Annotated in this window: 50 protein-coding genes and 1 pseudogene (1 of these 51 running past the window's edge); 26 read left to right on the plus strand and 25 right to left on the minus strand. The window is 66.5% G+C overall.

Annotated features, from left to right (window positions below; translation table 11 throughout):
* On the plus strand, positions 1-1,401 hold a 1,401-nt coding region (locus tag QMG72_RS12775; RefSeq protein ID WP_349359465.1), incomplete at its 5' end, for a cytochrome b/b6 domain-containing protein.
* Between the two features lie 14 nt (positions 1,402-1,415).
* Here QMG72_RS12775 and QMG72_RS12780 read toward each other — a convergent pair.
* The 4 genes and pseudogenes from QMG72_RS12780 to QMG72_RS12795 all read right to left on the minus strand — a co-directional run.
* Positions 1,416-2,753: pseudogene (locus QMG72_RS12780) on the minus strand (HNH endonuclease signature motif containing protein); the annotation flags it as partial.
* A 158-nt stretch (positions 2,754-2,911) separates the two neighbouring features.
* A complete protein-coding gene (locus QMG72_RS12785) occupies positions 2,912-3,571 on the minus strand; it encodes a dihydrofolate reductase family protein (RefSeq protein WP_226775378.1) in 660 nt (219 codons plus the stop codon).
* A 124-nt stretch (positions 3,572-3,695) separates the two neighbouring features.
* Entirely contained in the window at positions 3,696-5,699 is a 2,004-nt protein-coding gene (locus QMG72_RS12790; protein WP_226775377.1) for a vWA domain-containing protein, read from the minus strand.
* A 30-nt stretch (positions 5,700-5,729) separates the two neighbouring features.
* On the minus strand, positions 5,730-7,118 hold the full coding sequence (locus tag QMG72_RS12795) for a sigma 54-interacting transcriptional regulator (protein WP_226775376.1): 1,389 nt from the start codon (positions 7,116-7,118) through the stop codon (positions 5,730-5,732).
* A 109-nt stretch (positions 7,119-7,227) separates the two neighbouring features.
* Between QMG72_RS12795 and QMG72_RS12800 the strand changes: the two genes are divergently transcribed.
* The 4 genes from QMG72_RS12800 (at position 7,228) to QMG72_RS12815 (ending at position 9,937) form a co-directional block, all read left to right on the plus strand.
* Complete coding sequence (locus QMG72_RS12800; protein WP_226775375.1) at positions 7,228-7,893, plus strand: histidine phosphatase family protein; 666 nt, start codon at positions 7,228-7,230, stop codon at positions 7,891-7,893.
* Complete coding sequence (locus QMG72_RS12805) at positions 7,890-8,609, plus strand: SCO1664 family protein (RefSeq protein WP_226775374.1); 720 nt, start codon at positions 7,890-7,892, stop codon at positions 8,607-8,609. Before QMG72_RS12800 ends, QMG72_RS12805 begins: the two co-directional genes overlap by 4 nt.
* A gap of 358 nt (positions 8,610-8,967) precedes the next feature.
* On the plus strand, positions 8,968-9,552 hold the full coding sequence (locus QMG72_RS12810) for a hypothetical protein (RefSeq protein ID WP_226775373.1): 585 nt from the start codon (positions 8,968-8,970) through the stop codon (positions 9,550-9,552).
* A 10-nt stretch (positions 9,553-9,562) separates the two neighbouring features.
* On the plus strand, positions 9,563-9,937 hold the full coding sequence (locus QMG72_RS12815; protein WP_283480704.1) for a hypothetical protein: 375 nt from the start codon (positions 9,563-9,565) through the stop codon (positions 9,935-9,937).
* Between the two features lie 30 nt (positions 9,938-9,967).
* Here the strand turns inward: QMG72_RS12815 and QMG72_RS12820 are convergent, their stop codons facing one another.
* From QMG72_RS12820 to QMG72_RS12830, 3 genes are all read right to left on the minus strand, one after another.
* Positions 9,968-12,007 carry an ABC transporter ATP-binding protein gene (locus QMG72_RS12820; RefSeq protein ID WP_283480705.1) on the minus strand — a complete coding sequence of 680 codons (2,040 nt, stop codon included), beginning with the start codon at positions 12,005-12,007 and terminating at the stop codon, positions 9,968-9,970.
* Positions 12,004-13,743, minus strand: coding sequence for an ABC transporter ATP-binding protein (locus tag QMG72_RS12825; RefSeq protein ID WP_283480706.1), 1,740 nt, complete (start codon positions 13,741-13,743; stop codon positions 12,004-12,006). The genes QMG72_RS12820 and QMG72_RS12825 overlap by 4 nt, the downstream gene beginning before the upstream one ends.
* 103 nt (positions 13,744-13,846) lie before the next feature.
* A complete protein-coding gene (locus tag QMG72_RS12830; RefSeq protein ID WP_253031923.1) occupies positions 13,847-14,833 on the minus strand; it encodes a DUF808 domain-containing protein in 987 nt (328 codons plus the stop codon).
* Between the two features lie 144 nt (positions 14,834-14,977).
* On the opposite strand from QMG72_RS12830, the gene QMG72_RS12835 reads away from it, so the two are divergent.
* Together QMG72_RS12835 and QMG72_RS12840 are read left to right on the plus strand one after the other, a co-directional pair.
* Positions 14,978-15,412: a VOC family protein gene (locus tag QMG72_RS12835; RefSeq protein ID WP_283480707.1), complete on the plus strand. Its 435-nt coding sequence runs from the start codon at positions 14,978-14,980 to the stop codon at positions 15,410-15,412.
* Positions 15,413-15,473: 61 nt separating this feature from the next.
* On the plus strand, positions 15,474-15,626 hold the full coding sequence (locus QMG72_RS12840) for a hypothetical protein (RefSeq protein WP_283480708.1): 153 nt from the start codon (positions 15,474-15,476) through the stop codon (positions 15,624-15,626).
* Between the two features lie 172 nt (positions 15,627-15,798).
* Here QMG72_RS12840 and QMG72_RS12845 read toward each other — a convergent pair whose 3' ends face one another.
* Positions 15,799-16,719, minus strand: coding sequence for a 2-hydroxyacid dehydrogenase (locus QMG72_RS12845; protein ID WP_283480710.1), 921 nt, complete (start codon positions 16,717-16,719; stop codon positions 15,799-15,801).
* A 192-nt stretch (positions 16,720-16,911) separates the two neighbouring features.
* Here QMG72_RS12845 and QMG72_RS12850 point away from each other — a divergent pair, with 192 nt between their 5' ends.
* A complete protein-coding gene (locus QMG72_RS12850) occupies positions 16,912-17,814 on the plus strand; it encodes a serine hydrolase (RefSeq protein ID WP_283480712.1) in 903 nt (300 codons plus the stop codon).
* Between the two features lie 72 nt (positions 17,815-17,886).
* Here QMG72_RS12850 and QMG72_RS12855 read toward each other — a convergent pair whose 3' ends face one another.
* The gene (locus QMG72_RS12855) at positions 17,887-18,054 is read right to left on the minus strand and encodes a DUF8730 family Cys-rich protein (protein ID WP_226775362.1); all 168 of its coding nucleotides are present in this window, start codon (positions 18,052-18,054) and stop codon (positions 17,887-17,889) included.
* A 176-nt stretch (positions 18,055-18,230) separates the two neighbouring features.
* Between QMG72_RS12855 and QMG72_RS12860 the strand changes: the two genes are divergently transcribed.
* The 6 genes from QMG72_RS12860 (at position 18,231) to QMG72_RS12885 (ending at position 24,623) form a co-directional block, all read left to right on the plus strand.
* Positions 18,231-19,067 carry an alpha/beta fold hydrolase gene (locus QMG72_RS12860; protein WP_226775361.1) on the plus strand — a complete coding sequence of 279 codons (837 nt, stop codon included), beginning with the start codon at positions 18,231-18,233 and terminating at the stop codon, positions 19,065-19,067.
* Positions 19,068-19,491: 424 nt separating this feature from the next.
* A complete protein-coding gene (locus QMG72_RS12865; protein WP_226775360.1) occupies positions 19,492-20,832 on the plus strand; it encodes an MFS transporter in 1,341 nt (446 codons plus the stop codon).
* 68 nt (positions 20,833-20,900) lie between these two features.
* The gene (locus QMG72_RS12870) at positions 20,901-21,584 is read left to right on the plus strand and encodes a GntR family transcriptional regulator (RefSeq protein ID WP_226775359.1); all 684 of its coding nucleotides are present in this window, start codon (positions 20,901-20,903) and stop codon (positions 21,582-21,584) included.
* On the plus strand, positions 21,581-22,405 hold the full coding sequence (locus QMG72_RS12875; RefSeq protein WP_283480713.1) for an aspartate/glutamate racemase family protein: 825 nt from the start codon (positions 21,581-21,583) through the stop codon (positions 22,403-22,405). Before QMG72_RS12870 ends, QMG72_RS12875 begins: the two co-directional genes overlap by 4 nt.
* Before the next feature lie 36 nt (positions 22,406-22,441).
* Complete coding sequence (locus QMG72_RS12880) at positions 22,442-23,881, plus strand: amidohydrolase family protein (RefSeq protein WP_283480714.1); 1,440 nt, start codon at positions 22,442-22,444, stop codon at positions 23,879-23,881.
* Positions 23,882-23,891: 10 nt separating this feature from the next.
* The gene (locus tag QMG72_RS12885; RefSeq protein ID WP_253031915.1) at positions 23,892-24,623 is read left to right on the plus strand and encodes a maleate cis-trans isomerase family protein; all 732 of its coding nucleotides are present in this window, start codon (positions 23,892-23,894) and stop codon (positions 24,621-24,623) included.
* A 10-nt stretch (positions 24,624-24,633) separates the two neighbouring features.
* On the opposite strand, the gene QMG72_RS12890 is transcribed toward QMG72_RS12885, so the two are convergent.
* A complete protein-coding gene (locus tag QMG72_RS12890) occupies positions 24,634-25,281 on the minus strand; it encodes a uracil-DNA glycosylase (protein WP_283480715.1) in 648 nt (215 codons plus the stop codon).
* Between the two features lie 94 nt (positions 25,282-25,375).
* On the opposite strand from QMG72_RS12890, the gene QMG72_RS12895 reads away from it, so the two are divergent.
* Positions 25,376-25,900: a DUF488 domain-containing protein gene (locus QMG72_RS12895; protein ID WP_283480716.1), complete on the plus strand. Its 525-nt coding sequence runs from the start codon at positions 25,376-25,378 to the stop codon at positions 25,898-25,900.
* 4 nt (positions 25,901-25,904) lie between these two features.
* Here the strand turns inward: QMG72_RS12895 and QMG72_RS12900 are convergent, their stop codons facing one another.
* From QMG72_RS12900 to QMG72_RS12920, 5 genes are all read right to left on the minus strand, one after another.
* Positions 25,905-26,888 carry an aldo/keto reductase gene (locus QMG72_RS12900; RefSeq protein ID WP_283480718.1) on the minus strand — a complete coding sequence of 328 codons (984 nt, stop codon included), beginning with the start codon at positions 26,886-26,888 and terminating at the stop codon, positions 25,905-25,907.
* Positions 26,889-26,890: 2 nt separating this feature from the next.
* Positions 26,891-28,354 (minus strand): amidase, encoded by a 1,464-nt coding sequence (locus tag QMG72_RS12905; RefSeq protein WP_282358840.1) that lies wholly within the window; start codon positions 28,352-28,354, stop codon positions 26,891-26,893.
* The gene (locus tag QMG72_RS12910) at positions 28,351-29,616 is read right to left on the minus strand and encodes a M20 family metallo-hydrolase (protein ID WP_226775351.1); all 1,266 of its coding nucleotides are present in this window, start codon (positions 29,614-29,616) and stop codon (positions 28,351-28,353) included. Before QMG72_RS12910 ends, QMG72_RS12905 begins: the two co-directional genes overlap by 4 nt.
* A 48-nt stretch (positions 29,617-29,664) precedes the next feature.
* Positions 29,665-31,014, minus strand: a complete 1,350-nt coding sequence (locus QMG72_RS12915; protein WP_226775350.1) for an MFS transporter — start codon at positions 31,012-31,014, stop codon at positions 29,665-29,667.
* A gap of 376 nt (positions 31,015-31,390) precedes the next feature.
* Positions 31,391-32,308: a LysR family transcriptional regulator gene (locus tag QMG72_RS12920; protein ID WP_226775349.1), complete on the minus strand. Its 918-nt coding sequence runs from the start codon at positions 32,306-32,308 to the stop codon at positions 31,391-31,393.
* A gap of 182 nt (positions 32,309-32,490) precedes the next feature.
* On the opposite strand from QMG72_RS12920, the gene QMG72_RS12925 reads away from it, so the two are divergent.
* Both QMG72_RS12925 and QMG72_RS12930 read left to right on the plus strand, forming a co-directional pair.
* Positions 32,491-33,978, plus strand: a complete 1,488-nt coding sequence (locus tag QMG72_RS12925) for a CoA-acylating methylmalonate-semialdehyde dehydrogenase (protein WP_226775348.1) — start codon at positions 32,491-32,493, stop codon at positions 33,976-33,978.
* A gap of 28 nt (positions 33,979-34,006) precedes the next feature.
* Positions 34,007-35,380, plus strand: coding sequence for an aspartate aminotransferase family protein (locus QMG72_RS12930; RefSeq protein ID WP_282358844.1), 1,374 nt, complete (start codon positions 34,007-34,009; stop codon positions 35,378-35,380).
* A gap of 148 nt (positions 35,381-35,528) precedes the next feature.
* On the opposite strand, the gene QMG72_RS12935 is transcribed toward QMG72_RS12930, so the two are convergent.
* Entirely contained in the window at positions 35,529-36,377 is an 849-nt protein-coding gene (locus tag QMG72_RS12935; protein ID WP_283480720.1) for an aldo/keto reductase, read from the minus strand.
* 150 nt (positions 36,378-36,527) lie between these two features.
* On the opposite strand from QMG72_RS12935, the gene QMG72_RS12940 reads away from it, so the two are divergent.
* From QMG72_RS12940 to purM, 7 genes are all read left to right on the plus strand, one after another.
* Positions 36,528-37,433, plus strand: a complete 906-nt coding sequence (locus tag QMG72_RS12940; RefSeq protein WP_226775345.1) for a helix-turn-helix transcriptional regulator — start codon at positions 36,528-36,530, stop codon at positions 37,431-37,433.
* A 31-nt stretch (positions 37,434-37,464) separates the two neighbouring features.
* Positions 37,465-37,626, plus strand: a complete 162-nt coding sequence (locus QMG72_RS12945; RefSeq protein WP_226775344.1) for a glycine zipper domain-containing protein — start codon at positions 37,465-37,467, stop codon at positions 37,624-37,626.
* 177 nt (positions 37,627-37,803) lie between these two features.
* The gene (gene bcp / locus QMG72_RS12950) at positions 37,804-38,283 is read left to right on the plus strand and encodes a thioredoxin-dependent thiol peroxidase (protein ID WP_226775343.1); all 480 of its coding nucleotides are present in this window, start codon (positions 37,804-37,806) and stop codon (positions 38,281-38,283) included.
* A gap of 80 nt (positions 38,284-38,363) precedes the next feature.
* Positions 38,364-38,798, plus strand: a complete 435-nt coding sequence (locus QMG72_RS12955; protein WP_226775342.1) for a DUF6855 family protein — start codon at positions 38,364-38,366, stop codon at positions 38,796-38,798.
* A gap of 75 nt (positions 38,799-38,873) precedes the next feature.
* Positions 38,874-39,206 carry a hypothetical protein gene (locus QMG72_RS12960; RefSeq protein ID WP_226775341.1) on the plus strand — a complete coding sequence of 111 codons (333 nt, stop codon included), beginning with the start codon at positions 38,874-38,876 and terminating at the stop codon, positions 39,204-39,206.
* A gap of 65 nt (positions 39,207-39,271) precedes the next feature.
* Positions 39,272-40,966, plus strand: coding sequence for an amidophosphoribosyltransferase (gene purF / locus QMG72_RS12965; RefSeq protein ID WP_226775340.1), 1,695 nt, complete (start codon positions 39,272-39,274; stop codon positions 40,964-40,966).
* Positions 40,963-42,135, plus strand: coding sequence for a phosphoribosylformylglycinamidine cyclo-ligase (gene purM, locus QMG72_RS12970; RefSeq protein WP_253031903.1), 1,173 nt, complete (start codon positions 40,963-40,965; stop codon positions 42,133-42,135). Before purF ends, purM begins: the two co-directional genes overlap by 4 nt.
* A gap of 59 nt (positions 42,136-42,194) precedes the next feature.
* On the opposite strand, the gene QMG72_RS12975 is transcribed toward purM, so the two are convergent.
* The gene (locus tag QMG72_RS12975) at positions 42,195-42,977 is read right to left on the minus strand and encodes a VOC family protein (RefSeq protein ID WP_283480721.1); all 783 of its coding nucleotides are present in this window, start codon (positions 42,975-42,977) and stop codon (positions 42,195-42,197) included.
* Positions 42,978-43,103: 126 nt separating this feature from the next.
* Positions 43,104-43,337 (minus strand): DUF3073 domain-containing protein, encoded by a 234-nt coding sequence (locus QMG72_RS12980; protein ID WP_226775337.1) that lies wholly within the window; start codon positions 43,335-43,337, stop codon positions 43,104-43,106.
* Positions 43,338-43,628: 291 nt separating this feature from the next.
* Between QMG72_RS12980 and QMG72_RS12985 the strand changes: the two genes are divergently transcribed.
* A complete protein-coding gene (locus QMG72_RS12985; RefSeq protein ID WP_283480724.1) occupies positions 43,629-44,555 on the plus strand; it encodes a septum formation family protein in 927 nt (308 codons plus the stop codon).
* Positions 44,556-44,662: 107 nt separating this feature from the next.
* On the opposite strand, the gene clpB is transcribed toward QMG72_RS12985, so the two are convergent.
* From clpB to betT, 4 genes are all read right to left on the minus strand, one after another.
* The gene (gene clpB, locus QMG72_RS12990) at positions 44,663-47,332 is read right to left on the minus strand and encodes an ATP-dependent chaperone ClpB (RefSeq protein ID WP_283480726.1); all 2,670 of its coding nucleotides are present in this window, start codon (positions 47,330-47,332) and stop codon (positions 44,663-44,665) included.
* A 554-nt stretch (positions 47,333-47,886) separates the two neighbouring features.
* Positions 47,887-49,464, minus strand: coding sequence for a GMC family oxidoreductase (locus QMG72_RS12995; protein WP_283480728.1), 1,578 nt, complete (start codon positions 49,462-49,464; stop codon positions 47,887-47,889).
* Between the two features lie 3 nt (positions 49,465-49,467).
* Positions 49,468-50,955, minus strand: coding sequence for an aldehyde dehydrogenase family protein (locus tag QMG72_RS13000; RefSeq protein ID WP_282358863.1), 1,488 nt, complete (start codon positions 50,953-50,955; stop codon positions 49,468-49,470).
* Positions 50,952-53,111 (minus strand): choline BCCT transporter BetT, encoded by a 2,160-nt coding sequence (gene betT, locus QMG72_RS13005; protein WP_226775332.1) that lies wholly within the window; start codon positions 53,109-53,111, stop codon positions 50,952-50,954. The genes QMG72_RS13000 and betT overlap by 4 nt, the downstream gene beginning before the upstream one ends.
* Positions 53,112-53,616: 505 nt before the next feature.
* Here betT and QMG72_RS13010 point away from each other — a divergent pair.
* Entirely contained in the window at positions 53,617-54,108 is a 492-nt protein-coding gene (locus QMG72_RS13010) for a carboxymuconolactone decarboxylase family protein (RefSeq protein ID WP_283480729.1), read from the plus strand.
* Positions 54,109-54,147: 39 nt separating this feature from the next.
* Here the strand turns inward: QMG72_RS13010 and QMG72_RS13015 are convergent, their stop codons facing one another.
* The 3 genes from QMG72_RS13015 to modA all read right to left on the minus strand — a co-directional run.
* Positions 54,148-55,236 carry a sulfate/molybdate ABC transporter ATP-binding protein gene (locus tag QMG72_RS13015; protein ID WP_283480730.1) on the minus strand — a complete coding sequence of 363 codons (1,089 nt, stop codon included), beginning with the start codon at positions 55,234-55,236 and terminating at the stop codon, positions 54,148-54,150.
* Positions 55,233-56,021: an ABC transporter permease gene (locus tag QMG72_RS13020; protein WP_283480732.1), complete on the minus strand. Its 789-nt coding sequence runs from the start codon at positions 56,019-56,021 to the stop codon at positions 55,233-55,235. The genes QMG72_RS13015 and QMG72_RS13020 overlap by 4 nt, the downstream gene beginning before the upstream one ends.
* 95 nt (positions 56,022-56,116) lie before the next feature.
* Positions 56,117-56,681, minus strand: partial view of a molybdate ABC transporter substrate-binding protein gene (modA, locus tag QMG72_RS13025; RefSeq protein WP_283480733.1) — the 3' portion only. The gene runs 257 nt beyond the window's last position; only the last 565 of its 822 coding nucleotides appear in the window; its start codon lies beyond the right edge, outside the window; it ends in the stop codon at positions 56,117-56,119.

Genomic DNA, 56,681 nt, shown 5'->3' on the forward strand with positions numbered 1-56,681 from the left:
CTGGTGGCACCGGCGACGGCGGCCGCGACCCCTGCGCAAGCAATCCCGGCGGCGACGCGACCCGCAGCTCCCTTGGCGACCGCACCGGCCACGACGACGACGGCGGCAGCGACCCCGCTGCGTCGTGGGCTTCCCCGTGTCCCCGGCGGGGAGCCGTGGCCGCTGGCTGGACTTGCTCCCTCGGCCGCCGTTGCACCTACAGTTCAGGCAGCTCCCGGGCACATTGTCCAGGCTCCTGCGCGGGCTACCAGCGTGGAGCACGCCGTAGCCGAGGCCGAACCGCCGGTGGCGGCGGCGAGCGCACAAGAGGCCCCCGTGGTCCCGGCGACCACCGTCGCGAGCGTACCCGCCGTCCCGGCATCAGCACCGGCGTCGGCGTCGTCGTCGGGACCCGTACCGACAGCGACAGCGACAGCGACAGCGACAGCGGCACCGGCAGCGGCAGCGGCGGCACCGTCCGTTGCCGCGCAAAAGCCCGTCCGGCCAAAAGCCGAGGCGCGGCTCTACGGTTCCCGGACCCTGGGTCAGTGGATAAAGCTGGTGTTAATCTTCGCAGCCGGCGCTGTGGCCGCTGCCGGCATTTTGGTGCTCGCCGCGCGCGGTGTGACCACGCTGCCCGGTGTGCCGGCGTTCCTCGACCGATACCCGGGCGAATACAGCCTGCCCGAGACGGCGGAGCCTGGCTTTCCGTGGTGGGCGCAGTGGTCACACTTCCTGAATATCTTCCTGATCGCGCTCATCATCCGCTCCGGTTACCAGGTGCGCACCCAGCAGAAACCGCCGGCGTTCTGGACGCCGAAACGCGGTGGCAAGAAAATTAGCATCAACCTGTGGCTGCACCAGTCGCTCGACATTTTGTGGCTAGTCAACGGACTCGTCTTTGTGGTGCTGCTGTTTGCCTCCGGCCACTGGATGCGGATCCTCCCGACCAGCTGGGAGGTGTTCCCGAACGCGCTCTCCGCGCTCCTGCAGTACATAACACTCGACTGGCCCGTCGAGAATGGCTGGGTGAACTACAACAGCCTGCAGCAGCTGATGTACTTCATTGTCGTCTTCGTCGCGGCCCCGCTCGCGGCGATCACTGGCGTACGCATGAGCGAATTCTGGCCGAAGAACACAAAGACGTTGAACAGGGCCTACCCGATCGAGCTTGCGCGCGCGGTCCATTTCCCGACGATGCTGTTTTTCGTGGCGTTTATACTCGTCCATGTGTTCCTGGTGTTCGCTACCGGTGCCCTGCGCAACCTCAACCACATGTTCGGCGGCACCGACGCGGTGAACTGGGCAGGCTTCTGGCTCTTCGCCGCCGCCATCGCCGTCACCGCCGCCGGGTGGTACGCCGCCCGCCCGATCGTGCTCGCGCCGTTGGCGAGGCTGTTCGGCAAGGTGAGCAGCCGCTAGTATCGACCCGCGGCTGGCCAGGGAGCCGGTTCCCAGTCCTGTTGTTCGCTGGGGTAGGAGCGTCCCGAGGGCGAGATCCAGCGCGGCGGCTGGTCCCTGGTCGCACCATCAGGCCGCCAGGGCGTGAGGTGTTTGAGGCGGTGGTGCTTTCGGCAGGGCTGGCCAAGGTTTGCGACGCCGGTGCCGCCTCCCTCCGACCACGCCAAGAGATGGTCCGCCTCGTTGTCCAGGGAAGGGTTGCTGCAGCCGGGAAAAGGGCACCGGCCATCCCGGAGCCGGAGCCATTGGCGCATCGCCTTCGGAACCCGGTAGCTGGTGCGTCCGATTTCCAGCGGCGCTCCGCTGGCAGGATCGGTCAGCACCCGCAGGAACGATCCGGCACCATCGCCGACCAGCCGGCGGGCCATACTCCCCGGAATGGGACCGTACCCATCCAAGAGGGCCGGTTCCTCCCCTGCGCCAATCAGCGTCAACACCGGAACGGTGACCAGGACCTGAGCCGCGGGTGATGGGGTTCCATCCGCCACTCCAGCCAGCAGCCACGTGGCGGCGACGTCGACCCGCAACTGGGTTAAGGTCCGGGATTCGGACGGACCCTGCAGGGCACGGGCCGCCTCCGTGGCACGTGCCCAGACCCCCGCCGCAGCGTCCGCCGGCAGGTAGGCTGAGAGCCACGCCATGCCGTCCCGGTCCGGGGCATATTCCAGCCGCCGGTCCTGCATGCTTCTGCGGTGGCGCACCTGCATGTTCACTGGATGGTGCCGTTCACGCCAACTACGCGCCTTGGCCCGAAACCTGCCTGGCACCAGCTCTCCCGCCGGGCAGCCGCGCGCTGCAAAGGGAGCCTCCGGGTCCAGGAAATGAGCCTCCAGGGCGGCGGCCGCGGCGGGCTCCAGCCCGGACGTCTCATCACACATCACCCGTGCGTGCTGCCACGAAATGTTCCCCGACAGCAGCGCCGACAGCGTCAGCGGCAACCCGGTTGTAAGCGTGGCGGACTCCGCCAGGAGTGCCGCGGCCGACCTCTCACTCACTGTCAGCACGCAGGCAACTTCAGCCGTCACCGCCATCTGCCGGGCGATGCGTTGCTGCGGGGACACGGCCGGCGCCGTCATGGCCACCCCCGCGGCGGCGTAGCCGGCGGCGAAATGTACCTTCAGCGCGGCCAACCGGGCTTCCATACGGCCCACTTCAGCAAGACCATCCAGACACGCATCCGCCTGATCCCGAATCGGGTCAGCACCCGGCGCACCCACAATCGTGCCTGCGGTCGCGCTTTCGGTTACGGTCCCGCGGCCGGCGCAAACACCCCCACAGACGTGAACTGAAAGAGCGGCAACGGCTGCCGCCATGGCCGCCACCGTCTCCAGCACTGCTTCGCCTTCCATACCCACAGCATCTCAGGAGGCACTGACAATTTAGCCGCCGGCCCGATCGTGCTCGCCCCGATCGCGAAGCTGTCCTGACAGGTGAGCGGCCGGGAGCCCGCGGGGCCCGTTCCGACGTCGGCCTACCGGGCCGTACGTCGAGTGAAGACCAGATGGAGGACACCGAGGGGGGACGGAGTCGCTTCGATGTCAAAACGTTCTTCGAGTCCTTCGAGTCCGTCCCAGAGCCGTTGGCCCCGACCAAGGACGATCGGCACCAGGACAATGTGCATGTGGTCAATCAGATCGGCCTCGAGGAACTGCCGAACCGTACTGACACCGCCACCGATCCGAACATCGAGGTCGCCGGCCAGGGCCCGAGCCTGCTGGAGCGCGGAGACGGGGTCGGCGTCCACGAAATGGAAGGTTGTTCCGCCTTCCATCTCGAGTACCGGCCGAGGATGGTGTGTCAGCACAACAACAGGAGTGTGGAAGACCGGGCTTTCGCCCCACCAGCCCTTCCATTCCGCGTCCTCCCAGGGACCGCGCTGCGGGCCGAACTTGTTCCGTCCCATGATCTCCACGCCAACCCCGGGCCCCCACTGGCTGGCGAATGCCTCGTCGACCCTGCGGGATCCCGGCGACTCCCCGTGGATACCCATTTCGCGGAAGGTGCGCGTTTCGAACGCCCACTCCACTAGCCGTGTGCCTGCGTGACCGAACGGGGCGTCGAGTTGCTGGCCCTCGCCGGTGCCGAAGCCGTCGAGGGAGATCGAGAAGTTATGCACGCGGACGAGGGACATGTCATCTCCTGGAGTGGTTGTGGTTCGCAGTCACTGTATGGTCATCGATCCCACCGACTCCAGACCAACGCTGAAAGAACCGTACCGCCGTCGAGCAAAAACTGAACTCGCGCGGGCCGGCCGCCTAACTTGCCCAATCGGAGTCGCCGTAGGGGCGGCCACGGAAGTGTGCGCGGAGGTATTCACCCACTACTGCCGCTCCCAGATCGTCGGTTTCCGGCGCCACCACACGCGCATCGATGCGGCGGGCCATCTGCTGGACGAAGCGTTCCAGGCCCGGGTCATCGCCAAGCCGGAAGAACGTGGACTGCGCACCGGCTCGGCCCACCTTGTCCAGTTCCTCGACCGTGCGGCGGATGGTCTGCGGGTGCGGCGGCCAGGAGAAGACCGATTCGCCGTCGGGCAGCAGGTGGGCGGTGGGTTCGCCGTCGGTCACCACCAGCAGGACCGGCTGCATGGACGGGTGCCGGCGGAAGAAACGGCCGGCCAACAGCAGGCCGTGGTGCAGGTTGGTGCCTTGCTCGCGCACGGCCGGCAGGGAGGTGAGCTCGCCAATGTCCATCGACTGCGCGTAGCGGCCGAACGTGATCAGCTGCAGCCGGTCGCCGCGGAACTTGGTGGAGACCAGGTGGTGCAGGGCCAGCGCGGTGCGTTTCATCGGCACCCAGCGTCCCTCGGCGGCCATGGAATAGGAAACGTCGACCAGCAGGACGACGGCGGCCTGCGTGCGCGCTTCGGTCTCCGTCACCTCAATGTCGTCCACCGCCAGCCGGAGGCCGTGGCTGGTATCGCCGCCGTCGGCGACGGTCCGGCGGATCGCGTTGGTGATGGTCCGGGTGACGTCCCAGGGTGCGGCGTCGCCGAACTCCCACGGCCGGCTGGAGCCGGTGGGCTCCCCCGCTGCCCCGGACTCCCGGGTTTCCCGGCTGCCCTGCCGGCCGGAGAGTTGCTTGGCGGCGTCGCGCAGCAGCGACCTGCCCAGCCGGCGCATGGCCTGGGGTGAGAGCTGCAGTTTCCCGTCCTCGTCACGCTTGAGGTAGCCGCCGTCGTGCATGGCCTTTTCAATCGCGGCGAGCGTGCGGGCGGTGACCGCTGCGTCGTCGCCGAGCTGTCGAGCCAGGGCGCCCAGGTCCAGGTCATCCATATGCGCACTGTCATAATCCTGGGAAAGCTGCTCGGCGAGGTCGTCCAGTTCGGCAAGGTCCTGGAGCGCGCCGGTGCCATCGCCCAGGCCCATCCCTTCCTGGCCCTCGAATTGTTCGGAGCCATTCCAGTCCTCGCCGGGGCGCAGGGCCTGGAGGGTCTGGTCCAGTTGGCCCAGCTGTGCCATCAGCTCCGGTGAGCCGAATGCTTGGGCGGAGAGCCGCATCAGCTCTTCGCGCTGTTCCGGGGACATGGACTGCATCATCCGCTGGGCGGCGGCTGCCCGCTTGGCCAGCGCGTCCACCAGCTCCTGAACCGACTGCGGGTTCTCCGGGAAGTGCTGGCCGTGGCGGGCCATGAAGTCCTGGAAGTCCTGCTCGGTGTCCACGCCGCGGCGGTGCTTGTCCAGGAGCTCGTTGAGGTCGCGCAGCATCTCGCTGATGGCGGCCCTGTCCTCCTCGGTGGCGCTTTCCAACGCCTGCTTCATGCCGGCGAACCGCTGGTCCAGGACTTCGCGGCCCAGCAGGTCCTTGATCCGTTCGTACGTTTCCTTGGCGGTGCTGGACTGCCAGTCGTAGGAGGACAGCTCCTGGACGGCGGCTGCCGTGGACTTGGGCAGGTTCTGCAGCTGCATTTCGCGGAACGCGCGGTCGGCGTTGTCCATCATCGCGTCGCGGGCCAGCTGTTTGCGCTCCTCCAGGACGGCGGCGTCCAGCAACTTTTTGACCTCGTTGAGGGTGCCATCCAGGTTGTGCTTGCCCAGCAGGTCCTTGCGGCGCTGCTGGATGCGGCCGGCAAGATCGTCCAGGCCCTGCTGGTTCCGGCCGCCGCGCCGGAGGAACTCCTGCAGCGCGCGCCGGGGCGAGTAGCCGGCCATCACGTCGTCGGCGACGGCATCCAGCGCCTCCGCCAGGTCCACCGGGGGCGCCAGCGGGTCGGGTCCGCCGGCGTAGCGGCCGTACCTGGACCGGTTGTGAAGGCTCATGGCGCTTCCTGTCCTCTGCCTTGGAACTACCTAGCCGTAAATGGTGGCCTCGTCGTCGGACTCCTTGGAAATCCGGCGGCTGAGGTAGAGCCCTTCGAGTGCCAGTTCGACGGCGGCGGCGCGCTGGCCGTCGTTGTCCGCGCCCAAGCGTTCGCCGATCTCCTCGTAGAGGCCGGAGCCGTTGAGGGAGGGGAGGTTGGCCAGGAATTCCTTCGCGGTGACCAGCTCGCCGGTGGTCACCGTGGCGTGCCCGTCCAACGCGGTGACCAGCGGTCCCAGATCCAGGCCGTGGAAGTGCTCCCGCACGGCCTCCATGGTGGCGGTGCGCAGGAGGTGGTCGAGGATGTCCTGTTCGCGGCCCTCCTCGCCGGATTCGAACTCGATTTTTCCGGTCAGGACTTCCACGGCGGCGTCCAGGTCGATGATTCGGGCGACGGCTTCGTCCTCGCCGCGGACGCTGGCCCGGCGCAGGGCTGCGGCGGCTACCGTTTCGGCGCCGGCAATGGCGAACCGTGCGGACACACCGGAGGTCTGGTTAATGGCCGGGGACTGGCGCAGGGCCCGGGTGTAGCGGGCCAGGATTTCCAGGATGACGGCCGGTACGTTGGCCACCAGGTGGCCCTCCTGAACGATGACGGACACTTCGTCGTCGAGCTCGATCGGGTAGTGCGTGCGGATTTCGGCGCCGAAGCGGTCCTTTAAGGGCGTGATGATCCGGCCGCGGTTGGTGTAGTCCTCCGGGTTGGCGGAGGCCACCACCAGGACGTCCAGGGGCAGCCGCAGCACGTAGCCGCGGATCTGTATGTCGCGTTCCTCCATCACGTTGAGCATGGAGACCTGGATGCGCTCGGCGAGGTCCGGGAGTTCATTGATGGCCACGATCCCGCGGTTGGAGCGCGGGATCAGGCCGTAGTGGATGGTTTCCGGGTCGCCCAGCCGGCGGCCCTCTGCCACGCGCATGGGGTCGACGTCGCCGATCAGGTCCGCGACGGAGGTGTCCGGCGTCGCGAGTTTTTCCACATAGCGTTCCGAGCGGTGGCGCCAGGCCACGCGCAGTCTGTCCCCCTCCGTGAGCGCCAAGGCACGCGAATGCGCGGTGATGGGCTCGAAGGGGTGTTCGTTCAGTTCCGAGTCCTCGATCACCGGCGACCACTCGTCCAGCAGCCCGGCCAGGGTGCGCAGCAGGCGGGTCTTGCCCTGCCCGCGCTCGCCCAGGAGGACAATGTCATGGCCGGCGAGCAGGGCCCGCTCCAACTGCGGCAGCACGGTCCGGCCGAAGCCGAAGATGCCGGGCCACGGATCACGTCCCGCCGACAGCGCGGCGAGGAGGTTGTCGCGGATTTCCCGGCGCAGGTCCTTCTGGACGTGGCCGGAGACTCGCAGTTCACCAACTGTGAAGATTTCAGGGCGTTCAGTCACCCCTCCACCGTAGACCTCGCCTCGGGACCATGGCACCCCCCACCGCTCCGCAGTTTCCCCTTCCCTCGCAAGCTCGGGCGGGGACCCCTCCCGCTACGCTTAGAACTTGATGACTTCAGCAACCTCCGAACCTTCAGCGGAGCCCCGGCGGCAGGGCACGCTCCTGCTCCTAGTGCGCCACGGGGAGACGCCGACGACGGGCACCGTGCTGCCGGGCAGGGCGCCGGGACTGCATCTGTCCGACCGGGGCCGGGCCCAGGCCGAGCGGGTGGCTGAACGGCTCACCGGCTTGTCCGTCAGCGCCCTGTATTCCTCGCCGTTGGAGCGCGCCCGCGAGACGGCGGAGCCGACGGCGGCCCGCACCGGGCTGGAGGTGCAGCACGAGCCCGGGCTGCTAGAGTGCGACTTCGGCGACTGGACCGGCGCGGCAATCGCTGACCTGGCGGTCCTGCCGGAGTGGCGGACCGTGCAGAACAACCCGTCCACCTTCCGCTTCCCCCACGGTGAGAGCTTTACCGAGATGCAGGACCGGATTGTTGGGTCGCTGGCAGCGCTCTGTGTGGCGCACCCGGGCGGCGTCGTCGTCTGTTTCTCCCACGCCGACACCATCAAGGCGGCGGTGGCCCATGCACTGGGCACACCCCTGGATCTGTTCCAGCGCATTATGATCAGCCCGGGCTCGGTGTCCGCGGTGCAGTTTGTGGATGGCCAGCCGTCCTCGGTGCCGATGGTGAATTCCCATTCGGAGCCGCTAAGCAAGCTGAGGCCGCGGTGACGCACGAATCTGCGGGGGCCGGGCGGGAGCTGACGCTGCTCACCGAGGGCGGTGTGGAGCTGGTGGGCCAAATTCTGCGCAGCAGCAACGAAACGTTCCTGGTCCAGCTCAGCCACGGGGAGGACAGCGCACAGGCGGTGTACAAGCCGGTGGCCGGGGAACGTCCGCTGTCCGACTTTGAGCCAGGGCTGCACCGGCGCGAACGTGCGGCGTATCTGCTCAGCGAGGCGCTGGGTTGGGGCATGGTGCCGCCTACGGTGATCCGCGAGGACGCGCCGCTGGGGGTGGGCTCGCTGCAGTGGTTCATCGACTGCGACTTCCGCGAGCACTATTTCACGCTGGCATCCGAGGACCCTTCCACGCACCCCGACATGGCCCGGATGGCGCTGTTCGATTACGTCGCCAACAACACCGACCGCAAGAGTGGGCATGTGCTGCGCGGCGACGACGGGCGGATCTGGGGCATCGACCACGGGCTGTGTTTTTCGGCAGCGTTCAAACTGCGCACCGTGATCTGGGACTTCGCGGGCGACCCGATTCCCGATGCCCTGCTGGCGGACCTCGCTCCGCTCGCCGAGGCCGCGCCTCCCGAGCTGGCCGAGCTGCTCGACGACGACGAGGTCACAGCCCTGAAACGGCGCGTTCAGCGCATGCTGGTCGCGGGGGTGCTGCCCGTGGATCGCACCGGGTCGCGGTACCCGTGGCCGCTGGTGTAAGACCTGTCAATGACAGTGCGAGCTCTTTCCAGATTTGGGCTCTGGACGGCGAGCCAAGGAAGCGCCGCGACATCGGCAGCTTTGCGGGGTTTGAAATCGACGCATGGAACCGCATGTCAGCCCAAGAGGTGGCCCGAATAGATCCTGACCCGCATGTGGCAGGATCTCCGGTGCGACCACAGCCGCACTCTCCCCGTGACAATCTGTTTAATCGATCGCACTGCATCAAGCTCGGCATGTAGGCTTTCTTGACAAGAATTGTCACAATATTATCCTTAGTCTATTCACTGGCATATTTGCTTGAGTCTTACTTGTGACATCAAAAATTGGGGGAAACATGAGAAGGAAGTTCCGTCTAATGATCGCTATGCTCTGCTGCGCTTTGGTAGGGCTCTCGACGCCAACAGCGGCATCAGCGGCATCGTTCGCAGAAGCGGGCGAGCCCTCGGCAGGACAACAGGCAATCGCAATGGATAACCTCCGCGAGCATATTGCGGCTGACCCCACCGACTTCCAAGAGCGGATGAACATCCTGGATGACGCGCCGGCAATCGACACGTATCTCGAGCGGTTCGATAACGTCGACGTCGACCAGCAGAAGGCGTTCTTCGCGGCCTCCATGCCGACCGAGGCGTTGCGCAGTTTTGTTGACATGACCAACAAGGGCGCCCTCGATATCAGGGTGACTTCAATGTCCGACGGCACCCTGGCCACCAGCGTCGAGATCGATCCGACATACGGCTTCACGGCCCCAGCAAAAAATCAGGGCGAGACGACGGCCCTTCCTTCATGTCCATCAGCGTGGGCTGCGTTCTGGGCCTGGTATGCAACGGAAGCAGCGTTCTGCGGCGCAATGGGATTCTTCGGCCCTGGAGCCGCTCTCGCTTGTGCCCTGGCCATGGGCTTGGGCGGAACAGCCCTCGACTTCAACCGCGGTTGCTAGGATCGAACTAATGAACCAAATAATCCGAAATGGTCAAACTAAAGACGCTTACTGGCTACTCCTAAGCTTATTTTTCGCTGCTGGAGTCGTTGTCATTGGCCTCGCCGAGGGGTTAATTCTACTCGGAGCGGCAATCGCACTCGTGGTCGCCATCGTCGGCCTCACGGCTCTGCATGGACAGTTCAGGAAAGACGTTTTGCGGCACATCTCAACTGCCTCACCGGGCGTCGGCGTCACGGCGGCCGCCGTCGTTGCCGTTGCCGTCCTGCTGCGCGGCACTGATTCCGCAGTTTGGGCCGTCCCGCTGCTGGCCGTCGGCGCCTCAGTTAGCCTTTATGTGTGGTTGCACCGCCATGGCCGCTACGACGAGTCCGCTGCAGTCTAAGGTCTGAACACCGGTCCGGCCGGGTCCCCGCTAGACCTCCGCCACCGGGGCCGCGAACTGCGCCTCGTACAGCCGCGCATACGCCCCGCCAGCCTCCAGCAGCGACGCGTGCGTGCCCTGCTCGACGATCTGGCCGGCCTCCATCACCAGGATGAGGTCGGCGTCGCGGATGGTGGAGAGCCGGTGGGCAATGACGAACGAGGTCCGGTCCGACCGCAGCGCGCTCATCGCCTTCTGCACCAGTACCTCGGTCCGCGTATCCACCGACGATGTTGCCTCGTCCAGGATCAGCACCGAGGGCCGGGCCAGGAACGCCCGGGCAATGGTGAGCAGCTGCTTCTCCCCCGCCGAGACGTTGGCACCCTCGTCGTCGAGCACGGTGTCGTAGCCCTCCGGCAGGGACCTGACGAACCGGTCTACGTAAGTGGCCTTCGCCGCTTCCATGATCTCCGTCTCGGAAGCGGAAGGCCGGCCGTAGGCGATGTTGTCCCGGATGGTCCCGCCGAACAGCCAGGTGTCCTGCAGCACCATGCCCATCCGTGAGCGCAACTCGTTGCGGGTCATCGCGGTGACGTCCACGCCGTCGAGTGTGATCCGCCCGGCGTCGAGCTCGTAGAAGCGCATCATCAGGTTCACCAAGGTGGTCTTGCCGGCTCCGGTGGGGCCCACAATGGCCACGGTCTGCCCCGGCTCGGCCACCAGATTCAGGTCCGCGATCAGCGGCTTGTCCGGCGTGTACGCAAAGGACACGTCCTCGAACACCAGCCGCCCGCGCTTGGACTCGGGAACCACCGCAACATCCGGATCAGCCGACTGCTCCTCGGTGTCCAGCAGCTCGAACACCCGCTCGGCGCTGGCCACACCGGATTGCAGCAGGTTCGCCATGGACCCCAGCTGGGCCAGCGGCTGGGTGAACTGCCGGGAGTACTGGATGAACGCCTGCACGTCTCCGAGCTGCATGGCTCCGGAAGCCACCTGCAGCCCACCCACCACGGCGATCCCCACGTAGACCAGGTTCCCGATGAACGTCATGGCCGGCATGATCAGCCCGGAAATGAACTGCGCGCCGAAGCTCGCCTGGTACAGCTCCGCGTTCTTCTGCCGGAACGTCTCCTCCACCTCGCGCTGCCGGCCGAAGACCTTCACCAGCGCGTGCCCGGTGTAGGTCTCCTCGATCTGGCCGTTCAACTCACCGGTGTGCTTCCACTGCGCCACGAACAGTTTCTGCGAGCGCTTGGCGATCAGCGCTGTCGTCACCAGCGTCAGCGGAATTGTCACCAGTGCGATCAGCGCCAGCGTGGGCGAGAGGATGAACATCATGATCAGCACGCCCAGCACGGTCAGCAGCGAGGTGACGGCCTGGCTGATGGACTGCTGCAGGCTTTGGGAGATGTTGTCCACATCATTGGTAACGCGGCTGAGCAGCTCGCCGCGCTGCACCGAGTCGAAGTAGCGCAGCGGCAGCCGGTTGATCTTGGCTTCGATCCGCTCGCGCAGCCGGAACACGGTGCGCTGCACAATCCCGTTGAGCACGTACGCCTGCACCCAGCTGAACGCCGAGGCCAGCACGTAGAGCACCAGCGCCCACAACAGCACTGAGGACAGCGCGGTGAAGTCGATCCCAACCCCGGGCGTCAGCGTCATGGCGCTGAGCATGTCCGCTTTTTGGTTCTCCCCCGCGGCGCGCAGCTGGGCGATCAGCTGGGCCTGGCTCACCCCTGCGGGCAGCTGCTTGGACACGACGCCGGCGAAGATCAGGTTGGTGCCCTCGCCGAGGAGCCGCGGGCCGATCACCGAGAACGCCACGCTCACCACCGCGAGTCCCAGGACCAGGGTCAACCACAGCCGCTCCGGGTGCAGCTGGCCGAGCAGCCGCTTCGCGGACGGGCCGAAGTTCATTGCCTTCTCCGCCGGCACGTTCATCCCGGCAAAGGGTCCGCCGTGGCCGGGGCCGCCGCGCGGACGGGGAATGCGCTCGACGGCGGCAGGTCCGCCGGGTTTCCCGGCTCCCCCGCCGGGCACCCGTCCGTCAGCTGCGGTCCGCGGGCCGTTGCTGTTGGTGCCGCTCATGCTGCCTCCTCCGCTGCGAGCTGGGAGTTCACAATCTCCTGGTACGTCTCCGAGGTCTCCAGCAGCTCCTCGTGCGTGCCGTCCGCGACGATCCTGCCGTCGTCGACGACGAGGATCTGGTCCGCGTCCACAATGCTGGAGACCCGCTGGGCGATGATCACCAGGGTGGCGCCGGCGGTGTGCTCCTTGAGCGCCCGCCGCAGCCGGGCATCGGTGGCGGTGTCCAGCGAGGAAAAGGAGTCGTCAAAGATGTAAAGCTCGGGCCGTTTCACCAGCGCCCGGGCGATCGCGATCCGCTGCCGTTGCCCGCCGGAGACGTTGGTGCCGCCCTGGGAGATGGCCGCATCCAGCCCGCCGTCCATCTCGCGGACAAAGTCCTCCGCCTGCGCAATGGACAGCGCTTGCCACATTTCATCCTCCGTGGCGTCGGGTTTGCCGTAAAGCAGGTTGCTGCGGACGGTCCCGGAGAACAGGTACGGCTTCTGCGGGACCAGGCCGATGTGCCCCCAGAGCAGGTCCGGGTGCAGCTGGCGCACGTCCACGCCGTCGATCCGGACCGAACCGGAGGTGGCGTCGAAGAGCCGCGGCATCAGGTTCACCAGGGTGGTCTTGCCGGAACCGGTGGCACCGATGATCGCTGTCGTCTGCCCCGCGCGGGCGGTGAAACTGATCCCGGACAGGACCGGCCGTTCGGCACCCGGGTAGGCGAAACCGACGTCGCGCATCTGAAGCTCACCGCGGCCGGTGCGCCCGGAAAAGTCGACCGGATGCTCCGGCGGGCGGACGCTGGACTCGGTCCCGAGCACCTTCCCGATCCGGTCGGCCGAGACCGCGGCGCGCGGGATCATGATCGCCATAAACGTCGCCATCATAACGGACATCAGGATCTGCATCAGGTAGCTCAGGAACGCGATCATGGTGCCCACCTGCATGGAGCCGTCCTGGATCCGGAACGCGCCGAACCAGATCACGGCCACGGAGGAGACATTCAGCACCAGCATCACGGTAGGGAACGCGAGCGCCATTAGGCGGCCGGCGCGCAGTCCGGTGTCTGTGACGTCCGCGTTGGCCCGGCCGAAGCGGGCGCTCTCCACGTCCTCGCGGACGAAGGCCCGGACCACCCGGATGCCGGTGAGCTGTTCGCGGAGCACCCGGTTTACGGTGTCGATCCGGGTCTGCATCAGCCGGAACAGCGGCACCATCCGGATGATGATGAGCCCCACGGCGACCAGCAGCACCGGCACGCTGACCGCAATCAGCCAGGACAGCTGGAGGTCCTGCCGCATCGCCATGATCACCCCGCCGATGCTGAGCATGGGCGCGGTGACCATCAGGGTGGCGGACATCAGCACCAGCTGCTGGACCTGCTGGACATCGTTGGTGGAGCGGGTGATCAGGCTCGGCGCGCCGAAGTGGGTGACCTCCTGTTCGGAGAAGGCCGCTACCTTGCTGAAGATCGCCCCGCGCACGTCCCGGCCCAGCGCCATCGCCGCCTTCGCCCCGAAGTACACGGCGGCGATGGCGCACACGATCTGCAGCAGGGTCACCAGCAGCATCACGGCGCCGGTGCGCAGGATGTAGTCGGTGTCCCCCTTCGCCACACCCTGGTCGATGATGTCCGCGTTCAGCGTGGGCAGGTACAGCGACGCGATGGATTGCGCCAACTGGAAGACGACGACGGCGAGCAGCAGCCGCCGTTGCGGCTGTAAGTATTCAACGAGCAGTTTCCAGAGCATCCAAACTCCAAGCCACGTGTCACACAAAGTGATTCGAGGCTCAGTTTACGTCCGGATGCTTGGAACGGACGGGGTTCCTCTGAGGGCTGATCCGGGTTGGATCTCAGTCGACCGCGGCGCGGACGTCGCCCTCTTTGTGCCCGCCCTCCTTCTTGCCGAACGGCAGCACTTTGAGCAGCGGATGCAGGAGAGCCATGACGACGATGCCCCAGGCGAGACCAAGGACGGCCGAGCACAGGGTGTTCACAAGCCAGGCCAGGAAGCCGCCCACCACCGGGATCCCGGCGAAGGGAGCTTCCAGGACGTGGACCAGGTCATACGGCAGGTGCCAGCCAAGGTCGTAGGCCCCCTGGAGCATGATGTGGCCGCCGACCCACAGCATGGCGACCGTCCCGATAACGGTGATCGTGGTCAGGACGGCGGGCATGCCCTTGACGAGCAGCTCGCCGAAGCGCTGGGAGCCCGCGGACTCCTTGGTGGTCAGGTGCAGGCCGATGTCGTCCATCTTGACGATGAGCGCGACGGCGCCGTACACGCCCACCGTGATCGCGAGCGCCACAATCACCAGGATGACCGCCCGGGTCCACAGGGACTCGGCGGACACCTCGTTCATCGCGATGACCATGATCTCGCAGGAGAGGATAAAGTCCGTAGTGATCGCGCCCTTGGTGACCTTGGCCTCCGCCTCCGGGCCCCGGTCGACCGCCGGCGTCTCTTCATCGGCCTCGTGGTGGCCGCGGAGCTTATGCCAGACCTTCTCGGCACCCTCATAGCAGAGGTAGGTGCCGCCCAGCATAAGGATGAACGGAATGACCCCCGGGATGAAGGCGCTGATGAGCAGCAGCGCCGGCAGGATGATCAAAAGTTTGTTTCGCAGCGAGCCCCAGAAGATCCGCTTGATCATCGGCAGTTCGCGGGACGGGTCCGCCCCGGACACATACTGCGGGGTGACGGCGGCGTCGTCAATGACCACGCCCGCTGCCTTGGCCCCCGCCTTGGCCGCTCCGGCTGCGACGTCGTCCACCGAGGCGGCCGCAATCTTGGCCAGGGCTGCTATGTCGTCCAGCAGGGCGACGAGACCGCCGCTCACAGCTCGCTTCCGGACTGCTGGAGGGCGTACGGCTGGACGAAGTTGCCTCGGTCAAGGCGCGTGATTGGCATCCTCGAATTATATGGTGGCGCGTAGCCCGTCGCCGCTGGATCTGGACCGGGCCGGCTCGGTAGCGTGAAGAGCATGAACATCAGACTTGAGAACGTCGGCATCGCCGTCCGCGACTTGGAGGCCGCGATCGCTTTCTTCACCGACCTCGGTCTCGCGGTCGTTGGCCGGGACACCGTCAGCGGCGATTGGACCGACGCCGTCGGGCTTGACGGCAATCACGCCAACATGGCCATGCTCGAAACGCCGGACGGTCACGGCCGCCTCGAACTCTTTGAGTACATCCACCCCGATGCGATCGAGACGGCGCCCACGCGTCCCAACGAGATTGGCATGCACCGGGTCGCGTTCTCAGTTGCTGACATCGACGAAGCCCTGGAAATAGCCGCAAGGCACGGCTGCTATCCGCTTCGCGGCGTGGCGACCTACAAAGACATCTACAAGCTCACGTACGTCCGCGGGCCCAGCGGCATCCTCGTGATGCTCGCCGAGGAATTGAAGAAAAGCTGAGCGCCTGGCCGGTGCGCCCGGTCGCCGGCCCGGTGTAGCTTGCTGCGCGGATCCGCGTGCCATGGCCCGGTTCTGGAGCAAGGCGACGGACTGGACCCTGCACTGGGTGGCCGACGATTCCGCGAGGCTGCGTTCGGCCAAGGTTGTCGGGCCGTATCTGGAGTTCCATCGCGCGCGCTGGAGAGCGTGGGTGGCCGTGTCCATCTGGATCTGAGGCCCTACTCCGGGTGATCACCAAGCGTCGGAGGTGGCCGGGCTCCGGGCGCCGGGCTTTGGGCTCCGGGCGCCGGGCGCCACTGACGCCGACGTCGGACAAGGTGATGTGCCGTGGGCGTGCCTGGCGGGACCGAGGGCAACCAGTTCTGCGTCCTCACCCCGCAGCTGGTCTAGCCGCCCAGCACCACGTTCGCTGGCGGCTCGCCCGCCAGCATCAGGTCGATCTGCCGCTGGAGCAGCCGGCCCATCCGCGGGAGCATCGCCGAGGTATCCCCGCCCACATGTGGACTGATGATCACGCCTGGCGTCCGCCACAGCGGGTGGTCCTGCGGCAGCGGCTCCGGATCAGTGACGTCCAGGGCCGCCCGGATCCGGCCAGTGGCGGTATGCCGAATCAGGGCTTCGGTATCCGCGACGGGTCCGCGGGCCACGTTGACCAGCAAGGCGCCGTCGGGCATGGCCGCGAGGAAGGCATCGTCGATGAGGTGATGCGTGGCGTGGTTGAGCGGGACCCCCACGATCACAATGTCGTGCTCCGGCAGCAGGGCGGGCAGTTCGGTGATGCCGTGGACGTGGCCCCGCGGCTCGGCCCGTTCCGTGCTGGCCACGCGGGTGACGGTGGTTTCAAAGGGCAGGAGCCGGTCCTCGATCGCCTTGCCAACGCCGCCGTAGCCGACCAGCAGCACCTTGCGGTCCGCGAGGCTGGCCGTGGAGCGGGTCTCCCAGCGGCCCTCCTGCTGGTTCTGCAGTTGCCGCGGGAACTCGCGCTGGCTGGCCAGGACCAGGGCAAGGGCCAGCTCCGCGGTGGAGGTTTCGTGGACGCCGGCGGCATTGGCAAACACCCGGCCCGGCGGCAGCGCCTCCGCAACACCGTCATATCCAATCGACTGGCCCTGCACGAGCCCGGTTTCCACTGCCGCCAGGCTGCGCAGGACGCCCGGACCGCCCATGTAGGGCGGCACCACAATGTCGATCCGCGGCCGGGGAGGTTCCCCGGACAGGTCCCACTCGAGGACGTCGACGTCGGGGTGCGGCCTGAGGTACTGGCGCAGGGTCGCATCCGGCAGGCTGACAGTAATTTTCCTCGGCATAACTGCCAGCCTAGCGGGGCCGCACGGGCCGACGGCGCAGGCTGCGCCGACCGCGGTGGCACGCCCGACAAAGTCAGAGCTGGGAGTTTCCCCTCAGCTTGGCGCCGCCCCGCGCGGGGCGTGGACTTGCCCCGCCTCCCGGCATACATTTCAAGGAATCCCCCCTCTTGTTGACCCGGAAGGTCCTGCACCATGAACACCTCGGGACCCTCCCGCCCGGCCGCCAAAACCCTCAGCGCCCGGAGCAAGCTGCTCCTGGTCTGGGCGGCGACGGTCCTGGTGCTGCTCGGCGTGGGAATCCTGGCCGTTGTGCGCACCGGTCCCGTTCCGGCGTCGGGCTTCCTGTCCAGCCTGAAGGACCAGTGGCCCGGTCAGCCCGGTGCGGCTCCGGCGGCGCAGGCTCCGCGGGCCGCCGTCGACCTTAACGCCGAGATCCCGCGGATCCTGGCAGAGAACTCCCGCTACCGGATCGGCGTCGCAGTGGCGGACACCCGCGGCGGGGAGCCGCGCAGCTACGGCGACGGGGCCGAATTTATGGCAGCGAGCACGGCAAAGATCATCACGGCGGCTGCCTACTACCATCTGGTGGAAACCGGCGAGAAGTCACTGAACGCGCCGCTGGGCAGCTATGACGCCTCGTTCCAGCTCCAGGCGATGGTCAACACGAGCAGCGACGACTCCTGGCTGCTGCTGATGCAGGACATTGGCTACCCTAAGCTGATCGCGTACGCCGCATCGATCGGGATCAGCTACGACCCGGAACTGAACCTGCTGACACCTGCCGAGATGGCGGGGTTGCTCCAGCAACTGTCCACCGGGCAGCTGCTCAATGCGGAGCACACCCGGGAGCTGCTGGGCTACATGCAGGAGACCAACAACGAACGGCTCATTCCCGCCGCCGTCGGCCCGGAGATCACTGTGCAGCACAAGTACGGCGAAGTGGAGGGCTACGTCCACGATGCAGCGCTCCTGACCGCCGGCGAGCGGTCCTACGCGCTCACGATTTACACCTGGGGCGAGGACCTCGAGAGCGAGGAACGGTTGGCCGTGATCCACGAACTGACCGACGTGGTGGCGAGGGCGCTGCTGGACTAAGGCCGGTTACCGGAAAAAGCCCCTGCTGCAGCGGGCGCGGCAGGGGCACTTTCGTTTCGGCGGAGAATCGGTTTAGCGGCCGAAGAGCTTGGCGAAGAAACCGGTCTTGGTGCTGACTTCACCCTCGTGACCCTTGCAGCGGTCGGCGCCCTTGACGCCCCGCATGACCTGGTCAACGTGCTGGCCGCAGCCCGCCCAGGTGGTCTTACCGCACTTCTTGCATGCAACCTGTCGGCACATCTGGTTCTCCTTTGGGTAGGTCCGTCCCGACCACTATACCCCCAGGGGTATAGCCGCACCAAATGCGGCCCTGGGAACACTCGCCGGCCGGACGGCGTTGGTTCCCTACAGTGGCAGCTGAACCGTGCCGCTCCCGCACAAACTGACTTCCGAACCGTACCGAGAGGACCGCTGATATGGCTTACATCAAGGTTGGAACCGAGAACAGCACCGACATTGAGCTCTACTACGAAGACCACGGAAGCGGCCAGCCGGTAGTCCTGATCCACGGCTATCCACTGGACGGATCCTCCTGGGAGAAGCAGACCACGGCACTGCTGGGCGCAGGCCACCGGGTGATCACCTACGACCGCCGCGGCTTTGGACAGTCCAGCAAGCCCACCGACGGCTATGACTACGACACCTTCGCCGCCGACCTCGACGCCCTGCTCACCACGCTGGACCTGAACGACGCCGTGCTGGTGGGCTTCTCGATGGGCACCGGCGAGGTGGGCCGGTACCTCGGCACCTACGGCTCGGCCCGGGTGGCCAAAGCCGTGTTCCTCGGCTCCCTGGAGCCGTACCTGCTGCAGGCCGACGACAACCCCGACGGCGTCCCGCAGTCCGTATTCGACGGCCTGCTGGAGGCCGTGACCACAGACCGCTACGCCTTTTTCACCGAGTTCTTCAAGAACTTCTACAACAGCGGCACCTTCCTGGGCACCCCGCGGCTGAGCGAGGAAGTCATGCGCGCCGGCTGGAACCTGGCATCCTCCGGCGGCCCCACGGCCTCCGTGGCCGCCCAGCCCTCCTGGCTCACGGACTTCCGGGGCGACATCCCGAAAATCGACGTCCCCACCCTGATTGTGCACGGCACCGCGGACAACATCCTGCCAATCGACGCCACCGGCCGCCGCTTCGCCAAGGCGCTGCCCAGCGCCGAGTACGTGGAGATCGAGGGCGCCCCGCACGGCATGCTGTGGACGCACGCCGCAGAGGTTAACGAGCTGCTGCTGGGGTTCCTGGCAAAGTAGGCCCGCCCGGTTCGCCGGGATACCGAGGCAGCCGGGCACTACAGCTCCCGACGCAACACAAGAAGGGCCCGCGGCGCCGCCGCGGGCCCTTCTGCGCGCCCATCGCCCGGCCCCTCACGCCTCCGCGCCCGGCCCAACCGCGCAGTGAGACGATCCCCCACGGCAGTCACAATCGGTTATTTGGCCCGGCTGGGCCACGACGCAGGAAAATCCCTTGACAGTGGCGGAGGTCACTTCTACTCTGAATTTTGGGATCCCAAAATGGGATCCCAAAAGATCGCGTTACGGATCCCGAGCCGCAGTCAGTTACTTGCCCGGCGCGTCCGGATTGGACCCAGGGTGCCCCACCAACCGGCCTCCTGCCCCGCGAACACCCACGTCTTTTTTCCCCGCCTGCAATCTTCCTCTCTGCAAAGGAGAAGTTGTGTCTGTTCAAAATACTGAAACCGCAGTACCCCTCCCCGACGACAAGACCGGCAAGGACGGCGTGCAACGTCGCACCAACGTCCGCTGGAAAATGTTCCTGCTCCTGCTGGTCCTGGTCGCCGTCAACTACATCGACCGGGGCTCCATCTCGGTGGCCCTGCCGATCATCCAGAAAGAATTCAACCTCGCCCCTGAACTTGTGGGCCTCCTGCTCTCCGCCTTCTTCTGGACCTACGCGCTGATGCAGGTCCCGGTAGGCCTCCTGATCGACAAATTCGGTCCCCGCAAGGTCATGACGGCGTCCTGTGTTGGCTGGGGCGCGGCCACGGCAGCGTCCGGGCTGGCCGGCGGCTTCATCAGCATGTTCATTGCCCGGCTGGGCATCGGCGTCACGGAAGCCGGCGTTATGCCGGCCGGCGGCAAGCTCAACGCCATCTGGATGCACAAATCAGAGCGCGGACGCGGCGCCACGATCCTCGACGCCGGCGCGCCCCTTGGCGCCGGCCTGGGCGGCATCCTGATTGCCGGCCTAATCGCTTCCACCGGCAGCTGGCGCATCGCCTTCATCATGGCCGGCGCCGCCACCGTACTGATGGGCCTTGCCGTCTGGTGGTACGTCCGGGACAACCCCCGCCAGCACCGCGGGGTCAATGCTGCCGAGGCTGAATACATCGAAGCATCCCACGCTGCCGAGGACGCCGCGGCCGAGCTCGACGGAAGCAAGGGCAAGCGCGCACTCCTGCCCTACCTGAAGTTCCGTTCCTTCTGGGCCATGTGCTTCGGCTGGCTGGGCTTCAACGGCGTCTTCTACGGACTCCTGACCTGGGGCCCGCTCTACCTGGCCCAGGACAAGGGCTTTGACCTGAAGACCATCGGCTGGTCCACCTTCGTAATCTTCGGTGCCGGCTTCGTCGGGGAAATCCTGGGCGGCGCGATCGCCGACAAGTGGCAGTCCACCGGCGCCTCCGCCAACCGCGTGATGCGCACACTCCTGGGCACCTCCAGCGTGGTTGTGATCGGCGGCCTGATTGGCGTCACCGTCGTGGCCGATCCCACCACCGCCGTTGTGCTCCTGTCCGTGGTGATGTTCTTCCTCCGCTGGGTGGGCCTGTTCTGGAGCATCCCCTCCATCCTGGGCGGCCGGACCAACGCCGGCGTCCTCGGCGGCGCGATGAACTTCAGCGGCAACATCTCCGGCTTCGTGACCCCCATCGCGGTCGGCCTGATCGTGGGCGCCACCGGCTCCTACACCTGGGCGCTGCTGTACTTCGTCGGATCCGCGATCATCATGGGCGTCTCCGTGCTGACCCTGAACTACAACAAGCGGCTACCTGTCTAAGCTGGCCACACGCACCTGTTCCTGAAGCCGGGAACGCTATGCCGGAAAAGAACCGAAAGTGGAGAAACATGCACAGCGCAGAACAGACCCAGGACAAGGAACGCCCCCTTCGGGAGTCCGTCCGGGACACCCTCCGCACCAGGATCTTCGAAGGGCATTACGTTCCCGGCACCAGGCTGGTGGAACGCGACCTCGCCGCTGAATTCAACGTCTCCCGCCTCCCCGTCCGCGAAGCGCTCCGCATGCTGCGCCAGGAAGGGCTCATCAGCGACCGGGGCGCCCGCGGGGCCGAGGTCAGCACCCTGAGCCCCAAAGACGTCGAGGATCTGTTCGACGTCAGGCAGTCCCTTGAGGTGTTGGCCTGCCGCCTGGCCGCGGCCCGCGCTACCGCGGAGGACCTCGGCGGCCTCAAGGGCCTGCTGGACGAGGCAGACCGCTGCCTGGCCAGGGGCGACATTATGGAAGCCCACCGCGCCAACAGCGAATTCCACGATGCCCTCACCCGGATCGCGGACAACGGCTTCCTCAGGTCCGCCCTGGAACCGCTCCAGGGCAGGATGCACTGGCTCTTCCGTCACGTCAGCGACCTGCCGGAGCTCATCGAAGAACACCGTGCCCTCTATGCCGCCATCGCCAGCGGCGACCCGGAACGGGCAGCTGCCCAATCGGCGTCGCACATCGGCAAATACCGTGAACAGTTTCCGGAGGATTTCAGCCGGACAGAACCCGCCCTTCATCGGAAGAACCCATGAAACTTCTTGTTATCAACCCCAACATCAGCGACGACGTTACGGCGCTGATCGAGGCGGAAGCCCTACGCTCCGCCGCCCCCGGCACCGAACTTGTGGTCCGGACCGCCGGATACGGCGTGGAATACATCGAAACCCGTTTTGAGTCACTGATCGCGGCGGGAGCAGTGGCCGAAATCGTCGCGGAATACACCCGTGACGGGCCGGGATCCGATACCAGCGTCGACGCCGTGGTGGTGGCCGCCTTCGGGGACCCCGGGATGCCGGCACTGAAGGAACTCACCGGCATCCCCGTCCTTGGCATCACCGAGGCCGCCCTTTGCGCCGCCGCCCTGCAGGGACACCGCTTCTCCATCATCGCCATCTCGGACCGGATCCGGCCTTGGTACCGGGACTGCGTGGAACGCTTCGGCCTCGGCGGCCGGCTCGCATCGATCCGCTCCCTCAACGAAGCGCTCCACGGCATCGCCTCGGTCCAGCAGGACTTCAAGGCAGCCTTGCTGGCACTCAGCCACCAGGCCGTCGCCGAGGACGGGGCCGACGTCGTCATCCTCGCCGGAGCGCCGCTCGCCGGGCTGGCCCGCGAACTCCGAGGGCAGATCGGGGTGCCCGTTGTGGACGGCATCTCGGCGGGCATCCGCCTGGCCGAAGCCGTTGTCGGACTTGATTCCGGCCCGCACCGCGCCGGTGCCTTCGCCGCTCCCCCGGCCAAGGCCCGCCGTGGCCTCTCGGAGAACCTGGAGGCGGCCCTCACCACCGCGCAGAACGCCGCCCGCGGCGAAACCGCCGCGAACCGCGCCATCCGGCAACCGGTCATCACCTAACCGGCCAACCAGCTACTTCTCCCCAGGAGGACACCGATGTCAGACACCCCAGAACTCGTCATCGCCAACGGCACAGTGGTCAACAGCTTCGGCCGCCAAGAGGCCCACGTTGTGGTCCGGGAAGGGCGCATCGACCGGCTTGTCGACGCTGCCGAGCCCATCCCCGCCGGCGTTCGCATCATCGATGCCGCCGGCCGGCTCGTTATTCCCGGCGGCGTCGACGGACACTGCCACGTTGCCCAGATCACCGGCCGTTTCCGCACCCTCGATGACTACCGGACCACGTCGACGGCCGCCTTGTGGGGCGGCACCACCACAATCATCGACTTCGGCATCCCCCGCGATGCCCGGGAGACCCCGCTCGCGGCCGTGCTGCACAAGAAGGAACTGGCCCGGGAGTCCCGCTGCGACGTGGCGCTGCACGGCTCCGTGGTCAGCTGGGACGAAACTGTGCCGTGGCAACTGGAGCAGCTCGCCGCCGAAGGCGTCAGGTCCGTCAAGATGTACACCACCAACCGCGGCAGCACCATGGCGGACGGGGACACGATCCTGAAGGTCATGCGCGAGATGGTGCGACTGGACGGGCTCACCTACATCCACGCCGAGCACGACCCCATCATCGCGGACTGTACGCAGCAGCACGCGGACGACGGCCGGATCGGCATCGAATACCTGCACCGCACCCGCCCCGAACTGGCCGAGGAGGTTTCGGTCAAGGAAACCCTGGCCATGGCCGAATACACCGGAGCCCCCGTCTACTTTGTGCACCAGTCAACCCCCGGCGCCGTGGACCTGGTCACCGAAGCCCGCGAACGCGGCCAGGAGGCGTACTCCGAGACCTGCCCGCACTACCTCACCCTCGACGACAGCGTCTACGGCTCGGTGATGCCCGAATGGTACGCCTGCTGCCCGCCCATGCGCAGTCCGCAGACAGTCGCCGCACTCCGGGATCGGCTTGCCGACGGCGCCATCCATACCGTCGCCTCCGACCACTCCTGCTACGACCTCACGCAAAAGCGGGAGCGCACGGACGACATCCGCGAAATGCCGCACGGACTCCCGGGCGTCGAAACCCGGATGCCCGTCACCTTCACCGCCCTGCTGGAGGCCTCCCGCGGAGCACGGGTGGAGGACTTCGTGGAAGTCTTCTCCGCCGGGCCGGCCCGCATCAACGCCCTCCCGGGCAAGGGAAGCATCGCGCCCGGGTTCGACGCCGACCTGGTCATCTTCGATCCGGCGGAGGAACGCGTTGTCGACGGCGGCGCCCTCCACATGGGCACCGACTTCTCGCCCTTCGAGGGCCGGACGCTTACAGGCTGGCCCGCCGTCGTCGTCTCCGCCGGACGTGTGGTGCTCGACGGCGGCGGGTTCCATGACCCCGGCCCGGTCGGAAACTTCGTGGCCCGCAACGGTTTCCGCGAGCATCAGGCCACCACTGCATCCGTCCGTGTTCCCGCCGCCCAGGCCACCCGCTAGGAGCCCCGCAATGCCTTCCGCAACCCGCGCCACCCGCATCGGCATGATCGTGCCGTCATCCAACACCTGCCTCGAACCGCAGAGCTACCGGATCCTGGGTGACCGTGAGGACGTCACCATCCACTTCGCCCGGATCCCCGTCACCCGGATTGCCCTGGACAAATCCTCGGACAAACAGTTCGATGCCGCCGTCATGCGCTCGGCCGCCGAACTCCTTGCCACCGCCGATGTGGACGTCATCGCCTGGAACGGTACTTCCGGTTCCTGGCTGGGCGTCGACTACGACCGCCGGCTCGCGGCGGACATCACGGACGCCACGGGCATCCCGGCCACCACCTCCACCCTGGCGTACATGGCGGCGTTCAGCTCGTTCGGCACAGAACGCATCGGACTCTTCACCCCGTACACCGCGGACGTCAACGAGCAGATCGTGGCGTCCTATCAACGGGACGGCATCAAAACCCTCGACCATCGGTACCTGGGCCTAAGCGACAACGAATCGTTCGCCCGCGTGGCGGATGAGGAGATGCGTCCGGGCTCGCTGGAGCTGGCGGCAGCCGGGCCCGATGCCATCATCTACCTCTGCACCAACCTCTATGGCGCCAACATCACCGCAGAAATCGAGGCAGAGACGGGCGTTCCCGTCCTGGACTCGGTGGCCGTCACGCTGTGGCATTGCCTCAAGCTGGCCGGCGCACCGCTGCTGGATCGGCGCTGGGGCAGGCTGCTCGCCTCGGCCTGAGCCGGCGCCCTTACGCCGGAAGGCCGGAACCGAGCAGCTCCTGCAGGCCACGCTTAAAACCGGACCGGCCGCCATGCGCGGGATGCCTGATTTTCGTCACATCCAGGCCGCTCCGCAGCAGGCTGCGGTGCGCCACGTTGCCCACGGCCACCACTGTTTCGATCGCGAAGGTGTCGGCCAGCACCCGCCAGAACGGAGATCCGAGTGCTGTTTCGGCGGCTGTTGGAGTGCGGTTGGACAGCGGCCGGCCGGGCACGTGGGTATGCCAAGGACACGCACTCCAGAGCAACGGCAGGAAGTCCAGCTCGGCAAGGACCTCCCACATCACCGTTGCTGTGGGCTCTGCCGCAACGCCGTCAGCATCCGGCGGCAGCACGTATCCGCTTCCCGGCCCGAACAGGCCAAACCCGTGAGGATTTTGGAGGGTGGTGCGGCTGGTGAACGGGACTCCGGTGAGCTTCATGCCCCGAAAGCCCGGGGCTTCCCCTACCAGCAGCACTTTCGGGGACCGATCCAGCATTTCCCGCAGGTAAATCGCCAGATTCTGCCGGCGCAGCGCATTCGCGGGGATGCTGTGATCGAAGAAGTTGGCGCAGCCCGGACCCGTTTCCACCGACGCCAGCCTGGCAACAAAGTCCTCAATGGCGGATGGTGCCATGGTGGTGCCGCTCCCTTGGCAGTTCGTTGGTTACTTAGACTATCCGGGCGCTGGGCCGCCGGCACCAGCCCTTGTGGCGCCATATCATGGGGACATGACGGACATGACCATCTTTACGGTGGGGCACTCCACTCATCCCATCGACGAATTCATCAGCATCCTCAAAGCCCACGGCGTCAAGAAACTGATCGATGTGCGCACCGTCCCGAGGTCCCGGCACAATCCGCAGTTCGCTGCGGAAGTGCTTGCGGCGAGTGTGCGTGCCGGCGGGATCACCTACCGGAGAATGGCATCCCTCGGCGGTCTGCGGCCCACCAGCAAAGGAAGCCCCAATGGCGCCTGGCGGAACGCGTCGTTCCGGGGATACGCGGACTACATGCAGACCGAAGAATTCGCCGCCGCCGTCGGGAAGCTGATGGAACGCGGGCGGACCAACGATGCGGCGATTATGTGCGCCGAAGCCGTCCCGTGGCGCTGCCACCGTTCCCTGATCGGCGACGCCCTCCTGCTCCGGAATGTCGAAGTGCTGGACATCATGACGGAAAAGTCCACCAAACCTCACGCACTGACTTCTTTCGCCCGCGTTGACGGGCACCGGCTCTGGTACCCGGCAGAGTAACCGCCTACCAGCGCGGGTGGATCGATGCGCGGAAATAGCGGTCGTAGACTTCGTGGACCCCGGCGTCGAACGTCGCGTCGATGCCGCCGACACCCGCCGCTGCGGCACTGGACCGGGCCTGGTCCGGGTTCCGCGCCCCGGGGATCACGGTGCTGACGCCGTTCTGGGCCGTGATCCAGGCGATGGCCGCCTGGGCGGTGCTGACGCCGTCGGGCACCAGTTCCTCGAACGCCGCCACCGCGGCCAAGCCCTGCCCGAAGTCCACACCGGAAAAGGTTTCCCCTACGTCGAAGGCCGAACCGGTGCGGTTGTAGTTCCGGTGGTCGTCCGCCGCGAAGGACGTGTCCGCGGTGTATTTTCCGGAGAGCAGCCCGGAGGCGAGCGGCACGCGGGCGATGATGCTTACGCCGGCCGCTGCCGCCGCGGGCAGCACCTCGTCCAGGGGTTTGAGCCGGAAGGCGTTGAGGATGATCTGCACCGTCGCCGTTCCGTCGTGGCGAAGGGCTTCGAGGGCTTCGTCCGTCCGCTCCACGCTGACGCCGTAATTCCGGATGGCGCCGTCGTCCACAAGTGTGTCCAGCGCGTCGTAGACTTCGGCGTTGCTGTACACGGCGGAGGGCGGGCAATGCAGCTGAACCAGGTCCAACTGCTCCAGGCCCAGATTCCGGCGGGAGCGGTCCGTCCACTCGCGGAAGTTCGCCAGGTTGTAGTTCTCCGGCAGTTGCTCCAACCGCCGCCCCATTTTGGTGGCCACGGTGATATCCAGGCCCGGGTTGGTCCGCAGAAACGCACCGATGGCCTGCTCGCTGCGGCCATCGCCATAGACGTCGGCGGTGTCTAAGAACGTAACGCCGGCCTCCACGGATGCGCCCAGCACGGCCTGCGCCTGCGCGGAATCCACGTTTCCCCAGTCCGCGCCCAGCTGCCAGGTCCCCAGTCCCACGATGGAGACGTTCCGTCCGGTCTTACCCAAGATTCGCTTTTCCATCATCAGACTATAGCCACCGTGCCGCGGGGAGGACCGGCGGACGCCACCAGGTCCGGGCGCCGGTCCGCCCACGGGCGCACCGTTTCGACGGCGGCACCCACTGCGAAGACCGTCGCATCATCGAACGGATGGCCCACGATCTGGACCCCCGTGGGAATGCCGCACTCGGCCATGCCGCTGGGCACTGCAAGCACCGGGCACCGGTTGGCGATATTAAACGGCGCCGTCATATGGGCTTGCCAGTAGTGCCCAAGCCGGACGCCGCCGGCGTCGATCCCGTCAAGATACATACCGTCGGCATCCAGCGCCGCGACGGCCGAGGCGGGGCAGATCAGGGCATCAAAGCCCGCCATCGCCGCGGCAAGGTCGGCCTGGATTCGGGTCTCCGCCCGGACCCCGTCGATGAAACGATTTTCCCCGGCAGCTTTTTGTGCGTCGGCCATAAAGCGCCGGGTGTAGGCGGCCAGCAGCTCCGGCGCATCGGCAGTGTCATCTTCCATGACCGGGCCCAGCAGGTAGCCGAAGTGCGTAAATATCGTCCGGCTGATGTGCTCCACGGTCCAGGGCAGTTCGATCTCCTCCACCACGGCGCCCGCTGCGGCCAACGCCGATGCCACGGCGCGTGTGTTGGCCTCCACATCAGCAGCAACCGGGTAGTTACCCAGCCGGATGCACAGTGCAATCCGCAGGCCGGCCACCGAATCGGCACCTGTCGGCGGCACGGCCAGCGCCAGGCCGCCGCCCAGGGACGTATGGTCAGCGGCATGCCGGCCGGCCATCACGTTTGCCAGCAGCGCCGTGTCCGCGACGGTCCGCGCCATCGGGCCGTCGCCCCGGTAGTGGTCTGCGGAAAGCGGCGGCAGGCCCGGGATCCGTCCGTACGGCGCCTTGTAGCCGACGGTGCCCGTAAACGAGGCCGGCAGCCGGGTGGAGCCGGCGATGTCCGAGGCTGTGGCGAGCGGTGCCAGCCCCGCGGCGAGCGCCGCCCCGGAGCCTCCCGAGGAGCCGCCGGGGGAATATTGCGGATTCCAGGGATTGCGGGTCACACCCCACAAGGCGCTGTGGGTGACCGTGGCGCAGCTGTATTCCGGGGTTGTGGTGCGCGCATGAATGATTCCCCCGGCCCGCCGGATTCGATCGATGACTGGATGGTCTGCCTTTGCACGGTCCCCTTTGCGGGCGACGAGCCCCTGCGAGAGGGTGCGTCCCTTGAGCCCGTGCTTCTCCTTAGCGGCGACCGGCAATCCGAGCAGCGGTGTCAGGTCCCGTCCGCGTGCATAGCTGGCGGCCGCCTGCCGGGCGGCCGGGAGCGCTTCCTCAAACAGGGTTTCCGTCAGGGCATTGATGCCCCCATTCACGGCTTGGGTCCTTGCCGCTACCGCTTCCAGCAATTCCACCGGTGAGAGTTCCCGGGCCCGGAAGAGCCGCAGTGCCGTCGTAGCGTCAAGGTAGTGCAGCTCGGTCATGCCACGCCCGACGCCGGCACATCGGCAGCTTCCGCGAGGGCACCGTCGATGAGCTGGCGGGCGACTCCGGTGAGCATGTCCACTCCGGTGACCATGTCGGCGTCGGACGTAAACTCGCGTTCGCAGTGCGAGACGCCGTCGACGCTGGGAACGAAGAGCATCACGGCGGGCGCCACGGTGTTCATGGCCACCGAGTCGTGGCCCGCCATGGTCCGGATACGGCGGGAGGACAGGCCCAGGTCAGCGGCGACTTTGTCCGCAAGTTCCAGTCCGGCCTCGGGGAACCGGCGGATCGGGCGCACATCGAAATCCTTGACGTTGACCTTGATGTCGTGTGTGCGGGCCAGCAGGTCGATGTCAGCGATGAGCTTGGCCCGGGCAGCCGCGACGATGTCCGGATCGCCTGATCGGAGGTCTGCCACAAGATGCACCCTTCGCGCCACCACAATGGGCGAGTTCGGTTCCAGCGTCAGCTGCCCAACGGAAGAGACAAGGGCCTGGTCCGCGAAGTCCTCGGTGACGTCGTGGACCATCAGGATGATTTTGGACGCGGCCACCAGGGCGTCGTGCCGGTCAGCCATGGCCGTCGCTCCGGTGTGGGACTGTTCGCCCAGCACTTCGATGTCCAGTTTCTGGGTGTACCAGCTGCTCTCAACCAAGCCGATATTGATCCCCTCCCGCTCCAGGATCCGGCCCTGCTCGATGTGGATCTCCGCGTAGCCGGCCACCTCGGGTCCCTCGGACGTACCGAGATACCCAATGCCCTCCAGCGCCTCGCGGACGCTGGTGCCGTGCAGGTCCCTGACGTCCAGCATCCGCTCCAGCGGCAGCAACCCGGCGAAGACTGAGCTGCCCATAATGCTCGGGGCGAAACGCCCGCCCTCCTCGTTGAACCAGTTCACCACCGCCAGGTTGAACCGCGGCGCCGGCCCGCCCGCAGCGACGTCGGCCCCGATCCGCCGTGCCGCGTGCAGTGCGGCGATGACGCCGTAGGCACCATCGAACCGTCCGCCGAGCGGCTGGCTGTCCAGGTGCGAGCCAATGAGCACATACGGTGCTCCCGGCGTCCACTCGAGCAGGGCGAACATGTTGCCGATCCCGTCGACCCGAAGTTCCCAGCCGGCGTCGTTGACCCAGTTGGCGAACCAGTTGCGGGTCTGCGCATCCTCGGCGGTGGCCGCCTGCCGGTCGACGCCGCTATTGGGCGTGGCGCCGATGGTGGCCACGAAATGGAAGTCTTGTAGGAAAGCTGCTGAGTTCATGGGAAGTCCTTTGTGTGGTGGGGTGTCGAGGAACCGGCGGCGGCGGGCTTAGCCGACGCGCCCGCGCGTCTCGGGCACCTTGGTGAACAGCACGAGCAGGAGCACAACGACGGCCGCGGCGGCCATGTAGAAGCCGGGTGCGTGGGGAACACCTGTGCTGCCGACCAGGGCCGTGCCGATGAACGGCGCTGTGCCGCCGAAAAGGGCGTAGGCGCCGTTGTAGCTGATCGCCGCCGAGGTGAAACGCGTCCGGGTCGTGAAGATCTCGACGAAGAAGGTGTAGCAGCCGCCGCCGTAAATGCAGAGCGCGACGACGAAGAGTGCCTGGCCCAGCAGGGCCAGGGGCAAGCTGCCGCTGGTGACCAGCATGAAGCTCGGAACCGAGAGCAGCGCCAAAGCTGCCGAACCTGCAATCAGCATCGGTTTGCGGCCGAAACGGTCCCCGAGGCGGCCGCCGATCGGAAGCAGGACAGCGTAGAGGGCGAGGGCTGCAGCGTTGGCCATCAGCGACTGCTCGCGGCTCAGGTGTCCGGTGGTCTGGACATAGGAGACGAAGTAGGCGGAGAGGAAGTAGAACCCCATGGCCGTCAGCCCCATCACAAAGATGACCTGCACCATCCGGAGCTTATTCTCGCGGAAGGATTCGCGGACCGGGCTGAATTCCTTGGTCCGGGCCGCCTTGGCCTCGTTGAACGCTTCGCTCTCCACCGTCCGGCTGCGGATCCAGGCGCCGAAAAGCGCCAGCGGCAAAGCCAGCAGGAACGGCAGGCGCCAGCCCCAGGCCGTGAAATCCTCGTTCGACAGGGACTGGCTGAGGATCAGGATCATCGTGCCGGCAAAGACTGAGGGCAGCGCAGTGGCGGCGATGGTGATGTTGAGCCAGAACCCGCGGCTGTTGACCGGTGCGTGTTCGAAGACAAACGACGGCGCTCCCACAGATTCACCGCCGGCGGAGAATCCCTGGATAAGGCGGCAGAGGACCAGCAGGACCGGTGCCCATGCGCCGATCTGGGCATAGGTGGGAAGCAGCCCCATCAGGGCGGTTGCCCCGCCGATGGCAATAAGCGTGATGGTCAGGACGTGACGCCGGCCGATCCGGTCGCCGAGGGCCCCGAAGAACAACCCGCCGATGGGGCGGACCACAAATGCCACGCCAAAGGTCGCGAAGGTGGCCAGCATGGCCGTGACGGGATTGCTTCCCGGAAAGAACACCTGCGAGAAGATGACGGCGGTGAGGCCGTACAAGGTGAAGTCGTAGAACTCGATGAACTGGCCGATGCTGCCGCCAGCCAGCACCCGGCGCTGCATCTTGGTGATGCGGGGCACGGCAGGGGCGGAGCCCTGTTCTGTTGCGGTTCGGGCGGACTGCGGCTGGTCTTTGATGTCGTTGCTTGTCATGACAGCCACGCTAGGGGCGCCGTGTTTCCGATGACCTGTGCCAGGTTACGGCCGCGGAAATTGAATTCTGCGGTTGTTGCCGCGGTGTTGCCTGCCTGACTCGGCCTGGACATGTTTCGGACACGCGGGCTGTGAATCGGAACCATGGAATCTCCTTTGATCAGAATGGCTTTCGAGCTGAGGGATTCGGCCTAGGCCGTCGCTGCGGGGATTTTTTCACCGGTAAGTCGCCAACGCCGCCGCACTGCAGCAACTCTGTGTGATCCGCTTCACATCTGTCCAATTGATTGTTTTTGATCGATCGATCGATTTTGCCAATGCCAAAACGGCTGGCCGGCATGGCCGCGGCTGGTTTCGGGCGGCTAGTTCCGGGCGGCTAGTTCCGGGCGGCACCGTAGAGGCGGATACATGTCTGCTCAAAAGCCAGGGCCCTGCGGGTGGGGGTGACGCCGTCGGGGCGGACCAGCATAACTTCGATCGGCGGGAAATCATCCGTTAGGGTGAGCGCCACAACACGCCCCCCGGAGTACGTCAAGTCGCTGTGGAGCCGCTGGTTGAGCATGGCGTACCCGTGGCCCTTGGCCACAAATGACCGGACCGTTTCATAGCCGGCAAATCGGTGCCGGACATTCGGGGTTACACCGGCGATGGCATAGAGCTGCTCGTAGTATTCCCGGCTGTGCGGCAGATCCAGCACTACCGAAGGTTCGCCTTCAAGGTCCTTCAGCGCGATGCTGCGCTCGGGGCGGTTGGCTGCGGGATGCTCCGCGTGGACGAGCACATGGGGCGGCACGCGCTCCAGGACGGTGTGCGTGAATCCGCGGCCCAGGCCAAGACCGTACATAAGTGCAACATCGCACAAGCCCTCAAGCAGGGCGGACTGCAGACTCGCAAGATCGGCTTCGAGGAAGGAGACCTCCACTCCCGGGTGCTGGCCTTCGAAGGTCTGAAGAATTGCCGGGAGCCTGAACGGCGCCAGCGGCGAAAAGACACCGACTTTGAGCTCCCCCACCAGGCTCGTCGCGAGCCCCCGGGCCGACTCGTACAGGGAATCGGCGTGTTCCAGCAACACCTTGATGTCCTGGGCCAGTTGCCTGCCGGACGGCGTCAGCCGCAGGCCGCGGGTCCGGAGCCGGACGAACAACTGGGTAGCCAGGCTGGCTTCAAGCTGGGCCATCGCCGTAGAGAGTGTGGACTGGGTGACCAGCAGCCGCTCGGCCGCGTTGGTCATATTTTCGAGCTCGGCCACCACCGCGAAGTACCGAAGCTGGGTGAGGGTAAAGGGCTTCGTCATCCTCAATGGTCGCATTCCCGACCGCAGCACCATTGCCGCGCGGGCCCGATGGCGCGGACAACGGAAATATTTACAATGTGCAAAACGCGCAGCGATTCTCTTTACGCACCCGCACTTTTGCTGCGCCGCCGCGCCGGACACACTGAAGGCAAACAACTGACCACCCCGCATGAGGAGACACCTTGAACATCATCGAGCACTGGATCAACGGCCGCTACGTCCCGGCCGGGGCGCGCACGGCCCCGGTTACCAACCCGGCGACGGGCAAGGTCACCGGCCTGGTGTCACTGGCGAGTGCGGACGAGGGCAACTCCGCTGTCGCGGCGGCCCGGGCCGCGTTCCCTGCGTGGCGGGACACCTCCTTGGCCCGCCGCACACAGGTCCTCTTCGCCTTCCGCGAACTGCTCAACTCACGCAAAGGCGAACTCGCCGCCATCATCACCTCGGAGCACGGCAAGGTTTTGGATGACGCCCTCGGTGAGGTGACCCGCGGGCAGGAAGTCGTCGAGTTCGCCTGCGGCATCCCGCACCTGCTCAAGGGCAGCTACACGGAGAATGCGTCAACCAATGTGGATGTCCACTCGATCCGGCAGGCGCTGGGGCCGGTCGCCATCATCAGCCCCTTCAATTTCCCGGCCATGGTGCCGATGTGGTTCTTCCCCCTTGCGATCGCGGCCGGCAACACCGTCGTTATCAAGCCCAGCGAAAAGGACCCCACGGCGATCAACTGGATGGCCGAACTCTGGAAGGAAGCCGGGCTGCCGGACGGTGTCTTTAATGTCCTGCACGGCGACAAGGTGGCAGTAGACGCCTTGCTCGGCCACCCCGATATCAAGGCCGTTTCCTTCGTCGGATCCACGCCGATCGCCAAGTACGTCTACCAGACGGCAACCGCCAACGGGAAGCGTGTGCAGGCCCTCGGCGGCGCCAAGAACCACATGATTGTCCTGCCCGACGCCGACCTCGACCTCGCGGCCGACGCAGCAGTGAACGCCGGCTTCGGTTCGGCCGGCGAACGCTGCATGGCCATCTCCGCGCTCCTCGCCGTGGGCGGCATCGCCGATGAGCTGGTGGCGAAAATTGCCGAGCGTACCCGGCCGCTCCGCACCGGAGACGGCATGCGGGGCTGCGACATGGGCCCGCTTGTCACGGCCGTCCACCGGGACAAGGTGGCCGGTTACATTGACGCCGGCGAGGCCGCCGGCGCCACAGTGGTGGTTGACGGACGCCAGGTGGCCCCCGATTCGGAAGGTGACGGCTTTTTCGTCGGCCCCACCTTGTTCGACAACGTCACGCCGGACATGTCCATCTACCAGGACGAAATCTTCGGCCCTGTACTGTCGGTGGTCCGGGTCGACAGCTACGAGCAGGCGCTCGAACTGATCAACACCAACCCCTACGGCAACGGCACCGCCATCTTCACCAACGACGGCGGCGCTGCCCGCCGCTTCGAAAACGAGGTGGAGGTCGGTATGGTCGGCATCAACGTTCCGGTTCCGGTCCCCATGGCCTACTACTCCTTCGGCGGCTGGAAAAACTCGCTCTTCGGTGACACCCACGCCCACGGCACCGAGGGCGTCGGTTTCTATACCAGGGGCAAGGCTGTCACGTCCCGCTGGCTTGACCCCAGCCACGGCGGGATCAATCTTGGCTTCCCGCAGAACGCCTGACCGGCATCACACCAGAAAGGCATTTGATATGACTTCCACAATTGACAGCAGCATCCTGGACATCAAGGACACCGCCGAGACCGCCCGTCGGGCGTACGAGCTGGACCGCAAGCACGTTTTCCACTCCTGGTCCGCCCAGGACCTCCTGGACCCCATGGTTATCACGGCAGCTGCGGGATCCCACGTCTGGGACGGTGAGGGCAACAAATATCTGGACTTCTCCTCCCAGCTGGTCAACACCAACATCGGTCACCAGCACCCCGCCGTCGTAGCCGCGATCGCCGCCCAGGCCGCGAAGCTGTGCACCATCGCGCCAAGCTACGTCAACGACGCCCGTTCCGAGGCGGCCCGCCTGATCACTGAGCGGACCCCCGGGGAGCTGAACAAGATCTTCTTCACCAACGGCGGCGCGGATGCCAATGAGCATGCCGTCCGGATGGCCCGGCTCCACACCGGCCGCCACAAGGTGCTCTCCGCCTACCGCTCGTACCATGGCGGCACGCAGCTCGCCGTGAACCTCACCGGAGACCCGCGCCGCTGGGACAGCGACAACGCCAGCACCGGAACCATCCATTTCTTCCCGCCGTACCTGTACCGCACCGCGTTCCACTCCACCACCCAGGAAGAGGAAAGCCAGCGGGCCCTGGAGCATTTGGAGCAACTGGTCAGTTTTGAGGGCCCGTCCACCATCGCGGCGCTGATTCTCGAATCCATTCCGGGAACGGCCGGCATTTACCTGCCGCCGCCCGGCTACCTCCAGGGGGTCCGGGACCTCTGCAACCGATACGGCATCGTCCTGATCTGTGACGAGGTGATGTCAGGTTTCGGCCGGACCGGCAAGTGGTTCGCCATCGAGCACTTCGACGTCGTCCCGGACCTGCTGACCTTCGCCAAGGGAGTGAACTCCGGCTACGTTCCGCTGGGCGGGGTGGCGATCAGCCCCGAAATCGCGGCCACCTTCGGCAAGCGCGTCTACCCCGGGGGCCTGACCTACTCCGGACATCCGCTGGCCACCGCGGCCGCCGTGGCCACCCTCAACGCCATGGAGGACGAAGGGATTGTGCAGCATGCAGCGCTGCTCGGGGAAACCGTGATTGGGCCGGCACTCGCCGGCTTCGCGGAAAACCACCGCTCGGTGGGCGAAGTCCGTGGAACCGGGGTCTTCTGGGCCATCGAGCTGGTCAAGAACCGTGCGACGCGCGAGCCGATGGCTGCCTATGGCGGCTCCAGCCCGGAAATGAACCAGCTGGTGGCCGCCTGCAAGTCCCGCGGCCTCCTGCCGTTCGCGAACTTCAACCGCATCCACGTCGTCCCGCCCTGCAACACCAGCATCGAAGACACAGCGGCCGGACTCGCCATCCTGGACGAGGTCCTGGACATCGCGGACGGCTTCGCGGCCTGACGAAGGGCGGACTTCACCACGAACTGACGATCCACGCAAGGACGCCACGGCCCCGCGGACGAACATCGACCGCGAGGCCGTGGCGTTGTCGCAGACGGTTCAGGCCATCCGAGGTCCGGACGGATTTCCCTTCCCGAGTGCAGGCTGGCTACATCTGGCTGAATGCGGCCTCGGCAGGATCTGCGCCGGCCCGGGCGCCGGACTCCAGCGCCGTGATTTCCGCCAGCTCGGCAGGGTCGAGTTGGAGGGCCACGGCACCGAGGTTTTCCCGCATGCGGGTTGAGTCGGCCGATTTCGGGATGACGATAGTGCCCTGGCTGAGGTGCCAGGACAGCACGATCTGGGCCGGGGTGGCACCGTACGTGTGGGCCAGGGACTTCACCGCGGCGGCATTCAGGTCAGCGCCCTGACCCAGCGGGCTGTACGCCTCCACGGCAATGCCCAGCGCCCGGCTCTTGGCGGCCAGCTCCTGCTGCTGGAAGGTGGGGTGGATTTCGATCTGGTTCACGGCCGGGACAACGTCCGACGCCGACAGGAGGGTGTCCAGGTGGTCGGCCAGGAAGTTGGAGACCCCGATGGCACGGCTCCGGCCGCTGGCGTGGATTTCCTCCAGCGCCTTCCACGCCTCGGTGAACATCCCCTGGGACGGCACCGGCCAGTGGATCAGGTAGAGGTCCACATAGTCCACCGCGAGCGCCTTGCAGCTGTTCTCAAACGCTTCCCGGGCCTGGGCCTGCTCACCGTTACGGAGCTTGGTGGTGATGAAGATTTCCTCGCGCGGAATACCGGACGCGGCGATCGCCGCACCCACGCCGGCCTCGTTCCGGTACGCTGCGGCGGTGTCAATGTGTCGGTAGCCGGCCGCCAGGGCATCCTCGACAATGCGCTGGGTTTCCGCGGGCGGAACCTGGAACACGCCGAAGCCCAGCTGCGGGATGCGCAGGCCGTTGTTGAACGTCACGGTAGGAATGGTGGTTTCGTGTGCGTGGGTCATCATCACTTCTTCCGTTAGGGGATGGGCCTGCACACGATGCTACGCAGGCAGCGAAGTGAAGTCAGCGGATTTTCCACTCCCTGCGATTCCTAGGACTGGGAGTCCTACCTTCGGCGTAGAAAGCCAAGCGCCGGGCACGGCAGAATGGAGCGCATGGGTCAGAGCGCCGAGTTTGGAAAATTCCTGAAAGCCATGCGGTCACGGCTGACGCCGGAGAACGCGGGGCTCGCCTCGGGCTCTGCCGGCAGGCGGGTCCCCGGCCTGCGGCGCGAGGAGATCGCGCGGCTGGCTGACGTTAGCACCGACTACTACACCCGGCTGGAGCAGGGCCGCAACATCCACCCGTCCCGCGCCGTGCTGGATTCCGTGGCCCGGGCGCTGCGCCTGGACCCGAGCGAGCAGGCGCACATGATCGACCTCCTCGAGAACTGCGCGGACACCCAGCGTCCGCCGGCTTCGGCCCAGGGTGTGCGGCCCGCACTGCGCCAACTCCTGGACGCCGTCGGCAATGTTCCAGCCCTGGTGCTGGGCCGCCGCACCGACGTGTTGGCCGGAAACCCCCTGGCTTTCCTGTTACTCGCCGACTTCCCTGCCCTGCCGGCGGCGGAGCGGAACCTGACCCGGTGGATCATCCTTGATCCGCTCGCGCGCGAGCTTTTCCGGGACTGGCCCGCGGTCGCATCCGAGGCCGCCGGGTCCCTGCGTGTGGACGTCGGCCGGCATCCCAACGATGCCCAGGCCAACCAGCTCGTCGGCGAACTCGCGGTCCACAGCGAGCAATTCCGCCAGTGGTGGGCCGGGCACCGGGTGGCCAGGGGCTCCGCGGGAAGTGTCCGGCTCCACCACCCCGTCGTCGGGGACCTGGAACTGAATTTCGAAGACCTCTCCCTGCGCGACGACCCGGATCAGGTGCTTCGGCTCTATTCAGCAAAACCAGGATCGCCCTCCGCCGATTCGCTCGCGCTGCTCGGCAGCTTTGGCGCCGGGTCAGCAGCAACAGAGGAAAGTCCGCGATCACAGGAAACCCGGGATGCATCCGGCGCCGCCAACACCGGCTGACCCGCTTGCTGACGCTTGCTAGCCTGAAGCTGTGAAATACGAATCCCTGTGGATCGGCATGCTCCTCGGCGCGGCCCTTGGCTTTGCCATCGGAGTTGCCACCGCCGACAAGCCCTTTACCGGGCTGTTGATCGGCGTTGCCGTCGGGGCGCTGGTGGGCCTTGCTGCCCGAAAGGACCCCACCAAGAGGTAGCTGGAGGCCTCCGCGGCGAAAAAGCCCGATGGCTTTGAAACCGGTGGTTCCGCGCTGCCCGTCCGCTTGGCCAACTGGCAAAGTCGGAATACCCTACCTAGCGCGGTGGTTGTGGGGGGAAAGACTGCAGTGCCAACAGACGGACCCGCAGACCTCCGCAGACCCGAAGGACCCTTTATGAGCCCCCAGCTGACTGTCAAACTCCAGCCCGGAACCCCTGCCCCGGACTTCACCCTTCCGGACGCTGCGGGACAGCACGTCTCACTGGCCGACTACCGCGGCAAGAACGTCATTGTGTACTTCTACCCGCAGGCCGCCACGCCGGGCTGCACCACCGAGGCCTGCGACTTCCGTGACAACCTGGCGTCCCTGCAGGGTTCCGGCTATGAGGTGCTCGGCATCTCCCCCGACGCGCCCGAGGCGCTGGCGCACTTCACCGGCGACTTCGCGCTGACCTTCCCGCTGCTGGCCGACGAAGACCACGCCGTGGCGCTGGCCTACGGCGCTTGGGGCGAGAAGCTGGTCGGCGGCGAAGTCACCGACGGGATCGTCCGCTCCACGGTGGTCCTGGACCCCGAGGGCAAGGTCAAGCTGGCGCAGTACCAGGTCAAAGCGCAGGGCCACGTCGCTGCGCTGAGGGACGAGCTGGGCCTCTAAGCTCTCGCGTTGGCCGGGCGCACTGGGTAGGCTCAGTCCAAACAGCGCCGGACAGCGGCCCAACCGAAGGCGGACACCAAGTGGCAACTGGAACCAAGCTGGATCCGTGGGTCCTCAAGACAGCCCCGGGGACCTCCGAGTACACGATGTACCGCGACGAGGAATCTGATCCCCCTGCGCTCGTCTGCCAGGTCGGCTCCACCACACTGAAGTATCACCTCCGGGCCCTCGAAGACCTACCGCTGTGGCTGATGGAGAAAGTCGATTGGGTGCCATTGGGTGCCGCCGATGAGAACAAAGCGGCAGCCGATGGAACTGTCGAGGCCTGGGGGCGGCGCCCGGACAATCCGGTGGGCGGCTGGTACGGGCTGCGGAAGGGATACCGCGGCCGGTTTGGCATGTACTTGCCGCCCTTGCTGGAAGCGTTGGGCTTGGTGGAGCTCACACATAACAAGCGTAATAACTCCGTCCGAGCCATCATCGCCGACGCCTCGGGACCGGCTATTCCAGCCTAGGCGGGCCCGTCCGCGTTTCGGCAGCGCAGCCGGATCGGCGGTAGCAGTGGCTGCCGGGGCAGTAGGCTTAACGGCATGTCTACCCCCGAAGAATCCGGCACCGCAGGCGAACAGCACGTCCCCGAGCGCCGCAGCGTTACTGTCCGCCGGGCGCCCAAGTATGTGCCATTCCTGGTCCTGGGCGGACTTCTGGGCTTCGGCGTGGCCGCCTTCCTCGCCTACGGACTCCCGGGGGATGAAAGCTACGACGCCAGTGCGGTGTTTGGTTTCTTTATGATTCTCTGCGGCGCGGGCGGCATTATTGCCGGCGGCGTCGCGGCCCTCATCCTGGACCGCCTCAGCGTCCGCCGGGCCGAGCGCGCCGTCGTCGAATCCGTTCCGGACGCCGGGGATCCGCAGGGGCCCTGAACGGGCCGCAGGTCATAATCCGGACCCCGCAAACGTCCTCGCGCACAACGTGAGATAATCGACCGGTGGCACGCGGCGATGGAAAACTTTCTCATGACCTTCTCTCTGGCGAAAAGGGCCCCCAAGACGCATGTGGCGTCTTCGGGGTCTGGGCGCCCGGTGAAGAGGTTGCAAAACTCACCTATTACGGGCTGTATGCGCTACAGCACCGCGGTCAGGAGTCGGCTGGCATAGCCACCAGTGACGGCAACCGGATCAGCGTCTATAAGGACATGGGGCTTGTGTCCCAGGTCTTCGACGAGACCACCCTCAACACCCTGACCGGGCACCTGGCCGTCGGCCACTGCCGCTATTCCACGACCGGCGCGAGCCACTGGGCCAACGCGCAGCCCACCTTGGGCGCGACCGCGACCGGCACCGTGGCTCTGGCCCACAACGGCAACCTGACCAACACCGCCGAGCTCAAAGCCATGATCGCGGACCGCAACGCCGGCCAGCTCACCGGTGAAATGAAACAGGGGAACACCTCCGACACGGCCCTCGTCACTGCCTTGTTGGAGGGCGAAGAGGGTAAGTCGCTCGAACAGACCGCCATGGAGCTTCTGCCCAGGATCAAGGGCGGTTTCTGCTTTGTCTTTATGGATGAAGGCACGCTCTACGCGGCCCGCGACACCTATGGAATCCGCCCGCTGGTCCTCGGCCGGCTGGAGCGCGGCTGGGTGGTCGCTTCCGAGCAGTCGGCCCTCGCCACCGTCGGCGCCAGTTTCATCCGCGAAATCGAGCCCGGCGAGTTCATCGCTATTGACGAAGCCGGTGTCCGCTCCGAGCGCTTCGCCGAGGCGACGCCGGCCGGCTGCGTTTTCGAGTACGTCTACCTCGCCCGGCCGGACGCCTCAATTGCAGGCCGTTCCGTGTATGAGTCCCGCGTGGAAATGGGCCGTCAGCTGGCCCGCGAAAACACCCAGGAAGCGGACATCGTCATTCCGGTGCCGGAGTCCGGCACCCCCGCTGCCGTGGGCTACGCCGAGGAATCCGGCATCCCCTTCGCACACGGCTTCGTCAAGAACGCCTACGTGGGCCGGACCTTCATCCAACCCTCACAGACCCTCCGCCAGCTCGGCATCCGGCTCAAACTCAACGCCCTGGAATCCGTGATCCGCGGCAAGCGTGTGGTGGTGGTGGATGACTCGATCGTCCGCGGCAACACCCAACGCGCCATCGTCCGGATGCTCCGCGAAGCCGGTGCCGCGTCCGTCCACGTCAAGATCTCCTCCCCTCCGGTGCAGTGGCCGTGCTTCTACGGCATCGACTTCGCATCCCGGGCTGAGTTGATCGCCAACGGCGCCACCATCGAGGAGATCTGCCAGGCCATCGGCGCCGACTCGCTCGCCTACATCTCCGAAGACGGCATGATTGACGCCACCCGCCAGCCCCGCGAACGCCTGTGCACCGCTTGCTTCACTGGCAAGTACCCGATTGAACTTCCGGGGGCCGACAAGCTGGGCAAGAACCTGCTCGAACGCACCGACCTGGGGGGACTTCCGGCCGCCGGCGCCCCTGCCGGCCCGGCGCCTGCCACCACCGGCCCCACCGCGGTTGCCACCGACGCCGGGTCCGGATTTTCCCCGGACGAGGATCCGGCCGGGAAACCGGGGGCCACCGGCTGCGATCCGGGCCCCGACGCCGAATTCGAAGAACTGCTCACCGATGCCGATCGCATTGATCGTTCCATTGCTGCCGACAAGAAAGAGCCCGTATGACTTCCGCCTCCCCGGCCGCTGAGATGAACGCCGCCCAAAATGCTGTCGGCATCACCTACGCCTCCGCCGGCGTCGACGTCGAAGCGGGCGACCGCGCCGTCGAACTTATGAAGGGCGCCATCAAGGCGACCCATAACTCCTCGGTGATTGGCGGCGTCGGCGGCTTCGCCGGCCTGTACGACGTCTCGAAGCTGCTCAGCTACAAGCGCCCGCTGCTGGCCACCTCCACGGACGGTGTGGGCACCAAGGTTGCGATCGCGCAGGCCATGGACATCCACGACACCATCGGCTTCGACCTGGTTGGTATGGTCGTTGATGACATCGTGGTGGTGGGTGCCGAGCCGTTGTACATGACCGACTACATCGCCTGCGGCAAGGTGGTCCCGGAGCGGATTGCCGACATCGTCCGGGGCATCGCCGCCGCCTGCTCCGTTGCCGGCACCGCCCTGGTGGGCGGCGAAACCGCAGAGCACCCCGGGCTGCTGGGGGAGCACGAGTACGACGTCGCCGGTGCCGCCACAGGTGTTGTTGAAGCCGCCGACCTCCTGGGCCCGGACCGCGTCCGCGCCGGCGACGTCGTGATCGGCATGGCCTCCTCCGGGCTGCACTCGAACGGCTACTCCCTGGTGCGGCGCGTCATCAACCACGCCGGCTGGGCGCTGGACCGCCATGTCTCCGAATTCAGCCGTACCCTGGGCGAGGAACTTCTTGAACCGACCCGCGTCTACGCCGCCGACTGCCTGGACCTGGCCCGCACCTTCCCGGTGAACGGCTCGGCCGCCGGCGCAGCCGTGCACGGCTTCAGCCATGTCACCGGCGGCGGCCTTGCAGCCAATCTGGCCCGCGTGCTGCCGCAGGGGCTGCTGGCCACAGTGGACCGCTCCACCTGGCAGCTCCCGGCCATCTTCCGGCTGGTCGCCGAACTGGGCAACGTCCCGCTGGCCGACCTGGAGCGTACGCTGAACCTTGGTGTGGGAATGGTGGCGATCGTCTCACCGGAGGCGGCCGACGCCGCAGTGAACCGCCTCAACGAACGAGGCCTGCCGTCCTGGGTGATGGGCACCGTCGAGGAAAACTCGGACTCGGTCATCAAAACCGGCCCGGACTACGTACAGGGCGCCAAGGGCGTCGACGGCGGCGCCGTCCGGCTGGTCAACGCTTACGCATAAGCCGCTCCGGGTGCTCCCGCACCGCCGGGTAACCGGCGGTACGGGAGCACCCGTGCTTTTTAAACCTCCAGGACGCTGAAAACGCCGCCCTGCGGATCCGCGAGGGTGGCGATGGTGCCGGCTTCCTCGACCTCGTCCGGTTCGATCAGGACCGTGCCGCCGGCCGCGACGGCCGCCGCAACGGCTTCCGCGACGCTGGACACGCCGAAGTACACCTGCCACCCCGGCTTGAGCGTACCCACGGCGTCCGCCGGGACCCCGGCGACCCCGGCCACTTCCGCGCCGTTGACCATCAGTGTGGTGTATCTGCCGCCGTCGTCTTGCGGATACTCCGTCACGTCGTGCCCAAACAGCTGTTGGAAGAACCCGACGGCGGTCTGCGGCTCGGGCGTCAGCAGTTCGGCCCAGGCCAGGGAACCGGGCTCCCCGCTAAGGGCAGCGCCGATGTGGCTTCCGGCTTGCCAGGCACCGGTGGTGCCGCCTCCGGGCGGGGCGAAAAGGACCAACACTCCGGTGCCGCCCACCGGCTCCGGCCCAAACTCAAGGCGTCCGCCGGCGTCGACCAGCCCGGCAGCGAGGTCACCGGCGTCGGAAGACGCAAAGTGCACGTTCCACTGCCCCGGCACCCCGGCGCTCCGCTGCTGCGGATTCTGCGGCGCTAGCACTGCCACCAGGTCATCGCCCAGGAAGGCCTGGTGGCAGCTTCTCCCGTCCGGGGCCGGCAGATCGTTGTAGTGCCAGCCGAAGACCGCGGCGTAGAACGCCTTGGCAGACTCAACGTCGCTGCTCTGCAGGTCCGTCCGGCAGATCTCGCCGTCGGTGTACTCAGTATGGGTGGTCATAATATTCCTTCCGGAACAGAGTGCAGAAAACCCGCCGGTCGCTCCCGTACTGGGGGCGGCCGGCGGGCCTGAAATCGTGTGGTCGGCAATCCGCAATCGGAGGAGCATGCCGGAAGGAAGTTTCGACTAACCTATCCGACGGGAATCTACCTCGTCGTCGTCCTCTTCCACATCGTCCGCGTACTTATCCACGTAGGCCGAATAGTCCGGCTCCACTGGCTCAGCCGAGAATCGACTCGGTGCACGAACTTCAGAGCTCTTGAGCTCACGCTGAAGGGCCGTGTAGTCAGTGTTCGGGGAGTAGTACTTGATGTCCCGAGCCTGCTTGGTAGCTTTTGCCTTTTGACGGCCGCGCCCCATGGCGTGACCCCCTTTTTGTACTCGGACCGGAGGTGGTCACCATTGGCGTTAGTGAGGCCCCGGAATGTTTGGTCAATTTGTCGTACACCTAGATTACATGCTTTCAGCGGTAACTGCTCCCCGCGGCAACAGCCGTGGACAGTGTGGCGTGCGCCGCCACCCCTATCGGTCACCCGGCGGCATGCAGCCGGGCCAACATCTTAGATAGAGTTCCGTTGTGGGCTCCCGGAAACGGTCCCCTCCGCCGGACGTCCGGCCCCGGCAAAAACGCACGAAAGTGGTGAATTCTCAGTGACCGAAGAGAACGAAAGGCCCGGGGACGCCGGCACACCCGGGGTTCGCCCGGCCGGTGGATCCGGCGAGCGGCCGGTCCCCCCGAGGCCCTCGTCGCCGCCTACCTCCGGCACACCGGTCGTGCCGCCAGCGGCGCCGCTCCCGCCCCCCGTCCGCCCGTCCGTTCCGCCGGTCAACCGGCCCGACGCCGGGGAAGCCGGCGCGGGCGCGCCTCGAGGTGCCGGGGAAGCCGGCGCGGGTGCGCCTCGAGGGGCCGGGGAAGCCGGCGCGGGTGCGCCTCGAGGGGCCGGGGAAGCCGGCGCGGGTGCGCCTCGAGGGGCCGGGGAAGCCGCGGGAACAGCCGGCACAACCCTCGCAGGGGCAGGGAAGGCCGCCGCGAAGAACGCCAGGCGGCTTGGCGGGTGGGTTCGCCGGCAGCGTCCCGCCAGGATCGGCGCAGCCGCGGCCGCAGTCGTCCTTGCGGGCGCGCTGATCTGGTGGCTGACGTCGTTGGGCGGCGGCACCCAGCAGCCCGCTGCGGATGCCTCGCCCGCTGCCAGCGCCCCGTCGGCGCCGGCAAGCCGTGGGCCGCTCCCGCTGGAGGGTGTAGGCCCGTTGGATTTCCAGCTTGGAGACTGCTTCAAGGATTTCGACCCGGAAGCTCAGACGTCAACGGTCGTCGAGTGCAGCTCCGGCCACTCCGCCCAGCTGGTCGCCGTCGCGCGCTACGCTGACGCGGACTCCTACCCGGGACGGGACGCGCTCAAGCAAAAGGCCCTGGATACCTGCAAAACCGCATCGCTGGCGCCGAAGGAGTCCGACTATCTGCTCGGTTACAGGCTCGCGTACCCGAGCTCCACTAGCTGGGACAAAGGCGACCGTCGTGTGGACTGCTACGTGGCCATAGAGTCCGGGAACACCATCATGGAATCGCTGATTCCCTAGCGGCACCCCGGTCCGCCGGGATTTTTTGGCCGTAAGCACCAACTGCCAGCCGGAGAAAGGTCCGGCTGGCAGTTGGTGCTTACGGCCGCGCTAGAGGCGTCGGGGCGCTATTCTTTCCGGCGGACGGAGAGACCGTGGCCGGTGGCGGCGCCGCCGTCGGGCCGGTCCGACGCTTCGGCACCGCCCGTGGTGAGCTGGGTCAGGTCCGGGGCGGTATCCACCAGAACGGTGTCACCGTCCGTGATCTCGCCGGCCAGGATGGCTTTGGCGAGCCGGTCGCCGATTTCGCGCTGCACCAGGCGGCGAAGGGGGCGGGCACCATAGGCCGGGTCGAAGCCGGTGACGGCGAGCCAGGCCCTGGCGCCTTCGGTCACTTCCAGGTTGAGGCGGCGGCCCTTGAGCCGTTCGCCGAGTTCCTTGACCTGCAGTTCCACGATCCGGGACAGCTCCTCGACGCTGAGCGGATCGAACAGCACCACCTCGTCGAGCCGGTTCAGGAACTCGGGCTTGAAGGAGGCGTGCACGGTGGCCATCACGGCCTCGCGCTTGGCGTTCGCGTCCAGGGTGGGGTCCACCAGGAACTGGCTGCCCAGGTTGGAGGTCAGCACCAGGATCACGTTCCGGAAGTCCACGGTGCGCCCCTGGCCGTCGGTGAGGCGGCCGTCGTCGAGCACCTGCAGCAGGATGTCGAACACTTCCGGGTGGGCCTTCTCCACCTCATCGAGCAGGAGCACCGAGTAGGGCCGGCGGCGGACGGCCTCGGTCAGCTGTCCGCCCTCCTCGTAGCCAACGTAGCCGGGAGGCGCTCCGACGAGGCGCGCGACGGAATGCTTCTCCGAGTATTCGGACATGTCGATCCGCACCATGGCGCGTTCGTCGTCGAAGAGGAAGTCGGCCAGGGCTTTTGCCAGCTCGGTCTTGCCGACGCCGGTGGGGCCCAGGAACAGGAAGGAACCGGTGGGCCTGTTCGGGTCGCTGATCCCCGCGCGGGCGCGGCGGACGGCGTCGGAGACCGCGGTGACGGCCTTGGCCTGGCCAATCAGCCGCTCGCCCAGGACGTGCTCCATGTCCAGCAGTTTCTGGCTCTCGCCCTGCAACATACGTCCGGCCGGGATGCCCGTCCAAGCGGAGATGACCTCGGCGATGTCATCGGCGGTCACCTCTTCGGCAACCATAAGGTCATGCTTGGCACCACCGCCGGCCACCCGGGCCGACTCGGCCTCGGCAGCTTCGTTGAGTTCACGCTCCAGGGCGGGAAGTTCACCATAAAGGATCCGGGAAGCGGCTTCGAGGTCGCCTTCGCGCTGGTACTTTTCGGCCGCGGAGCGCAGTTCGTCAATCCTGGCCTTAAGATCGCCGACCCGGTTCAGGCCCGCCTTCTCCGCCTCCCAGCGGGCGTTGAGCCCGGCGAGCATTTCCTTTTTGTCAGCCATGTCCGCCCGGATGGCGGCAAGCCGCTCCACGGACGCGGGATCAGTCTCCTTGGCCAGGGCCAACTCCTCCATGGTCAGGCGGTCCACCGACCGTCGCAGCTGGTCGATCTCCTCCGGGGCGGAATCGATTTCCATCCGCAGCCGGGACGCGGCCTCGTCCACGAGGTCGATCGCCTTGTCCGGCAGCTGCCGCCCGGAGATGTAGCGGTTGGAGAGCGTGGCAGCAGCGACGAGGGCGGAGTCGGCGATGGCGACCTTGTGGTGGGCTTCGTAGCGTTCCTTGAGTCCGCGCAGGATGCCGATGGTGTCCTCCACACTGGGCTCCCCGACGAAGACCTGCTGGAAGCGGCGTTCCAGCGCGGGGTCCTTTTCGATGTTTTCGCGGTACTCGTCCAGCGTGGTCGCGCCGATCAGCCGGAGCTCACCCCGCGCGAGCATGGGCTTGAGCATGTTCCCGGCGTCCATGGAGCTATCCCCGGAGGCGCCGGCGCCCACCACGGTGTGGATCTCGTCAATGAACGTGACGATCTGGCCGTCGGATCCCTTGATCTCCTCCAGGACCGCTTTGAGCCGTTCCTCGAATTCGCCGCGGTACTTGGCGCCGGCCACCATCGAGGCGAGGTCCAGGGCGATCAGGGTCTTGCCGCGCAGGCTTTCGGGGACGTCGCCGGCGACGATCCGCTGGGCGAGGCCTTCGACGACGGCGGTCTTGCCGACGCCGGGCTCGCCGATGATGACCGGGTTGTTTTTGGTCCGGCGGCTCAGCACCTGGATGATGCGCCGGATCTCTGCGTCGCGGCCAATGACAGGGTCCAGCTTGCCGGAGCGGGCAATCGCCGTAAGGTCGGTACCGTACTTCTCCAGCGCCTGGAAGGTGTTTTCGGGGTCGGCGCTGTCCACCTTCCGGTCGCCGCGGACACCCGGCAATGCGGCGAGCAGGGCCTCGTGCGAGGCGCCGGCGTCGCGCATCAGCTTGCCGACGGCGTCACTTCCGGAGGCGAGCCCCAGCAGGAGGTGTTCGGTGGAGACAAAGGAGTCGCCCAGCCGCTCGGCCTCGTTCTGGGCGTTCTTGATTGCCTGCAGCGCGGTGCGGGACAACTGCGGCTGCTGCACCGAACCGCCGGAGGTGGACGGCAGCGCTTTGATGGCGGAGCTGGCCTGGACACTGACCGAATCCGGGTCCGTGCCCGTTGCGCGCAGGAGTGCAACAGCGACGCCCTCGCGCTGGTCCATCAGCGCCTTCAGCAGGTGGGCGGGTTCGAGCTGGGGATTGCCCGCCGTCGAGGCGTTCATGGCGGCTGCCGCAAGAGCCTCCTGGCTCTTGGTGGTGAATTTCGCGTCCAAAGAGAGCTCCTTCCGGGAAAAATGCTGATATTAAAGTTGAGTCTACTCCGCTCAACTTTGTGCGCAGTCCCTTTGGCTCCATGTTTGCCGACGGCGAAACTGCTGTCTAGGGCCAGAGTCCCCCCGGAGCGGCGCACCCCCTTGGGACATGCCCTTTCCAGCGCCGCACCAATGGACATGTTCCCAATATGCCCCCCCTCCGGGCCCGGGGCTGGACATGCCCCCCGGGGATCGGACGCGGAGATCGGGCATGTCCACTGGCGCACGGGTACGGGCCTGACCCAGGTCGCGGAGTAAAGTTCATTCCGCAACCCAAGTGTGGACATGTCCCACGGAATGGGCACGCGGGAGTGGACATGTCCCACCTACCGCCGCACCCATGGACATAATGCAACATGCCCACAGGCTGGCCAGAGGAGTGGACATGTCCCCCAACGGGTCTAGCTCACCTCAATGATGCGCGCGGGCGCGGCGCTTGCCGCGGCCCTGTTCGCGCCGCCGCCGGACCGGCGTCGTGGTCCGGCAGCGCGAACAGGACGCCCCCGCAGCGGGATCTAGGCGAGCCGCGCTTCCTTGACCAGCTCGGCGCAACGCTCCCCGATCATCATGGTGGTGATGTTGGGGTTCACCGTGGTCAGTTCCGGCATCACCGAGGCATCGGCCACCCGCAGGCCGGTGACGCCTTTGACCCGAAGCTCCGGATCCAGCGGCGAGAGGACATCGTCCACGGCACCCATCCGGACCGTGCCCGCCGGGTGGTAGACGGTGTTGTGTGTTTTGCGGATGTAATCGGTGATCTCCGCGTCGCTCTGGATCGCTTCGCCAGGGTAGAGCTCCCGGCCGGCCCACTCCGCCATTTCCGGGAGCGCCACAATCTCGCGGGCCTTGCGGATTCCGGCTACCATCACCCGCATGTCGTGCGGGTCGGTGAAGTAACGCGGATCCACCCTCGGCTTGTCCCGGTAGTCGCTGCTGCGCAGCTTAACGGTGCCGCGGGACCGTGCATGGGTGACGTTAGGTGTCAGGCAAAAGCCGTTTTCCGTCGTCGGGAATCCCTGGCGCAGGGTGTGCATGTCGAACGGTACGGAGCCGTAGTGGAACATCAGGTCCGGGCGGTCCAGCCCTTCCTCCGTGGCGGCGAAGATCCCGATTTCCCACCACTGGGTGGACGTCTCCGGCATGGGCTGCTTGGCTTCCCACTGGATGACACCTTCCGGGTGGTCCTGCAGGTGCTCGCCGACGCCGGGGGAATCCACGCGGACCTCGATGCCGAATTCTTCCAACTGCGCGGCCGGCCCGATCCCGGAGAGCATCAGGAGCTTCGGGGAGTCAATCGCCCCCGCGGAGAGGATCACTTCCGCGTGCGCCGTCAGCGTTTGGGTCTTGCCGAAACTGTTATCCACCACGTCGACGCCGGTGCACCGGTTATCGGCGTCGAAGTTCAATTTGCGGGCCCGGAGGTCGGTCAGCAGCGTGAAGTTTTTACGATCCATGATCGGGTGGATATACGACACCGACGACGATGCGCGGGTGCCGTCGGCTTGCCGGTTGATCTGGAAGAAGTTCGCCCCGTTGATGACTGTTTCGCCGGAGTTGAACCGCACCTGAGGAAGACCAGACTTTTCGCAGGCCGCCAGCAGTGCCTTGCCGCTGGGGTCCGAGGGCGGGACGTTCATCAGGTGCACCGGGCCGCTGTCGCCGTGGTGCTGACCTTCAGCTCCGGCATCCTCGTTGGTTTCGAGCTTTTTGTAGAGCCGGTACGCCATCTCGGCGTTCCAGCCGGCGGCGCCGAATTTCTGCTCCCACTCGTCAATGTCCTCCCGGGGCGCCCAGAATGCGATGCAGGAGTTGTGGCTGGAACAGCCGCCCATGACCTTGGCGCGGGCGTGGCGCATAAAGGAGTTGCCGTTTTCCTGCTCCTCGATGGGGTAGTCCCAGTCGTAGCCGGATTCCAGCAGTTCCATCCAACGGTCCAGCCGGAGGATCACGTCGTTGCCGCGGTCATCCGGCCCGGCTTCCACGAGGGCAACCTGCACCGCGGGGTCCTCGCTGAGGCGCGATGCCACGGCGGCCCCGGCGGAGCCGCCGCCGATCACAAGGTAGTCGAATTCGGTGTTGTTCAGATCCGTCATGTGCTACTTCCCCCCGTTGTGGTCAGCGAACCAGCCGGTGACCTGCGGATCGGTGTTGTGATAGACATGTTTGGACTCTTGGTACTCCGCCAGGCCGGTGGGGCCAAGCTCGCGGCCCACGCCGGACTGGCCGAAGCCGCCCCACTCCGCCTGCGGCAGGTAGGGGTGGAAGTCGTTGATCCAGATGGTGCCATGCCTCAGCTTGCGTGCCACCCGCTGGCTTTTTCCGGCATCCTGGGACCAGACCGCGCCGGCGAGTCCGTAGTCGGTGTCGTTGCCAAGCCTGATGGCCTCGGCTTCGCTGCTGAACGTCTCCACGGTGACGACCGGGCCAAAAGCCTCATCGCGCAGCACCGACATCCCGCTGGTAACCTGGTCCAAAATGGTGGGCAGGTAGTAGAAACCCTTGGCAAGGTCGCCCTCGCCCCACTTTCCGCCGCACCGCAGCCGTGCGCCTTCGGCGATGCCCTTGTCCACGTAGGCGGTGACTTTGTCCCGGTGGGCAGCGGAGATCAGCGCCCCGGTTTCAGCCTCGGGGTCGAAGGGTCCGCCGAGGCGGATCTGGCCGGCACGGCGAACGAGTTCATCCACAAAGCGCTCCGCGATCGATTCTTCAACGATCAGGCGGGCACCGGCAGAGCAGACCTGGCCGGAATGCACAAAAGCGGCGTTCAGGGCGTTGTCCAGCGCTGCGTCGAAATCGGCGTCGGCAAAAATAATGTTCGGGTTCTTGCCGCCGAGTTCGAGCGCTACCTTTTTTACCGTCGCGGCCGCCGAAGCAGCAATGGTCTTGCCTGTTTCCAAACCGCCGGTAAAGGAGACCATGTCCACATCCGGGCTTCCGGTCAGGACCGGTCCGACGACGCCGCCCGCTCCAAGGACCAGGTTCGCGACACCGTTTGGGAGTCCCAGTTCGTCCAGGACGTCCACCATCAGAATGGCGGTGTGCGGCGTTAGTTCGCTCGGCTTGAGGATGAAGCTGCAACCGGCGGCCAGCGCTGGCGCAATCTTCCACGCTGCCTGCAGGAGCGGGTAGTTCCACGGAGCGATCAAGGCGCACACACCCACCGGCTCGTACTCGATCCGGCTGATCACCGAGCTGGTGCCGGCGTCGACTACCCGGCCGGAGTCCTGCCCGGAGAGCTTGCCGAAGTATTCGAAGCAGTTGGCGATGTCGTCGATGTCGATTTCACTTTCCACCAGGCGTTTGCCGGTGTCCAGTGTTTCGGCGCGGGCAAATTCTGCCTTCCGCTCACGCAGCCGGGCGGCGACACGGAGCAGGAACGACCCGCGCTCCAGCGCCGAGGTACCAGCCCATTCGCCGCCGTCGAACGACTTCCGCGCGGACGCGATCGCCCGGACCGCGTCCGCAGCAGCAGCTTCGGACACAACGCCGACGACTTCGCCGTCCGCCGGGCACCGGATCTCCCGGGTGTCACCGTCGGCTGCTGCCGTCCACGTACCGTCGATGAATAGCGTTTCCGCGCTCATTTGTTTTCCTCCTGGGGTTCGAAATCGGCTTCCCAATTATCTTTTGCTGCGTGTTCCTCGATCAGGACCGTATTGCCGGGCTCGGCACGGTTTGAATGGAGGAACTGCAGATGTTGCTCGTAGTGGTCCAGCACATCGGTGATGACCTGCTCCTTGGTGTAACCCATCAGGTCGTACCCGTGGCTGCCTTCCAGGGCAAAGACTTCCATCCGGTAGTAGTGGTCGCCGGAGCCGGTGCTGCGGGTGGCGTAGGACGGCGTCTCGTACTGCACCGGGTAGACCTGGTACTTGAAGGCCCGCTCGTCGCCCATAGCAACCGCCAGGTCCACACTGTTGATCCTGATCGTGTCGACCTCCGTCACGGAGACCTCGGCCCCGGCACCCTGGGAGACAAGCTCGGCACTGACTTCGCGCAGGGCCGGGAGGGCCACTGTCTCCACGAAGCGGTTGGCCTGCCGTCGTCCCGGGTAGCTCATGGCCCGGGTCAGCCGCTGGCGCCAGTTCAGACCGTCGCGGTGTTCGACGCCGGCCCGGCCGGCAATCATGCCGGGCAGGCTGGCCCGGAAACTGTCCGTCAGGGATGCTTCCACACGCAGGGCCTTGAACAGCCCCAGCATAATGAACACCAGCAGCAGCGACAGTGGCAGTCCCATAATGATGGTGGCGTTCTGCAACGTGGTCACACCTCCGACCATCAGCATGGCCAGGGTCAGCAGGCCGGTGACAACTGCCCAGAAGACGCGCATCCACTTGGGACCGTCGGAGTCGGCGTCCTTGAGGTGTGAGGTGAAGTTGGACATCACCAGTGCGCCGGAGTCCGCGGAAGTCACATAGAAGAGCAGCCCGGTGAAGGTGGCCACCGCCGCGCTGATAGGCACTGCCGGGAATTCGGCGAGCAGGCTGTAGAAGCCCCGTTCCGGGTTGTTCATCGCGATCTCGCCGAACGCGGCATTACCGCCCATGATGAGGTCCAGGCTGGAGTTTCCGAAGATGGAGATCCACAGCAGAATAAACAGGAACGGCACGGTCATGGTGCCCACCACGAACTGGCGGATCGTGCGCCCGCGCGAGATCCGGGCGAGGAAGAGTCCCACAAACGGCGCCCAGGCGATCCACCAGGCCCAGAAGAACAAGGTCCAGGCGTTCAGCCAGTCCGTGGGGCGGTCGTAGGCGAAGGTATCCAGGGTCATGCCCGGGAAACGGCTGATCACGTCGCCGATGTTCTGCACGATGCCGTCCATCAGGAAACTCGTTTTGCCGGTGACCAGCACAAAGAGCATCAGGCCGACGGCGAGGATCACGTTCAGCTCTGACATCCGTCGGATGCCCTTCTCCACACCGGAAACCACGGATACCGTCGCCATCACCACGGACAGGGCTATCAGGCCGATCTGGACGCCGAGGTTTTCCGGGACACCGAACATAAAGGTGAGGCCGTAGTTGAGCTGGACCACGCCGATCCCCAGCGAGGTCGCGATGCCGAAGATCGTACCCAACAGCGCTGCGATGTCCACTGCATGGCCGATGGGACCCTCGATCTTCTTTCCGAAGATCGGGTACAGGGCTGACCGGATGCTCAGCGGGAGGTTGTGCCGGTAGGCAAAGTAGCCCAGCGCCAAACCCATTAGTGCGTAGAGGGCCCAGCCGGTGATGCCGTAGTGGAACAAGGTCCAGACCAGGGCCTGTCGGGCGGCATCAGCGGTACTGCCTTCACCCGTTGGCGGTGCAAGGTACTGGCTGACCGGCTCGGAGACCGAGAAAAACATCAGGTCGATACCGATCCCGGCGGCAAAGAGCATCGCGGCCCAGGTAAACATTCCGAACTGGGGCTTGGAATGATCAGGCCCCAACTTGGTTTTGCCCACCTTGGACATTGCGATGATCACAACAAACACCACAGCGGCGGTGACGATCAGGAAGTAGTACCACCCCATATTGGTCGATACCCACCCGACCAACGAGCCGATCACGGCTTCGGCGTTGTCCTTGGCAAGGATGGCCCAGAGTGCAATGGCAAGAACGCCAATGGCGGAACCAAAAAATACTGTTTTGTTGACCCGGGTCCGGCGTTCCGGAGGGGTGGCGCTGGCGGCGCCGGGCGGAGGATTTTCAGGAGTCCCGGACAAGTCCGTACTCGGCGGTGCTGGCTGGCTCATTGGGGGCCCATTTCAGTTTTCACGCTGCGGTGCGGACGCAGATTCCGCAGCTGTTACTGGTACCGGCGGGGCCTTGCTGGCGTGCGAGACCCGGACGGCGTGCGTCCGGCTGGGTGTCTTTTCGAGTTGTGCGCGGCTTTCGACGCTATCAAGTCACCAACACTCTCCCCCAAACAAGTGAGCCCGGTCACTGTCTCATAGCACAGTATCCCATCGGCGAATTCTGAGCTCCCCGCGGGCAAGGCGGCCGGGCAGCGGCTCCGGGCGGGGCGGCGGACGAGACCGGTGAACGTGAGCCAGGGGGCGCCACCGTCGCGCTGTGCGTCCGCTGTCGCGGTGGCGGCCAATCGCGCAGATGACGGCGGCGGGGCTGCTGCGGACGCGGCCGGCTCCCCCAAGGAACCGGCCGCGGCGCCGCACTTCACTCCATCAACGATTCTGTCACGAATATGACAAATCTGTCACGCTTCGTGCTTCGCCGTCCGCCGTCGGTATCCTGTGAACCATGGATGAGAACGCGCAAGGCCCGCACGACACCCACCGCCGGCTGTTCCTGGACAAGGCCGATCCGGCCGCCTGGCGCGCGCTCAACGGACTCGGGCTCAAGGCCAAGGAGTCGGCCGAGGCGGCTGGACTGGAGCGCGGACTCATTGAGTTGCTCAACGTCCGCGTCTCTCAGATCAATGGCTGCGCTTATTGCCTCGACCTGCACGTCCGGGATGCCTTGGCCAATGGCGAATCCTCGCAACGCATCGCCGTCCTTCCGGCGTGGCGCGATACCGGGATCTTCAACGACAAAGAACGCGCCGCCCTGGCCCTCGCCGAAACCATTACGAACATTTCCGACGCCGGGACCCGTGAGCAGGCCGGCGCAGCGGCCCGGAAACACCTGTCCGACGATGAATTCGCCGCCGTCAGCTGGCTCGCGATCACGATGAATGCCTTCAACCGCGTCTCCATCGTCAGCGGCCACCCGGTGAGGCCCGCATCCAACTAGCGTGCCGCGGCTAAGCCGCCGCGTCCGGCGCGGCCGCGGTTAGACCGGGTAAATCGCGACGGCGGCCGCCTTGACCACAAAGTAGGCCACGGCCCCCGGGACCAGGCCCAGGTCCGCCGAGGCCGCCGGGGTGATGTCCGCGGCGAGCCCGCCGGCACGGACCCGGATCTGGTCCCCGTGCGGTTCGAGTTCCGTGACCACCACCGGAAACGCGTTTCGCGGGCTGCCGTGCGGTAGCTCCGGAAAGACCGAAACTGCCGACGGGGCGAATGCAGCCACCCCGGCGCTGCCGGCGCCGCGGCCACCGACACGGCCGGCGTCGTCAGTCCCGCCGTCTTCGGCGTCATCATGTTGGCCTGCGATTTCCAGTCCCTCGGGCGTCCGCAGGCCCGCCGCCGTGATCGTGCCGGCGAGCAGGTTCAGCCCGCTGAGGCCGGCCGCGAAGCTGCTGCGCGGACGCTGGAGCACCGCGCGGGTGGGCCCGTCCTCGCTGACCCTGCCGTCCTCCAGGACGATCACGCGGTCCGCGAGGATCAGGGCGTCCAGGACGTCGTGGGTGACGATGATGGCCCGGCGCCCGGCCAGCACACGCTTGAGGAGCCGCCGCAGCAGTGGCGCGGCGTGAATATCCAGGGCCGCCATCGGTTCGTCCATCAACAGCAGCTCCGGCCCGGCCGCCAGCGCCCTGGCTACGGCGACCCGTTGGGCCTGCCCGCCAGAGAGCTGCCCGGGGCGACGGTCGGCGAGCTCGGCAGCCCCCACCTCCTGCAGCCAGTGCCGCGCCGTTCTTCTGGCCTGCCGCGGCGAAGCGCCTGCACTGCGGGGGCCGAAGGCGACGTTGTCCAGGGCACTCAAGTGCGGAAACAGCAGGGCGTCCTGCGCCAGCAGGGCGGTCCCCCGGCGGTGCGGTGCCGTCCAGACGGAGGTCTTGGCGTCGAGGTCAAAAAGTTGCTGCCCGCCGAGGGAGGCGCTGCCAGTATCCGGGCGGAGCAGGCCGGCGATCACGGCCAGCAGCGTGGATTTACCGGCGCCGTTGGGACCGAGGATCGCCACAGTTTCCCCTGCCCCAACGCTGAGCGAGACCTTGAAATCCCGGGCAGCCACCGTTGCCTCAAGCCGGAAGGTCACCGTGGAGTCCCCGCCGGAGTCTGGGCGGCGCGGGGACGCCGGTAGGAGAGCCCGACGACGATCACGGCCACCGCAACGAGGACCATGGACAGGGCCACGGCGGCGTCGGCGTCGGTTTCCCGCTGCAGGTAGATTTCCAGCGGCAGGGTGCGGGTGACGCCCTGCAGGCTGCCGGCGAACGTCAGGGTGGCACCGAACTCGCCCAGACTTCGGGCGAAGGACAGCACCGCTCCGGAGGCAAGTCCGGGCAGCACCAGCGGCATGGTGACGCGGCGCAGCACGGTACCGGGGCTGGCGCCCAGGGTGGCAGCGACCGCCTCGTACCTGGTTCCGGCGCTGCGCAGTGCACCTTCCAGGCTGACTACCAGGAAGGGCAGCGCCACAAACGTCTGGGCCAGAATCACGGCCGCAGTGGAAAAGGCGATCTGGATCCCGGCGAGCTCCAGGATCCTTCCCAAAAGACCCTGGCGGCCGAAGGTGTAGAGCAGCGCAATCCCGCCTACCACCGGCGGGAGCACCAACGGCAGCAGCACAAAGGCGCGGAGCAGGCGCTGGCCGGGAAAATCGCCACGCGCCAGGACCAGCGCCAGCGGGACACCGAAGACAATGCACAGGACAGTGCTCGCGGCCGCGGTCCGCAGGCTCAACCCCAGCGCCGTCAGCGATGCCTCGGAGGTAACCAAGGGGATGAACTGAGCCCAGTTAACCCGGGCAGCCATGGCCGCGAGGGGCAAGAGCACCAACAGGGCACCCGCCGCCGCGGCGGCGAAAATCCATGCGGGCATCCCGCTGAAGCCGGACGGCTGCCGCACTGCGCGTGCGCGGCCTGCAGGCCGGGCACCGGCAGGGCCGGCACCGGCAGGGCTGGTGGGGCGGGTCATCACGGCTGCGGGGCCCCGAAGCCGGCGTCGGCGAGGACCTTTTGGCCCTCGACGCCGGTCACAAGGGCAATGAATTCGGCCGCCAGTTCCTGGTTCCGACTCGCAGCAACGGTAGCTACCGGATAGGTATTGACCGCTTCCCGGGCGGCGGCAAAATCGATGCCCTGCACCTTACCCGCCACCGCCCTGACGTCGGTAACGTACACCAGCCCGGCGTCAGCCTGGCCCGAGCTGACCTTGCCCAGCACATCGGTGACGGACGATTCCTCGCTGACCGGCCGCAGCGCCACGCCGGCAACCCTTTCAACCGTCTTCGCGGCGGCGCCGCACGGAACCTGGGCGGCGCAGGTGACCAGCTTCACGCCGGGCCGGGCGAGATCCTCCAAGGATTCGACGGCCGCCGGATTCGACGGCGGCACCGCGATGGTGAGGATGTTGCTGGCGAAGTTCCGGGAAGCCCCGGCCAGAAGCGATGCGTCGGCAAGTTTGGCCATGTTAGGGGTGTCCGCGGAGGCAAAAACATCCGCTGGCGCACCCTGGCTGATCTGGGTGGCGAGGTCGGAC

It is taken from the genome of Pseudarthrobacter sp. PH31-O2, assembly GCF_030063265.1.
In the GTDB taxonomy this organism is placed as follows: domain Bacteria; phylum Actinomycetota; class Actinomycetes; order Actinomycetales; family Micrococcaceae; genus Arthrobacter.

What these genes read in the sequence shown, in the direction of transcription:
- QMG72_RS12915 (WP_226775350.1), bottom strand. Translation starts at nt 31,014, where the DNA reads ATGACAAGCAACGACATCAAAGACCAGCCGCAGTCCGCCCGAACCGCA.
- betT (WP_226775332.1), bottom strand. Translation starts at nt 53,111, where the DNA reads ATGAGCCAGCCAGCACCGCCGAGTACGGACTTGTCCGGGACTCCTGAA.
- QMG72_RS12880 (WP_283480714.1), top strand. Translation starts at nt 22,442, where the DNA reads ATGTCAGACACCCCAGAACTCGTCATCGCCAACGGCACAGTGGTCAAC.
- QMG72_RS12870 (WP_226775359.1), top strand. Translation starts at nt 20,901, where the DNA reads ATGCACAGCGCAGAACAGACCCAGGACAAGGAACGCCCCCTTCGGGAG.
- QMG72_RS12860 (WP_226775361.1), top strand. Translation starts at nt 18,231, where the DNA reads ATGGCTTACATCAAGGTTGGAACCGAGAACAGCACCGACATTGAGCTC.
- QMG72_RS12855 (WP_226775362.1), bottom strand. Translation starts at nt 18,054, where the DNA reads ATGTGCCGACAGGTTGCATGCAAGAAGTGCGGTAAGACCACCTGGGCG.
- QMG72_RS12815 (WP_283480704.1), top strand. Translation starts at nt 9,563, where the DNA reads ATGAACCAAATAATCCGAAATGGTCAAACTAAAGACGCTTACTGGCTA.
- QMG72_RS12840 (WP_283480708.1), top strand. Translation starts at nt 15,474, where the DNA reads ATGGCCCGGTTCTGGAGCAAGGCGACGGACTGGACCCTGCACTGGGTG.
- QMG72_RS12825 (WP_283480706.1), bottom strand. Translation starts at nt 13,743, where the DNA reads ATGCTCTGGAAACTGCTCGTTGAATACTTACAGCCGCAACGGCGGCTG.
- QMG72_RS12885 (WP_253031915.1), top strand. Translation starts at nt 23,892, where the DNA reads ATGCCTTCCGCAACCCGCGCCACCCGCATCGGCATGATCGTGCCGTCA.
- QMG72_RS12935 (WP_283480720.1), bottom strand. Translation starts at nt 36,377, where the DNA reads ATGATGACCCACGCACACGAAACCACCATTCCTACCGTGACGTTCAAC.
- QMG72_RS12785 (WP_226775378.1), bottom strand. Translation starts at nt 3,571, where the DNA reads ATGTCCCTCGTCCGCGTGCATAACTTCTCGATCTCCCTCGACGGCTTC.
- QMG72_RS12845 (WP_283480710.1), bottom strand. Translation starts at nt 16,719, where the DNA reads ATGCCGAGGAAAATTACTGTCAGCCTGCCGGATGCGACCCTGCGCCAG.
- QMG72_RS12910 (WP_226775351.1), bottom strand. Translation starts at nt 29,616, where the DNA reads ATGAACTCAGCAGCTTTCCTACAAGACTTCCATTTCGTGGCCACCATC.
- QMG72_RS12905 (WP_282358840.1), bottom strand. Translation starts at nt 28,354, where the DNA reads ATGACCGAGCTGCACTACCTTGACGCTACGACGGCACTGCGGCTCTTC.
- QMG72_RS12835 (WP_283480707.1), top strand. Translation starts at nt 14,978, where the DNA reads ATGAACATCAGACTTGAGAACGTCGGCATCGCCGTCCGCGACTTGGAG.
- QMG72_RS12850 (WP_283480712.1), top strand. Translation starts at nt 16,912, where the DNA reads ATGAACACCTCGGGACCCTCCCGCCCGGCCGCCAAAACCCTCAGCGCC.
- QMG72_RS12890 (WP_283480715.1), bottom strand. Translation starts at nt 25,281, where the DNA reads ATGGCACCATCCGCCATTGAGGACTTTGTTGCCAGGCTGGCGTCGGTG.
- QMG72_RS12980 (WP_226775337.1), bottom strand. Translation starts at nt 43,337, where the DNA reads ATGGGGCGCGGCCGTCAAAAGGCAAAAGCTACCAAGCAGGCTCGGGAC.
- QMG72_RS12790 (WP_226775377.1), bottom strand. Translation starts at nt 5,699, where the DNA reads ATGAGCCTTCACAACCGGTCCAGGTACGGCCGCTACGCCGGCGGACCC.
- QMG72_RS12940 (WP_226775345.1), top strand. Translation starts at nt 36,528, where the DNA reads ATGGGTCAGAGCGCCGAGTTTGGAAAATTCCTGAAAGCCATGCGGTCA.
- QMG72_RS12875 (WP_283480713.1), top strand. Translation starts at nt 21,581, where the DNA reads ATGAAACTTCTTGTTATCAACCCCAACATCAGCGACGACGTTACGGCG.
- QMG72_RS12800 (WP_226775375.1), top strand. Translation starts at nt 7,228, where the DNA reads ATGACTTCAGCAACCTCCGAACCTTCAGCGGAGCCCCGGCGGCAGGGC.
- QMG72_RS12820 (WP_283480705.1), bottom strand. Translation starts at nt 12,007, where the DNA reads ATGAGCGGCACCAACAGCAACGGCCCGCGGACCGCAGCTGACGGACGG.
- QMG72_RS12900 (WP_283480718.1), bottom strand. Translation starts at nt 26,888, where the DNA reads ATGGAAAAGCGAATCTTGGGTAAGACCGGACGGAACGTCTCCATCGTG.
- QMG72_RS12810 (WP_226775373.1), top strand. Translation starts at nt 8,968, where the DNA reads ATGATCGCTATGCTCTGCTGCGCTTTGGTAGGGCTCTCGACGCCAACA.
- QMG72_RS12920 (WP_226775349.1), bottom strand. Translation starts at nt 32,308, where the DNA reads ATGACGAAGCCCTTTACCCTCACCCAGCTTCGGTACTTCGCGGTGGTG.
- QMG72_RS12895 (WP_283480716.1), top strand. Translation starts at nt 25,376, where the DNA reads ATGACGGACATGACCATCTTTACGGTGGGGCACTCCACTCATCCCATC.
- QMG72_RS13010 (WP_283480729.1), top strand. Translation starts at nt 53,617, where the DNA reads ATGGATGAGAACGCGCAAGGCCCGCACGACACCCACCGCCGGCTGTTC.
- QMG72_RS13000 (WP_282358863.1), bottom strand. Translation starts at nt 50,955, where the DNA reads ATGAGCGCGGAAACGCTATTCATCGACGGTACGTGGACGGCAGCAGCC.
- QMG72_RS12975 (WP_283480721.1), bottom strand. Translation starts at nt 42,977, where the DNA reads ATGACCACCCATACTGAGTACACCGACGGCGAGATCTGCCGGACGGAC.
- QMG72_RS13020 (WP_283480732.1), bottom strand. Translation starts at nt 56,021, where the DNA reads ATGCCCGCATGGATTTTCGCCGCCGCGGCGGCGGGTGCCCTGTTGGTG.
- bcp (WP_226775343.1), top strand. Translation starts at nt 37,804, where the DNA reads ATGAGCCCCCAGCTGACTGTCAAACTCCAGCCCGGAACCCCTGCCCCG.
- QMG72_RS12995 (WP_283480728.1), bottom strand. Translation starts at nt 49,464, where the DNA reads ATGACGGATCTGAACAACACCGAATTCGACTACCTTGTGATCGGCGGC.
- QMG72_RS12930 (WP_282358844.1), top strand. Translation starts at nt 34,007, where the DNA reads ATGACTTCCACAATTGACAGCAGCATCCTGGACATCAAGGACACCGCC.
- purM (WP_253031903.1), top strand. Translation starts at nt 40,963, where the DNA reads ATGACTTCCGCCTCCCCGGCCGCTGAGATGAACGCCGCCCAAAATGCT.
- QMG72_RS12960 (WP_226775341.1), top strand. Translation starts at nt 38,874, where the DNA reads ATGTCTACCCCCGAAGAATCCGGCACCGCAGGCGAACAGCACGTCCCC.